Annotated in this window: 49 protein-coding genes and 2 pseudogenes (1 of these 51 running past the window's edge); 33 read left to right on the top strand and 18 right to left on the bottom strand. The window is 46.7% G+C overall.

Annotation, left to right across the window (positions count from 1 at the left end; translation table 11 throughout):
* From BN1234_RS05610 to ilvA, 4 genes are all read left to right on the top strand, one after another.
* On the top strand, positions 1-1,212 hold the 3' portion of the coding sequence (locus BN1234_RS05610) for a sugar ABC transporter substrate-binding protein (protein ID WP_054955677.1). It extends 174 nt beyond the left edge of the window; only the last 1,212 of its 1,386 coding nucleotides appear in the window; its start codon lies beyond the left edge, outside the window; it ends in the stop codon at positions 1,210-1,212.
* A gap of 11 nt (positions 1,213-1,223) precedes the next feature.
* Entirely contained in the window at positions 1,224-2,330 is a 1,107-nt protein-coding gene (locus tag BN1234_RS05605) for a serine hydrolase domain-containing protein (RefSeq protein WP_054955676.1), read from the top strand.
* A 348-nt stretch (positions 2,331-2,678) separates the two neighbouring features.
* Positions 2,679-3,293 carry an alpha/beta hydrolase gene (locus BN1234_RS05600; protein WP_054955675.1) on the top strand — a complete coding sequence of 205 codons (615 nt, stop codon included), beginning with the start codon at positions 2,679-2,681 and terminating at the stop codon, positions 3,291-3,293.
* 475 nt (positions 3,294-3,768) lie between these two features.
* Positions 3,769-5,037 carry a threonine ammonia-lyase IlvA gene (gene ilvA / locus BN1234_RS05595; RefSeq protein ID WP_054955674.1) on the top strand — a complete coding sequence of 423 codons (1,269 nt, stop codon included), beginning with the start codon at positions 3,769-3,771 and terminating at the stop codon, positions 5,035-5,037.
* 107 nt (positions 5,038-5,144) lie between these two features.
* Here the strand turns inward: ilvA and BN1234_RS05590 are convergent, their stop codons facing one another.
* Entirely contained in the window at positions 5,145-6,089 is a 945-nt protein-coding gene (locus BN1234_RS05590) for a hypothetical protein (protein ID WP_054955673.1), read from the bottom strand.
* 103 nt (positions 6,090-6,192) lie between these two features.
* On the bottom strand, positions 6,193-6,855 hold the full coding sequence (locus BN1234_RS05585; protein WP_054955672.1) for a DUF1129 family protein: 663 nt from the start codon (positions 6,853-6,855) through the stop codon (positions 6,193-6,195).
* A 188-nt stretch (positions 6,856-7,043) separates the two neighbouring features.
* Between BN1234_RS05585 and BN1234_RS05580 the strand changes: the two genes are divergently transcribed.
* Positions 7,044-7,322 carry a hypothetical protein gene (locus tag BN1234_RS05580; RefSeq protein ID WP_054955671.1) on the top strand — a complete coding sequence of 93 codons (279 nt, stop codon included), beginning with the start codon at positions 7,044-7,046 and terminating at the stop codon, positions 7,320-7,322.
* A 161-nt stretch (positions 7,323-7,483) separates the two neighbouring features.
* Entirely contained in the window at positions 7,484-8,311 is an 828-nt protein-coding gene (locus BN1234_RS05575) for an alpha/beta hydrolase family protein (protein ID WP_054955670.1), read from the top strand.
* Positions 8,312-8,432: 121 nt separating this feature from the next.
* On the opposite strand, the gene BN1234_RS05570 is transcribed toward BN1234_RS05575, so the two are convergent.
* Positions 8,433-8,969 carry a DoxX family protein gene (locus BN1234_RS05570; RefSeq protein ID WP_054955669.1) on the bottom strand — a complete coding sequence of 179 codons (537 nt, stop codon included), beginning with the start codon at positions 8,967-8,969 and terminating at the stop codon, positions 8,433-8,435.
* A gap of 354 nt (positions 8,970-9,323) precedes the next feature.
* Here BN1234_RS05570 and BN1234_RS05565 point away from each other — a divergent pair, with 354 nt between their 5' ends.
* The 5 genes from BN1234_RS05565 (at position 9,324) to BN1234_RS05545 (ending at position 13,754) form a co-directional block, all read left to right on the top strand.
* Positions 9,324-10,418 (top strand): DUF3048 domain-containing protein, encoded by a 1,095-nt coding sequence (locus BN1234_RS05565; RefSeq protein WP_245640101.1) that lies wholly within the window; start codon positions 9,324-9,326, stop codon positions 10,416-10,418.
* A 209-nt stretch (positions 10,419-10,627) separates the two neighbouring features.
* On the top strand, positions 10,628-11,242 hold the full coding sequence (locus BN1234_RS05560) for a DUF47 domain-containing protein (RefSeq protein WP_054955668.1): 615 nt from the start codon (positions 10,628-10,630) through the stop codon (positions 11,240-11,242).
* Positions 11,243-11,255: 13 nt separating this feature from the next.
* Positions 11,256-12,245: an inorganic phosphate transporter gene (locus tag BN1234_RS05555; protein ID WP_054955667.1), complete on the top strand. Its 990-nt coding sequence runs from the start codon at positions 11,256-11,258 to the stop codon at positions 12,243-12,245.
* A 115-nt stretch (positions 12,246-12,360) separates the two neighbouring features.
* A complete protein-coding gene (gene corA, locus BN1234_RS05550) occupies positions 12,361-13,317 on the top strand; it encodes a magnesium/cobalt transporter CorA (RefSeq protein ID WP_054955666.1) in 957 nt (318 codons plus the stop codon).
* A gap of 65 nt (positions 13,318-13,382) precedes the next feature.
* Complete coding sequence (locus tag BN1234_RS05545; protein ID WP_054955665.1) at positions 13,383-13,754, top strand: YrhK family protein; 372 nt, start codon at positions 13,383-13,385, stop codon at positions 13,752-13,754.
* Positions 13,755-13,961: 207 nt separating this feature from the next.
* On the opposite strand, the gene BN1234_RS05540 is transcribed toward BN1234_RS05545, so the two are convergent.
* Positions 13,962-14,552, bottom strand: coding sequence for a hypothetical protein (locus BN1234_RS05540; RefSeq protein WP_054955664.1), 591 nt, complete (start codon positions 14,550-14,552; stop codon positions 13,962-13,964).
* 261 nt (positions 14,553-14,813) lie between these two features.
* Here BN1234_RS05540 and BN1234_RS05535 point away from each other — a divergent pair, with 261 nt between their 5' ends.
* The 7 genes and pseudogenes from BN1234_RS05535 to BN1234_RS05505 all read left to right on the top strand — a co-directional run.
* A complete protein-coding gene (locus BN1234_RS05535; RefSeq protein WP_054955663.1) occupies positions 14,814-15,104 on the top strand; it encodes a YerC/YecD family TrpR-related protein in 291 nt (96 codons plus the stop codon).
* Between the two features lies 1 nt (position 15,105).
* Positions 15,106-15,867 carry a sirohydrochlorin chelatase gene (locus tag BN1234_RS05530; protein WP_054955662.1) on the top strand — a complete coding sequence of 254 codons (762 nt, stop codon included), beginning with the start codon at positions 15,106-15,108 and terminating at the stop codon, positions 15,865-15,867.
* A 20-nt stretch (positions 15,868-15,887) separates the two neighbouring features.
* Positions 15,888-16,769: a diacylglycerol kinase gene (locus tag BN1234_RS05525; protein WP_054955661.1), complete on the top strand. Its 882-nt coding sequence runs from the start codon at positions 15,888-15,890 to the stop codon at positions 16,767-16,769.
* A 225-nt stretch (positions 16,770-16,994) separates the two neighbouring features.
* Positions 16,995-18,557 carry a 23S rRNA (uracil(1939)-C(5))-methyltransferase RlmD gene (rlmD, locus tag BN1234_RS05520; protein WP_054955660.1) on the top strand — a complete coding sequence of 521 codons (1,563 nt, stop codon included), beginning with the start codon at positions 16,995-16,997 and terminating at the stop codon, positions 18,555-18,557.
* Positions 18,558-18,816: 259 nt separating this feature from the next.
* Positions 18,817-20,094: an S-layer homology domain-containing protein gene (locus BN1234_RS05515; protein ID WP_245640100.1), complete on the top strand. Its 1,278-nt coding sequence runs from the start codon at positions 18,817-18,819 to the stop codon at positions 20,092-20,094.
* 461 nt (positions 20,095-20,555) lie between these two features.
* A pseudogene (locus BN1234_RS05510) lies at positions 20,556-21,233 on the top strand (IS3 family transposase); the annotation flags it as partial.
* A 50-nt stretch (positions 21,234-21,283) separates the two neighbouring features.
* Positions 21,284-21,640: pseudogene (locus BN1234_RS05505) on the top strand (tRNA-dihydrouridine synthase); the annotation flags it as partial.
* Positions 21,641-21,906: 266 nt separating this feature from the next.
* Here BN1234_RS05505 and BN1234_RS05500 read toward each other — a convergent pair.
* The gene (locus tag BN1234_RS05500; protein WP_054955659.1) at positions 21,907-24,192 is read right to left on the bottom strand and encodes a WD40 repeat domain-containing protein; all 2,286 of its coding nucleotides are present in this window, start codon (positions 24,190-24,192) and stop codon (positions 21,907-21,909) included.
* A 277-nt stretch (positions 24,193-24,469) separates the two neighbouring features.
* Here BN1234_RS05500 and BN1234_RS05495 point away from each other — a divergent pair, with 277 nt between their 5' ends.
* The 3 genes from BN1234_RS05495 (at position 24,470) to BN1234_RS22195 (ending at position 29,508) form a co-directional block, all read left to right on the top strand.
* Positions 24,470-25,048, top strand: coding sequence for an alanyl-tRNA editing protein (locus BN1234_RS05495; protein ID WP_054955658.1), 579 nt, complete (start codon positions 24,470-24,472; stop codon positions 25,046-25,048).
* Positions 25,049-25,976: 928 nt separating this feature from the next.
* Positions 25,977-27,722, top strand: coding sequence for an ABC transporter ATP-binding protein (locus BN1234_RS22200; protein ID WP_054955657.1), 1,746 nt, complete (start codon positions 25,977-25,979; stop codon positions 27,720-27,722).
* A complete protein-coding gene (locus BN1234_RS22195; protein ID WP_054955656.1) occupies positions 27,712-29,508 on the top strand; it encodes an ABC transporter ATP-binding protein in 1,797 nt (598 codons plus the stop codon). The genes BN1234_RS22200 and BN1234_RS22195 overlap by 11 nt, the downstream gene beginning before the upstream one ends.
* A gap of 108 nt (positions 29,509-29,616) precedes the next feature.
* On the opposite strand, the gene BN1234_RS05480 is transcribed toward BN1234_RS22195, so the two are convergent.
* Positions 29,617-30,267, bottom strand: coding sequence for a copper amine oxidase N-terminal domain-containing protein (locus BN1234_RS05480; protein ID WP_082423111.1), 651 nt, complete (start codon positions 30,265-30,267; stop codon positions 29,617-29,619).
* Between the two features lie 52 nt (positions 30,268-30,319).
* Between BN1234_RS05480 and BN1234_RS05475 the strand changes: the two genes are divergently transcribed.
* The 5 genes from BN1234_RS05475 to BN1234_RS05455 all read left to right on the top strand — a co-directional run bounded on the left by BN1234_RS05475 (position 30,320) and on the right by BN1234_RS05455 (position 35,057).
* A complete protein-coding gene (locus BN1234_RS05475) occupies positions 30,320-30,841 on the top strand; it encodes a transglutaminase domain-containing protein (protein WP_054955655.1) in 522 nt (173 codons plus the stop codon).
* Between the two features lie 126 nt (positions 30,842-30,967).
* Positions 30,968-31,429 carry a DUF1097 domain-containing protein gene (locus BN1234_RS05470; RefSeq protein ID WP_054955654.1) on the top strand — a complete coding sequence of 154 codons (462 nt, stop codon included), beginning with the start codon at positions 30,968-30,970 and terminating at the stop codon, positions 31,427-31,429.
* Positions 31,430-31,614: 185 nt separating this feature from the next.
* Entirely contained in the window at positions 31,615-32,589 is a 975-nt protein-coding gene (locus tag BN1234_RS05465; RefSeq protein ID WP_054955653.1) for a tRNA dihydrouridine synthase, read from the top strand.
* A gap of 438 nt (positions 32,590-33,027) precedes the next feature.
* Positions 33,028-34,530 carry a S8 family peptidase gene (locus BN1234_RS05460; RefSeq protein WP_054955652.1) on the top strand — a complete coding sequence of 501 codons (1,503 nt, stop codon included), beginning with the start codon at positions 33,028-33,030 and terminating at the stop codon, positions 34,528-34,530.
* Between the two features lie 26 nt (positions 34,531-34,556).
* Positions 34,557-35,057 (top strand): S-layer homology domain-containing protein, encoded by a 501-nt coding sequence (locus BN1234_RS05455; RefSeq protein ID WP_054955651.1) that lies wholly within the window; start codon positions 34,557-34,559, stop codon positions 35,055-35,057.
* Positions 35,058-35,126: 69 nt separating this feature from the next.
* Here the strand turns inward: BN1234_RS05455 and BN1234_RS05450 are convergent, their stop codons facing one another.
* Positions 35,127-35,894, bottom strand: a complete 768-nt coding sequence (locus BN1234_RS05450) for a class I SAM-dependent methyltransferase (protein WP_054955650.1) — start codon at positions 35,892-35,894, stop codon at positions 35,127-35,129.
* 130 nt (positions 35,895-36,024) lie between these two features.
* On the opposite strand from BN1234_RS05450, the gene BN1234_RS05445 reads away from it, so the two are divergent.
* Positions 36,025-37,233 (top strand): winged helix-turn-helix domain-containing protein, encoded by a 1,209-nt coding sequence (locus BN1234_RS05445; RefSeq protein WP_054955649.1) that lies wholly within the window; start codon positions 36,025-36,027, stop codon positions 37,231-37,233.
* A gap of 37 nt (positions 37,234-37,270) precedes the next feature.
* On the opposite strand, the gene thrC is transcribed toward BN1234_RS05445, so the two are convergent.
* Both thrC and BN1234_RS23045 read right to left on the bottom strand, forming a co-directional pair.
* Positions 37,271-38,533 carry a threonine synthase gene (gene thrC, locus BN1234_RS05440; RefSeq protein WP_054955648.1) on the bottom strand — a complete coding sequence of 421 codons (1,263 nt, stop codon included), beginning with the start codon at positions 38,531-38,533 and terminating at the stop codon, positions 37,271-37,273.
* A gap of 121 nt (positions 38,534-38,654) precedes the next feature.
* Positions 38,655-38,924 (bottom strand): helix-turn-helix domain-containing protein, encoded by a 270-nt coding sequence (locus tag BN1234_RS23045; RefSeq protein ID WP_370733789.1) that lies wholly within the window; start codon positions 38,922-38,924, stop codon positions 38,655-38,657.
* Between BN1234_RS23045 and BN1234_RS22450 the strand changes: the two genes are divergently transcribed.
* Positions 38,865-39,044 (top strand): hypothetical protein, encoded by a 180-nt coding sequence (locus BN1234_RS22450; RefSeq protein ID WP_054955647.1) that lies wholly within the window; start codon positions 38,865-38,867, stop codon positions 39,042-39,044. The two genes, BN1234_RS23045 and BN1234_RS22450, sit on opposite strands and share 60 nt — an antisense overlap.
* Before the next feature lie 185 nt (positions 39,045-39,229).
* Positions 39,230-39,799 carry an SF0329 family protein gene (locus tag BN1234_RS05430; RefSeq protein WP_054955646.1) on the top strand — a complete coding sequence of 190 codons (570 nt, stop codon included), beginning with the start codon at positions 39,230-39,232 and terminating at the stop codon, positions 39,797-39,799.
* A gap of 125 nt (positions 39,800-39,924) precedes the next feature.
* Here the strand turns inward: BN1234_RS05430 and BN1234_RS05425 are convergent, their stop codons facing one another.
* Both BN1234_RS05425 and BN1234_RS05420 read right to left on the bottom strand, forming a co-directional pair.
* A complete protein-coding gene (locus tag BN1234_RS05425; protein ID WP_054955645.1) occupies positions 39,925-40,797 on the bottom strand; it encodes an acyltransferase domain-containing protein in 873 nt (290 codons plus the stop codon).
* A 204-nt stretch (positions 40,798-41,001) separates the two neighbouring features.
* Positions 41,002-42,819, bottom strand: coding sequence for a NosD domain-containing protein (locus BN1234_RS05420; RefSeq protein ID WP_054955644.1), 1,818 nt, complete (start codon positions 42,817-42,819; stop codon positions 41,002-41,004).
* Positions 42,820-43,043: 224 nt separating this feature from the next.
* On the opposite strand from BN1234_RS05420, the gene BN1234_RS05415 reads away from it, so the two are divergent.
* The 3 genes from BN1234_RS05415 (at position 43,044) to BN1234_RS05405 (ending at position 46,533) form a co-directional block, all read left to right on the top strand.
* Entirely contained in the window at positions 43,044-44,576 is a 1,533-nt protein-coding gene (locus BN1234_RS05415) for an extracellular solute-binding protein (protein ID WP_054955643.1), read from the top strand.
* Between the two features lie 102 nt (positions 44,577-44,678).
* Positions 44,679-45,659 (top strand): ABC transporter permease, encoded by a 981-nt coding sequence (locus BN1234_RS05410; RefSeq protein WP_082423109.1) that lies wholly within the window; start codon positions 44,679-44,681, stop codon positions 45,657-45,659.
* 10 nt (positions 45,660-45,669) lie between these two features.
* Positions 45,670-46,533, top strand: a complete 864-nt coding sequence (locus BN1234_RS05405; RefSeq protein ID WP_054955642.1) for a carbohydrate ABC transporter permease — start codon at positions 45,670-45,672, stop codon at positions 46,531-46,533.
* A gap of 20 nt (positions 46,534-46,553) precedes the next feature.
* On the opposite strand, the gene BN1234_RS05400 is transcribed toward BN1234_RS05405, so the two are convergent.
* Complete coding sequence (locus BN1234_RS05400) at positions 46,554-48,806, bottom strand: helix-turn-helix domain-containing protein (protein ID WP_054955641.1); 2,253 nt, start codon at positions 48,804-48,806, stop codon at positions 46,554-46,556.
* Between the two features lie 280 nt (positions 48,807-49,086).
* Between BN1234_RS05400 and BN1234_RS05395 the strand changes: the two genes are divergently transcribed.
* The gene (locus BN1234_RS05395; RefSeq protein ID WP_054955640.1) at positions 49,087-49,752 is read left to right on the top strand and encodes an HAD-IA family hydrolase; all 666 of its coding nucleotides are present in this window, start codon (positions 49,087-49,089) and stop codon (positions 49,750-49,752) included.
* A gap of 211 nt (positions 49,753-49,963) precedes the next feature.
* Here the strand turns inward: BN1234_RS05395 and BN1234_RS05390 are convergent, their stop codons facing one another.
* From BN1234_RS05390 to BN1234_RS22605, 6 genes are all read right to left on the bottom strand, one after another.
* A complete protein-coding gene (locus BN1234_RS05390) occupies positions 49,964-51,613 on the bottom strand; it encodes a DUF4091 domain-containing protein (protein WP_054955639.1) in 1,650 nt (549 codons plus the stop codon).
* 172 nt (positions 51,614-51,785) lie between these two features.
* Positions 51,786-52,598 carry a carbohydrate ABC transporter permease gene (locus BN1234_RS05385; RefSeq protein WP_054955638.1) on the bottom strand — a complete coding sequence of 271 codons (813 nt, stop codon included), beginning with the start codon at positions 52,596-52,598 and terminating at the stop codon, positions 51,786-51,788.
* Positions 52,595-53,500 carry a carbohydrate ABC transporter permease gene (locus tag BN1234_RS05380; RefSeq protein WP_054955637.1) on the bottom strand — a complete coding sequence of 302 codons (906 nt, stop codon included), beginning with the start codon at positions 53,498-53,500 and terminating at the stop codon, positions 52,595-52,597. The genes BN1234_RS05385 and BN1234_RS05380 overlap by 4 nt, the downstream gene beginning before the upstream one ends.
* 33 nt (positions 53,501-53,533) lie before the next feature.
* A complete protein-coding gene (locus tag BN1234_RS05375; protein ID WP_054955636.1) occupies positions 53,534-54,811 on the bottom strand; it encodes an ABC transporter substrate-binding protein in 1,278 nt (425 codons plus the stop codon).
* A 264-nt stretch (positions 54,812-55,075) separates the two neighbouring features.
* A complete protein-coding gene (locus tag BN1234_RS05370) occupies positions 55,076-57,301 on the bottom strand; it encodes a helix-turn-helix domain-containing protein (RefSeq protein ID WP_054955635.1) in 2,226 nt (741 codons plus the stop codon).
* Between the two features lie 107 nt (positions 57,302-57,408).
* A partial coding sequence (locus BN1234_RS22605) for a hypothetical protein (protein WP_211751794.1) occupies positions 57,409-57,671 on the bottom strand: 263 nt, incomplete at its 5' end.

Genomic DNA, 57,671 nt, shown 5'->3' with positions numbered 1-57,671 from the left:
ACGCCGCCTCCACCTCAGACAGGCGAGCCAAACGGGGCTAAAACTGCACCGCCGCCCGAAACGAACGGACCTGAATTCTCGGTTGAAGCCGGGGCGAGGCTGGTTGTGTGGGAGATCAAGGGAGAGCAAGTCTTCTCCGACGAATTCATGAAACAGTTCACTAACACATATGGTGTAGAGATCACAAGGGAAGAGGTGGATTCTGCGGAGCAAGCGAAGCGATTGTCACAGGGCGAAGCATCTGCTGCGGACGTTGTGATGCTCCGAAGCTCGGAGCTTGGGAAAGCTGCAGAAGCCGGACTTGTGCTGCCGAACGATCTGTTCGAGGTCGAAGTGAGACGCATGAATGCGAATTATTCGATTCAAGGTGTATCTTATAAGGAAGTGCTGTATGGATATCCCTTAGCAGCAGAGACGTATGTATTATATTACAATAAAAGCTTGATCAGAGAGGCGCCAGAAACTTTTGAAGAAGTACTCGAGTTTAGCGGCAAATTTACAGATAAGCCGAACAATAAATACGGAATCCTGTGGGAAGCAGGGAATCTCTATTACAGTTATCCCTTCCTTGCGTCTGCTGGAGGATATATTTACGGCAAGAATGGTACCGACAGGAACGATATAGGACTGAATAACGCGGAAGCTAGAGAGAGTATGGAGATATTCACCCGTATGAAAAATGAAATCCCCGTAAAGACCAAGCAGCTGACGAAGAATTTCAGGCGAGATCTGTTTACATCGGGCAAGCTGGCTATGGACATCAGTGGGCCGGAAATGCTTGGCGATTATGAAAAAGCCTTGGGTGACCAGTTGGGTGCTGCGCCCATTCCCGTAATCGGTAAATATCCGGCAGTCTCCTTAGCGAATGTTAAGGCATGGTATGTGAATGCGGGCAGCAAGTATCCTAATGCGGCCCGAATGTTTGCTTATTATGCATCAACCAAGGATGCACAACTGGAGTACAGTAAACAGACAGGGGCGGTTCCGACAAATCTTGAGGCGCAGCAATCGGATCAGGTTAGGAATGACCCGTATATGTCAGCTTTCACGAAACAGCTGGATAACGCATCGCCTGTACCTACCCTGCCTGAAACGGATCATGTATGGGGACCTGTGAATGCTGCGCTGACCGATATATGGGATGATAACAAGGACACGAAGACGGCACTGGATCGTGCAGTGAAGAAGATTCAGGAGCTAAACGAACTGTAGGGGGATAAGCAATGTCTCTTAATCTGGATTCAATCGAAAATGGGGCGCGAGCACTCGGCCTTGAGCTGGAGAAGGTAAAGGCTGCCTGCCGTGCTGTTCATTCGGAGCTGGAGGCTGGAACGACACCGGGGGCCGTACTCGCTGTAGTTCATCGCGGACAGGAATGGATCTATCCGGTCGGCTATGCTGACCCGGCCCCTGAGCGCCAGATACCGGTGAATGAGGATACGCTGTATGATTGTGCTTCTCTGACCAAGGTTGTGGCAACCTTGCCGCTCATCCTTGGGTTGATTGATGAAGGCATACTAACACTAGGGACAACCATATCATCCATTGTGCCCGATTTCGGGGCAGCGGGAAAAGAAGAGGTGACCGTAGGTGAGCTGCTAACGCATACATCCGGCCTTCAGGCACATATGAATCTTCATTCCCATGGCTGGAGTAAGGAGCAAATGTGGGAGGCGGTACATCAGGCGACCCTTGTGAGAGAGCCTCGAACGGCTGTTGTATATAGTGATTTGGGGTATTTGATGCTTGGAAGAGTAATCGAACAGGTGCTAGGCATGTCTATTGGTGAAGCTGCCCGGATCCGGATATTTGAGCCGCTCGAAATGAAGCACACCTCATTCTCCCCGGCTTCAGATGCGGGGAACGGTTTCGCAGCGACAGAGTATGATGAAGTGTTTGGCCGGCACCTATACGGCATAGTTCATGACGAGAATGCACGTGCACTAGATGGAGGATGCGGACACGCAGGTCTGTTCGCCAGCAGTAGAGATCTTATGCGTTATGCGCAGATGTGGCTGAAGGGTGGTCATCCTGTTCTTTCCAAAGCTGCTGTAAACACGTCGATACGCAGCCACACTTCGGGGGTCTCAGATGCGAATAGAGGACTCGGATGGGTACTTAAGGGAGACCGGATGGATGCATCCGGTGATCTTATGAGTGAACAATGCTATGGGCATACGGGGTTCACGGGCACGAGCCTTTGGATTGATCCGGCATATAATCTGGCGGTTGTACTTCTGACGAATCGGGTGTACGGAGGACGGAGCGGAAGTGTGGCCTCTCTTCGTGTTCGTGTGCATAATGCGTTGACAGCTGCTGTGAAGGCATAAATTATGGCATAAATTTTGCTGCCAATATGGAACATTTTCTAAACAAAATCAATATTTTTGTGAAAATACCCAAAACTCAAGCTGACATATGATATATATTTTGATATAATGAAGGAGTTACGGGGGAACACGTACGGTTATTACAGATTAGATATATAGAAGAGAGAAGGCCTTCCAAGCGATTGGAGGGCCTTTTCCTATATGGTGAAGACCAGGAGGCAGGGGAGAAGAGGGTTGATTTTTAAGGTGGATATGTTAAGATGGATTAAATATCTTAATATTAAGATAAATCTTATACACAACATGATTACAAGTATAAAATGCGGGTTCTGAAAGGAGATATTCAATATGGAACATCGTCATATTTATAAACAAGGAACATCAGCGGATGCTCCAACATTACTGCTGCTGCATGGGACGGGCGGCAATGAGCATGATCTTGTACCGCTTGGAGAGATGATTTCTGAAGGCTCGAATCTATTGGGTGTTCGGGGGAATGTATCCGAGAACGGGATGCCGCGTTTTTTTAGAAGACTGGCTGAAGGGGTCTTTGATGAAGAGGATCTGATTAAACGGACTCAAGAGCTGAAGGAATTTATAGATACAGCTTCCGACAAATACGGCTTCGATCGGAATCGTGTAGTTGCCGTAGGGTATTCGAACGGGGCGAATATTGCAGCAAGCCTGCTCTTTCACTACAGCGACGCACTTCAAGGCGCCATTCTGCATCACCCGATGGTTCCGCTGCGGGACAAGAAGCTGCCGGATCTTTCCGGCGTACCTGTATTTATCGCAGCAGGCAAGCGGGATATGATGTGTCCTCCACAGGAATCTGAGGATTTGACTACCCTGTTAAAAGAAGCAGGTGCAGAGGTGCTGCTCCACTGGGAGCAGGGCGGACATCAGCTGAGCCGTACGGAAGTAGAGGCTGCCGCGAGCTGGTTCAAGCAGAAATTTGCTTAAGAGTGCTGATGGATTTCATGGCAAGGAGACTGTCCCATTAAGTAAATCTGCTTCACGATTAGACAGTGGGACTCAGTGTTGTTAATACCGAAAGTGTAGAAAAGAGGCTATCCCTCAATGGAATTGGGATAGCCTCTTTTTGCAATTTATAATATGAAAATTCCGCGTGCAGCATTGGTCATTTAGTAATCTGACTATCTATGACGACGATGTCTGCTGTGCTTACAGATAACGATTGCTTTCTCTCCTGGTTTAAGAACGATAACACGCACTCTTCTTCTCTCAGCCACAAGAACACCCCCTTAGAAGTGATGCTGTATTCTATTTATTTTGACTAATTTGTGTGTGGGTTCTTTCCACAATATATCTGAACCACCCAAGATTTTTTCGTGAAAAGTGATACAATAGGGATAAATACCAGTTCAAGGGAGACGGAAGGCTTCCGCCACCCGGGCGGCGAAGTGGAGTGACAATGATGGAGGAGACACAAATATTGAGAAAGACCGTTGGTATGGAAGATATCGTACGTGCTCACCACGTGCTGCGGGAAGTGATTGTTAGAACTCCCTTGCAGCGTGATGCGGTGCTGTCTGCCAAACATGGTTGCAATGTGTACTTGAAACGAGAAGATTTACAGGTTGTCCGGTCTTTTAAAATCCGGGGCGCCTATAATATGATCCGCAGTTTATCGAAAACAGAGCTGGCTGCGGGAATTGTATGTGCAAGTGCAGGGAATCATGCGCAGGGTGTGGCCTTTTCATGCAAAGTGCTGAATATCCATGGCAAAATTTATATGCCCAGCACAACGCCGAATCAGAAGGTAAAGCAGGTTAAGCGTTTTGGCGGAAGCAGCGTGGAAGTGATTCTTACGGGAGATACATTCGATGACGCGTACGAGCAAGCAATGAAGGCCTGTAACGAACAAGGCATGACGTTCATTCACCCGTTCGACGAAGCACGTATTATTGCGGGGAACGGTACGATTGGAATGGAAGTAATGGAGGAGATGGATGCTCCGGCGGATTATATGTTTGTTACGATTGGCGGCGGCGGTCTTGCTGCAGGTATTGCCACCTATGTCAAAACAGTCAGCCCTATGACTCAGATTATCGGGGTTGAGCCGTTTGGGGCAGCCTCCATGAGTGAAGCCAAGGAACGCGGAGAGGTTGTGACCCTGGAGCAAATCGACAAGTTTATTGACGGCGCAGCGGTCAAAAGAGTTGGTCAGCTCACCTATGAAATCTGTAATGAGCATTTAGATGATATTGTTCTGGTGCCGGAAGGCAAGGCTTGTTCGACGATTCTGGAGCTGTACAATGAGAACGCGATCGTAGTTGAGCCGGCAGGTGCCTTATCTGTTGCTGCGCTTGATTTATACGGGGACAAACTTCGGGGCAAGAATGTGGTCTGTGTTATCAGCGGGGGCAATAACGATATCGACCGCATGCAGGAGATCAAGGAGCGCTCCCTGATCTATGAAGGATTGAAGCATTACTTCATGATCAATTTTCCGCAGCGTGCCGGGGCTTTACGTGAATTCCTGGAGGAAGTACTTGGACCAAATGATGATATCGCACGGTTTGAATATACGAAGAAGCATAACAAGGAAAACGGTCCTGCACTGGTTGGGATCGAGCTTATGCACGCCGATGACTATAGTCCGCTGATTGAGCGAATGAACCGCAAAGGCTTGGATTATACAGAGCTGAACAAGAATATGAACCTGTTCAATCTTTTGATCTAACCTGGGAAGAATGGACTGAAGTCTGTTCGAAAGAGAATAGAAGAGCCTGGATTCCATGTGAGGATTCCAGGCTCTTCTATGTTCATGAGCGTTTAAATGATTTTAAGCTACCAGATTTTGTTCGGAACAGACGCTCTACGGTGTTTATCTACCTGTGCAGTGAGCTTATCTCCATTCTGCTTCAGCACGTCAGACCAAGCCTTCAGCTTTTGCCGTAAGCTGTTATTCGACAGGCCTTTTTTTGCCAAAAGCTTGTCGAAAGCGGTACGTGCATCAGGGTCCAGCTTCTTCGTATCATATGAGAATAACGGTGTATTTGGCATGCCGTAGAATAGATATGCCAGGCTGGCATCATACATGCTGGCTACACTCCTGGAACGATTCGAAACGGGAAAGGAACGGATAAAGGATTCCTGTACCAGCGCGCGCTCAATGACCTCAGACCAAGAAATAAGAAGGGCTGCATCCCCAACTGAAGGGTTGCTGGATTCTGTAGACATCATATCGATGTATCGCTGGATGTCTTTGTTCACGTATGGCTGATAGGGCTTGAATGAGTTGTAATCTACAATCGGATAGACCGATCCTTCGAGTGCACGGAGCTTATAACCGCTGTCCTTCAGATCAGCAAGAAGTGCTCGAAGCTGCGTATCCTTGGTTCGATTCAACACAGTGGTTATGGAGCTGCCTTGTTTGAAGGTGGTGCGCAGGGATAATTGGTACCGTTCCTTAAGCAGCTTATCTGTGTTGCCAGCTATTCCGGCATTTACGGCATTCTCCAGTTTCAGCACGATCCGTGTTGCCTGAGACTTCGTTAAATGATGAATATTCTTGGTGATGTAGGATTTGGCGTAGGCCAGACCGTCCTTTTTCTTCAGAAGAGTCTCAGCCTTGTTATATACCGCATTGGCAAATGCTGTGGACTTTGCCGCCTGATCTACAGCTGTTGTTTGGCTGTCTGCGGTACTTGGTGCAGCTGCCGCCCCTGTCTCCAAAGCCAGTGTCAGCGCAAGGGCCGCTGCAAGTAAGGGTAGCTTACGAATGCTCTTCATCCTCAAACCTCCCACCTCATAATTTCCTTTATTTTACCATATTAAGATTCATAAATTGTTATAGACCTTATGCAGGAGTAGGAATTTCAAGAATGGAACATTCTTACCTTCTGAAGAAAAAAGCTTTCATCCCAATAAGTCCGGCTATGAACAGCACCAGGCTTACCCACGGCGGGATGACAAGAACCGGAAGGGCCCGGCCAAGCCATACTCCGGCAGCAAGGATGACTACGGTGACAGCGATATAGATTCCCATGCTGCGGACATTGATTTTACGTCGGCTCTCTTCCGGTTGACCGGCTTCCCGGTTTATGAGATTCATAATTAACTTGACCAGTACATAAGAGCCGGCCGCAAGGAGTACAAGAGTCGATACTCGTACTTGAGATACTTTTTCGACATCGCCACCAGACCACTTCGTAATGAAACCGATAAGAGCCTCAGCGAAAAAGAACCAGGTTAGCGCGACCCACGGAATCATGAGATGAACCTGCAGCTGGCTCTGTAATTTTTGCTTCGGAAGAGTCTCTATAATCCCGGCACAATATTCTGCAGGATCGCTTCCGAATATATCTTCCGCCTGTTTGCCCTGCTGCTGGGCATCAAGTAATTGCCGGCCAAGCTTTAACAATGCCTCTTCTCCGCAGGCTTCATCCACAGCACTCGTGCGGATATAGATGACTATATCTTCATAATATTTCAGGTTGGCAGGCGTCATTTGATCCTGCAAACGGTTGTTTTCCCGAATCATCTGTTTGATTTTCATTGATGCGCTCCTCCGTGATTCATTTCGAAATATAGTGTTCACTATATCTCAGCGTACCCCAACGCTACCTAAAAGTGAAGTTTCGCCCAGACAGGAATAATCCACCGCCTGACTCTCAACAATATAATCAACCTTGAATTGAGAATGTGTATTAAGGGACAAGTAAACATGAAAGGGTGAACATTCGTATGTCACATCAGCGCAAAACGCATAATACTGCGGAATCACGCCAAGTCTCGAAAGAGAGCCAGGCAGACAGCGTGGTGAAGAAGGGAAATGTGACTTCCGATCCTCACGCTTTTACGGCAGCGGATGAGAAATTCGAAGCTTATGGAAATCCTTTAATGAAGTCCAAGGATAAGCAGAAGACGATTGCGGCGAACTTGTGGGGTGAGGTTGACGAAGAGGAGCAATGGACCAAGGGGCGTGTCGAGACACATTCGCTCTTCCTTCGCAGTTATGAATAAACGGGATATATAAGATTTAAGAGACTAATAACAGCCGAATAAATCCTTTCTTCTATATATTGACACCTTATATAAGACAATGCTAAGATACTTTTAATTAATTCATATTAAACTTATCGGAATTGTTTATTATTTGGATGGTCACATGGAGGGGAATGTATATGGAGCGGCAAATTGTTATTCGGCACCATGGGGAGGAACTGACGGCAAGTATTCATTACCCTCATTCAGAGGTGAAGCAGGAAGGAAGCTGCAATCGTGTTCCTCTTGTTGTCATCTGCCATGGCTTTGTAGGAAGCAGAATCGGCGTAGACCGTTTGTTCGTGAAGACCGCACGGGAGCTTGCGGCGGACGGATATATGGTTGTTCGCTTCGATTATATAGGCTGCGGTGAAAGTTCAGGTTCTTACGGAGCAGAAGGGCTTGAGTCGATGATTGCCCAGACCCGTTCCGTACTGGATTATGCACTTAACTGTATTGATGTTGATCCCTCCAGAGTAACATTAATCGGCCATAGCCTTGGAGGTGCGGTAGCACTTCAGACGGCTGTACGGGATCACCGGGTGAAGAACCTGGTATTATGGTCGGCGGTTGGTTATCCGTTTAATGATATTGTGACGATTACCGGCCGCAAGGTATATGATGAGTCGGTGAAGGCTGGAAGAGCAGATTATTTAGGGTATGAGTTCAGTCCGATGTTTTTCGAATCTTTGGCAGCAGGGCAGCCATTTCAGGAAGCTGCCAAATTTACGGGGAATGTGCTGGTCATCCACGGAACATCAGACGACATTATTCCTGTTGATTATGCTTTTCTGTTCCAAAAGGTGTTCTGGATGCGTCAGGAGGGACGGTGCGATAAAGAGATCATCTTCCAGGCAGATCATACGTATTCGTCAGGGCCGCACCGGGATCAGCTGCTCAAGCGGACACGGGATTGGCTGAAGGAGCTTGAAAGCGATCAGCAGGAATGGCAGCACTGGATGATATAGATCCCAGATAAAGTGTATTGAGTAAACGAAAGGCCTCCATTTCAACCGAGTCGGATGAAGTGGAGGCCTTCTTAATATGCGGTATTGCATCAGTATGGTCACTCTATAGGAAGCTCTGCAATTAAGCGGTTCTATGCTTGTTGAGTAATTTGCTGCCGCCCGTATGCTTCTTGTGTCCGTTCTTTTTGAACAAACCGCGAAGGTAAGGAAGCACATAGTAGTCAAGACCGATCTTGCCGGCATTAGCAGCTGCAACGATAATCAATACTTCAAGCAGCAGCAATTGTGCGTTGGTGCTTACGGTACCCGAGAAGAGGAAAGCTGCATTCATTACTAGTCCCATCAGTGCGGCAAAGGTAGTAAACGTTCCGAGAATAAGTCCGAGACCGACGAGGAATTCGCCAAGCGGTACGATAAAGTTGAATACATTCACGCCTGGAAGAGCGGCATGCTCCAGAAACGCTGCCCACCAGCCTTGTACGGCGGGATGATCACCTGTGGCATTTGCAATCGCCCCCTTAAGGTATCCCGAAGCATCAAATCCACCACCCGTGAGCTTACCCCATCCTGCTGTTAACCATTCATATCCGACATAGACCCGAATGACGGTTAAAAGCCACATTGCGATTTTATTCTCTCTCAGCCAAGTGTTAAACATATGGATCACTCCTAATAATGATTTTTTATTTTCAACAATTATCCTTGATGTGTAATTTCTTGTTGTGATGGAAGAATGATCATCTCTTTCATGTCTTTATTATATGTGAAAATAATCACAACACTTGTGATTTAAATCACAATTTTAAATAAATTTTTAATTTAATTTTAATGATTCGGAAAAACAGGGCGTTCTTTTCCGGGCCATTTGCTGGTAATAATACCCTCTATGGCTCTCCTGGGGCGTTACAGACAAATCATAGGTTTTGTGCTTAAATGTAAAATATAATCTTTTTAGTCAGCAGCAGGATATTGAAAATTAGCATGGGAGTTAATTGAATTAGGGGGAAACAGAATGTCGAACATGAATAAATCTGCTTGGAAGAAAACGATTCTATCCGTTATGGCGTTGATTATGCTGTCTGCTTGCGGAGGACAGAAGGGAGCAGAAGAACCTGTCACACCAGAGGTTCAGGCTCCGGTTGAAGCTCCGGTAGAGAAGCCTGACGAGAAGCCGGAAGCATTTACCGCACCGCTTACAGGCATGCCGCTTGAGGAGGCCTCCAATCGGAGACCGCTCGCTGTCATGATTAACAATGCGCCGGCTGCCCGGCCGCAATCCGGCCTCAGCAAGGCGGATATCGTATATGAAGTGCTGGCTGAGGGCGGTATAACGCGCTTGATTGGTATTTTCCAAAGCCAGACAGATATTGAGAAGATCGGTCCAGTCCGCAGTATCCGTCCGTATCTGATTAATATAGGAGAGAGTTACGGAGGTGTCCTGGTTCACGCGGGAGGAAGCCCGGAAGCTTATTCGATCATTCAGAGACAGGGCAAGCAGGATATGGATGAAATCGGAAATGCAGGCGCGTATTTTTGGCGTGATAAAGATCGGAAAGCTCCGCACAATTTGTACACCAGTGACGAAAATCTGCGTAAAGGAGCGGACAAGCTTAAATACTCTGCAGAAGTAACCATACCGCAGTATCCGTTTATAAAGAATGAGAAAGATGCTGAAGGACAAGCTGCTAATACTCCGGCTGGTGAGCCGGCGGCCAAGGTGGACCTCACGTTCTTGCTGAAGAATTATGTCGTCGGATATACCTATGATTCGGAGTCGAAGCTGTACCAGAGATCCATGAACGGCAAGCCTCATATCGACCGGAATGATGAGTCAGTCCTTACAGCAGCTAATGTCATTGTGCTAGGGGCTGCTCATAAAACGCTGGATGATATCGGAAGATTGGCTATCGATGTTAATTCGGGCGGCGAAGCGATGCTGTTCCAGGAGGGACAGGTGATTCGGGGCCAGTGGGTTCGCGCTGAAGGGGATGTGATCCGCTTTGTAAAAGATGGAAAAGAGGTTCCGTTAGTGCCGGGGACGACTTATTTCAACATTGTTCCGAACACTCCTAGTTTTGAAGCACATGTGACAATAACTAATCCTTAATTCGGATAAAGTGGGATAATCGTCTCCAAAGGGGGTAAGTTAATATCATTAGTTGAAAAACTGTGCTATTTTTTACTAAAAATCAGGTGGTATGAGGATCGGCGAAATAGTTTTTGTACACACGTTTCTTGGGATGTGATAAGATATATAAGGTTGTCTTTTCCATTCATTTCAACGTTCTTGGCAATTTTCCGTAAAGGGGTTAGAGTATGAAATTGAAGAAAAAGGATATATTCTTTCAGACGTTGGAGAATATGGCCGACACAATCGTGCAGGCAGCAGATTACTTCTCACAGCACGTTTCTAATCTTACAGATGTCACAGGCTTTGCTAATGAAATGAAAAAATTTGAGTCTCAGTGCGATACGTATACGCACACCATCATTACTGAACTCAACAAAACATTTATTACGCCAATTGAACGCGACGACATCATGGATTTGACAACCAGTATGGATGATGTAATAGACGGATTGGAGGCTACCGCATCAAGGTTCTACATGTATCAGTTGGGACAGCCCGACGAGTATATTGTGCAGTTTGCCGAAATTTTGCGTCAGTCTTCGTACGAGATACAAAAGGCTATTCATCTGCTGTCGCAGAAGAAATTGCTGGCTATTCGCGAGTACACGATTCGCCTGAACGATCTTGAGAACCAAGGGGACGAGCTGCTGCGTATCTGTACTAAACAATTATTCGCTACCGTATCCGATCCGATCGAACTGATTAAACGTAAAGAAATTTACGAACGTCTTGAGATGACCACGGACACTTGCGAAGACGTGGCTAATATGCTCGAATCTATCATTATGCGTAACTCGTAAGGAGTCCTGAATTATGGATACAACTTTGTTCGTATTAGGGATCGTCGTATTTTTGGCACTAGCATTCGACTTTATTAACGGATTCCACGATACGGCTAATGCTATTGCAACTTCCGTGTCGACGCGGGCGCTTAAACCTCGTACGGCAATTATCATGGCTGCATCGATGAACTTCCTGGGTGCAATGATGTTTACCGGAGTAGCCAAAACAATCGGAGGCAGCGTGGCCGATCCGACCAAGCTGGATAACGGTATTCAGGTTGTTATTGCCACACTGATTGCTGCGATTATCTGGAACCTCGCTACCTGGTGGTTCGGTATTCCGTCCTCCTCGTCCCATGCACTGATTGGTGCTTTGGCAGGTGCTGTGTTTGTCGGAGCGGGCAGCGATAAACTGAACTATGCAGGATTTACGGATATTGTTCTGGCACTTATACTGTCACCTATTATTGCTTTTGTAGTCGGCTATTTAGTCATGCAGCTGCTTAAAGTGATATTTGCCAAAAAAAGTCCGCATACCGTAAACAAAGGCTTCCGCACCATGCAGATTTTTACGGCAGCTCTTCAATCCTTTACCCATGGTACGAATGATGCTCAGAAGGCGATGGGGATTATTACATTCGCGCTGGTGACATCGAAACAGATTACCGAGATGGAAGTTCCTTTCTGGGTTAAGGTGTCTGCTGCTACGGCAATGGCGCTCGGTACGTCGGTCGGCGGATGGAAGATCATCAAAACGATGGGTACCAAAATATTTAAAATCGAGCCGATTAACGGGTTCGCCGCTGATTTTACAGGCGCTTCTGTTATATTCTCGGCAACACTTCTTCACCTGCCAATCAGTACAACGCATGCGATTACTTCAGCTATTCTCGGTGTCGGGTCAGCCAAACGCTTCTCAGCCGTTAAATGGTCGCTTGCGGGTCGTATTGTAGTGACTTGGTTCATTACGATTCCAATCACGGCAATTCTTGCAGGTATTATCTTCAAAATTTTATTCTAGAATACGAACCATACAGATAAATAGGATAGTGTGGAGCCAATCATATAAGATTGGCTTTTTTTGTTTAATATAAAATATAGAAGAAACTAATGCTTGAGAGAGTGGGGCTAGACAAATGATCCGAACATTAGCAGTAACCCGAAGTCATGAGGCGGTGGTTGGTCTTCCGCTGGAGGAACTGCAGCTTGAAAAATATGAATGGGTATGGGTTGATTTTAATGCACCAACACCGGAGGAATCCCGGATGCTGGATACATATTTTCATTTCCATCCGCTTGCGGTGGAGGATTGTCTATATATACTACAAAGGCCAAAGCTTGACCATTATGATGACTTGCAATTTCTTGTTCTTCATGCCCTTGATCCAGATCATCTTGAAGCCGTAGAGGTTGATTTCTTTTTGTCTCCTTCCTTGTTTGTGTCCTTTCATAAGCAGACATTAAGAGAAGTGGATGAGGCTTGGGAGCGGGTATGTGAAAGTGTGAAAAAAAGACATGTTAAATCAAATGGACCCACATACTCCGCTTATACGGTAATGGATAAATTGGTGGATCAATATTTTCCGAGCTTGTTCGCCATAGAGGATGAGCTTGCAGAAATTGATAGTAAAGGCGAACAGGAGTCCATAGAAGAATTGATGCATCAGGTTTTTGAGATACGCTCCAAGCTGCTGAAGCTGCGGCGGACGGTTGTACCGATGAGGGATCTGCTGTATCGGGTCCTTAATTCACAGCATGTTCAGAAGCATGGACACCATGCATATTTCTCTAATATCTATGATCATTTGCTGAAGCTTACGGATATGATTGAGGTGGACCGGGAGATGACTGCGGATTTGCGAGACAGCTATATTTCGCTGAATTCCAATCGTATGAACAGCATTATGAAGACCCTGACGGTAATTACGACGGTCTTTATGCCGCTGACGCTGATCACGGGTATTTATGGGATGAATTTTGATGTGATGCCGGAGCTGCATTGGCGCATGGGTTACGGTCTAGTGCTTCTGCTCATGTTCCTGCTGAGTGTGTGGATGGTATTGTGGTTCTCAAGACGGGGCTGGTTTAAATAGGAAGACGGGTATAACGATTCACTCCTCCTGTGAAGGGTAAAAGCAAACAGAGGAGAGGATTAACGATGAATAACAAGATTCGACTTCCGTTCAGAGCCAAAAGGAAACACCGTTCAGGAGAGCCCTTGCACTCCCGGCTCCTGCGAAGAGTACGCGGGCAGACAAGTCGAAGAAGACAATTAACCATAACGAACCGCTTTGAGGTAGGTATGATTCTAAGCGAGATCGTGACTGGTTTCTTATTTATAGCAGGAAGCATTTCGATGTTTTATTCTCCAAGGAAGAGTATTACCATTGTACTGTATCTGATCGGTAGTATAATGATGCTGCTTCGGTCGGGTCTGCGCGCTTCCTATTGGTTTCGTCTGAAATCTATGGATCAGAAGGGTACGAATACCAAGGATGAAACTGCTGACAATGGAGATTGGAGCAGATAGGGTTTTCGCGAGCAGCGAGCAGTAGAAGTAACCTTTCTAATACAGTCTCCATATGAAAAAAGGCCAACCGGAACGAAAGTCACATGTCTGCTTTCGGCTGCCGGGTTGGCTTTATTTGTTTATATTTTGTTTATATAAAGATAACATACTGTGTGTGTTATATGACTTCATGAGCCAAATAGAGTTTATGGATAGAACATAAACGGCTTAAGCGCGTCTGCGCTTTCGGCCGCCCGAGGAAGGTCTGCTTGAACTATTCCGCCGTTTTCCCTGAGAACCGGAGGAACGCCGTTTCGGTCTGTTCCCATGGCTGTGGTCGGAATCACTGTTAGAGGCTGCGGATGCACCGCTTCCTTTTTTGCCTAAGAGTCCAGTGAAGAGAGACATCATGGGAGCGAGCTGCTGAAATCCCTGTATCACTTTTTGAAACTTACCTACGTTTGCTACAAGACCGTCAATACCGCCCATTTTCTCGATCATTCCTTTGATATCAACGCTGCTGAGGTTAAGTCCCCCAAGTAAGCTTGCTAATCCGCCGGAGCTGCTGCCTGAAGAATCAGATGTTCCAGATGACACGGGAGCGGGATAGCCTGCACTTGATGCTTGGATTTCTCCGAAGGAGGACATCGAGGACTGCTCTGTGGCGGTGTAGGGAGAGAAGGAAGAAGAATAATCGGCTTCAGTCGGCAAATCGGCATATGATTGAAGACCCGGATAAGAGGTTGAAGGCGCCAGTCCGCTGATGGATCGATGATTAGAAGAGCGGCGGTGATGGTGATAATGGTGATGACCTGACATATTTACTTTCCTTTGTTGTTTGGTTTACTATACTGTATGAATTAGGCGGGCTAAGGGATTAGGCGGATGCCCTGGATTACGGGATAGGAGCGGAAACGGGCGGGTGCCTATAAGAACGGAAATGGTATATAGAGCTTTATTTTGACAGAATAATGTACAGGATATGGTCATTCTGCAGTGCGTGAAATCGTTAATGCTTGAAAAGACTGTATCAGCTCAGGTACAATGAAGAAGTGTACAAGTAACATTAGGGGTGATCCAGTGCAATTAAAGAAATTAAATGATAAAAGCATCGATCAATTATTTGAAGCGATTTTGACACTCAAGGACGTGGAAGAGTGCTATTTATTCTTCGACGATCTTTGCACAGTCAATGAAATACAATCTTTGTCCCAGCGTCTGGAAGTTGCCCGGATGCTCGGCAAAGGATCCACATACAACCAGATAGAAGCTGAAACGGGAGCCAGCACGGCTACGATCTCGCGTGTGAAGCGTTGTCTGAACTACGGCAATGACGGATATAAAATGACTCTGGAGCGGATGGGTCGTTAAGATGAAGCCGGGAGTGCTGGTAATTAGCCATGGCTCGAGAGAAGCAGCTTGGGTTGCGCTTGTTGACGAGGCAGTCCGGGAGCTGTCCAGACATGTGGATATTCCGGTATCAGCTTCCTACCTGGAGTTAGTCCCAGGTCGTCTTATTCAGGATGGTATATATGCGCTGGAAGACCAGGGTGTCACGGACATGCTGGTTATTCCATTGTTCGTCTCTTCCGGCAGCACGCATGTCGATGAAATAGCATACGCTTTAGGTGTAAAGGCTGCTCCTGATAAGGAGACAGATCTGGAGCCGTTCGAAGTCAAGGCTCGGGTTCATTTCGGGACTCCGGTGGATGATGATCCGGATATTGCTGTCATGGTATGGGAGAAGGTACGCGAGCTGTCTGAGGACCCTCGAAATGAAGTTATTCTGCTGGTGGGACATGGAAGTCGGCATGAGCTGTTTCGCACCCGCTGGGAAAAGGGTATACATTCTTTGGCCCGGCGCATAGCGGATATAAGTGGAGCGTCCGCGGATGCTGCACTGCTGAGTCCCGGGAATGTACGAGAGAAGGCAGCAGAGTGGAAGGAGCGCGGCTGCGAGGTGATCGTGGCTCCGCTTTTTTTAAGTGAAGGGTATTTTACGGAGAAAGTGATACCGGATCGGCTTGAGGGGCTTTCATGCCGTTATTCAGGCCGGACATTGCTGCCGCATCCATTGCTTCCGCAGTGGATGCTGCGTCAGGTCCAGGATCTTCTAGAACCCTTGAAATCATGAGTACAGGTGGCGTATCGTAAATGAGAAAAGCACGTTTAATTTATAATCCCACCTCTGGGCGGGAGGAAATGAAGCGGCGACTTGCCGACGTCCTGCAGCGTTTGGATAGCGCAGGTATTGAAACCTCTTGTCATGCGACAACCTGTGAGGGCGATGCGACCCTTGCAGCTACGGAGGCAGTGGAGCGGGGATATGACCTGATCATTGCTGCCGGAGGAGACGGAACCTTGAACGAAGTCATCAACGGCATGGCGGAGAAGGAGAATATCCCACCTTTGGGTGTGTTCCCGGTGGGGACAACGAATGATTTTGCGCGTGCGCTTGGCATTCCGAGAAATTGGGAGGACTACTGTGATCTGGTGATCCAGGATAAGACCCGGCCGATTGATGTTGGAAAGGCGAACGATCGTTATTTCATTAATATAGCTGGCGGAGGTACGCTTACAGAGCTCACATATGAGGTTCCAAGCAAGCTGAAGACAATGATCGGCCAACTCGCCTATTATTTGAAGGGGCTTGAGAAAATGGTCAGTTTGGCACCGCAGGAACTGATTATTAAAGCAAACGGACAGGAAACGATCCACGATGAATTCATGGTGTTCCTCATTGCGAACAGCAATTCCGTAGGCGGCTTTGAGAAGCTTGCTCCAGGCGCAAGAATTGATGATGGTCTGTTCGACGTTATTGCGCTCAAGAAATGCAATCTGGCCGAATTCGTGCGTGTCGTATCACTCGCCGTGCGGGGAGAGCATCTGAACGACAAGAAGGTTATCCATTTCCGGACGAATTATATGGAGGTTGTCTCCCCTGGTCCGGTGCAGCTGAACCTGGATGGTGAGTTCGGAGGTGTGCTGCCCGCAACCTTCCGCAATCTGCCTCAGCACCTTCGGATTTTCGCATAAGGCAGGAAATGAATTGAATGTGACAGGAAGCTCCCGTATAATGATGGACGGAGCTTCAACGGGCAGCTCCCTCCGGGAGCTTTTTTTTGTTGTGGTGTTGAATGAATGATTATGGATGTTGTTGATTGAGGGAATATAGAGTTGTATGGGCGAGTACTCCATATGGCGCATTTATATATACAGATTGGCTATACAAGTTGAATGGAAAGAAGTGAACAGCACATCATGAAGAAGAACGGCAGCGGACGCGGTCCGCGGCGCAGTAACAAGCCTTCAACAGTCATTGCCGGGCTGCCGGTGGCGAAGAACGACGAGGTTGTCATCGACATGATCGGCATGAACCATGACGGCGAAGGCGTGGGCCGCGCGGAAGGATATACATTGTTCGTACAGGGAGCGCTGCCGGGCGAGAAGGTCCGTGTGAAGGTGCTCAAGACGAAGAAGCAGTATGGCTATGCGAAGCTCCTGGAATTGATGAAGGCGAGTCCTAACCGGACGGCGGCACCTTGTCCGATCTACGATCAATGCGGCGGCTGCCAGCTGCAGCATATGGATTATGCCGGGCAGCTTGCGTGGAAGCGTCAGCTGGTGGTGGACAATCTGGAGCGGATCGGGAAGCTGCGGGTGGTTGGAAGTGCTGCGGTGACGGAGAAGGATGGAGATCGTTCGGATGGACCAGCGGCTTCAAGGGATGACTCGCGTGAGATCGGACAAGGCGAAGCGGTAAAATTTGTGCCGGATGACAGCCATGAGGGGATTGTGGTACGCCCAACCCTTGGCATGAATGAGCCTTGGCGTTACCGCAACAAGTCTCAGGTGCCCATCGGCGTAACCGAAGGCGGCCTGATTGGCGGCTTCTATGCCCGCGGCAGTCACCGCATTATCGACATGGAGACATGCCTGATTCAGCATGAGCAGAACGATGTGGTTGTAAGCCGGGTAAAGGCAATTGGGCAAAGACTCGGTGTGAGTGCGTACAACGAAGAAACAGGACAAGGCCTGCTTCGCCATGTGGTCGTGAAGATCGGCTTCGCTACCGGAGAGATGATGATTGTCCTCGTCACGAATGGTGAGCGGATTCCGCGCATGAATGAGTGGATCGCTGCGATCCGCGAGGAGCTACCGGCAGTGGTGAGCATCTGCCAGAATGTGAACACACGCCAGACGAATGTGATCTTTGGGGATGTAACCCGTGTCCTGTGGGGACGCGAGGTCATCTATGACTATATCGGTGATGTGAAATTCGCCATCTCGGCGCGGTCATTCTATCAAGTGAACCCGGCACAGACGGAAGTACTGTACAGCAAGACGGTAGAGTATGCCGGACTGACCGGAAACGAGACTGTGATCGACGCATACTGCGGCATCGGTACCATCTCACTGTTCTTGGCGCAGCACGCCAAGAAGGTGTATGGCGTGGAGATTGTAAAGGAAGCGATTGAAGATGCGCGAGCCAATGCTGCGCTTAATGAGATGAACCATGTAGAGTTCGAGGTTGGCGCGTCAGAGGATGTCATCCCGCGCTGGAAAGAGCAGGGCATCGAAGCGGACGTGATCGTTGTCGATCCGCCTCGCAAGGGCTGCGACCCGCGCCTCCTGGAGACGATCCTGGAGATGAAGCCGAAGCGTGTGGTGTATGTGAGCTGTAATCCAAGCACACTCGCAAGAGACTTGCGAATGCTGGAGGATGGCGGGTACAAGACTGTGGAAGTTACACCGGTGGATATGTTCCCGCATACGGTGCATGTGGAGTGCGTCTCGCAACTTATTTTAAAAGAAGGAAAGTAACCCTTTTTAAAGAAGACAGCTAACCGCCCAGGTTGTTGTCTTCTTTTTGCGTTTCAAAGGGATATTCAATAGAAACCATCATTTTTCCTTAAAGGATGAATGGTGGTTTCTTTTTGTTTACGGAAGTGCACTGAACCTATGAAAAGGCCGGAAACATAGCCATAGATTGCTACTAACAAAATAGGATTTTACCCTCTATTAGTAATAAGAATCTGCTAAGATATTATAGTTTGAGTTTAATGCAAAAGGAGATTTACATTTGAAAAATGCAAGGAAAATAGCGGTATTTCTTATAGTTTTGTTACTAACTACAAATCTAAACGTGATGGTATCAAGTGCATCAAAAATTAACCCCTTACCATTTGAAGATGCACAGCTAGGTAGAAATAGTAATGCTTATTTATCTACATATTCAAATCTATCTACCGTAATGAAAGAAAGGTTTATTAGTAGAATTTCTGTTCCTGCAATGGAGGCAAATGAAAGATGGGGAATCCCTGCTAGTGTTATTATTGGCATGGGAATTCTTGAAAGTGGTTATGGAACAACAAGGATCGCTATACATGCGAATAATTTTTTCGGCATAAAAGTATGGGGATATAACCCGAAAAATGCTTGGCAGCTAAAAGGGCAGCCTGATGAAGATTATGAACCGGTACCTGTTTTAGTTGATTATGGGTATGATCGAAAAATATTTGACGAAAGTAAAAGAAGAGATAACTGGTATCGAAAGTTTAATTCTTATAAAGAAGCGGTTGATTATTTAGCAGGAAACTTACTATTAAATCAAAGATATGGTTTCGCAAAAACAAATTATGAAAAAAGAATTAAAAATGGTTGGAGTTTGGAGAAAGCAGCCAAAGAGTATCTATACGATATTGCCGAAGCCGGATATAACCATTTGGGTGGTGAATACTATCGAAATAAAGTAGGCAAGGTAATAGACGAATGGAATTTAACTCAATATGATAATAAAAAATTCCGGGATGTAATAGGGCATTGGGCTGAAAAAGAAATTATGTTTTTAGCGGAACAGGGTTGGATTTCTGGCTATCCTGATGGAACATTTAAGCCGAATATGCCAGTAACAAGAGCGCAAGCTGCTAAAATTATAAGTGATTTTCTAGGGCTGACTCCAACAAATGAAAAAATTTCATTTAGTGATGTTAATCAAAACCATTGGGCTCTAGATGCAGTTAATTTAGTTGCCCAACATAAAATAATGAATGGGATTGGCAATGGACGTTTCGCTCCCGATGCGACGGTAACTAGAGCGCAAATGGCACAAATCATTTATAATGCAGGTTTTTATAGCCGTTCTAATAATCAAATGAAATCATTTATAGATGTAGGCCTCAATCATTGGGCATATGAAGCAATTGAAACGATGAAACAAGAAGGAATTCTAAATGGCTACAGTGATGGTCGATTCGGCCCCTATGATTCCACATCCAGAGCGCAATTATCAGTTATTATTTATCGATTATATGAAAGAGGGCATGAATCCTCTAAAAGGGAATCGATCCTATATAATTAAAACCAACAGCACCAATGTGTTGCCACATACACTCAACACATGTAGAGAATGTGGCGTTGTTGATTAGGAATGATGTAGACCCAAAATAAACCCGTGCTATTCGTAATAAACTCGTGTTAAAAATCGAATAAAGACGTGATAAAATCGTCAAATCGCTAAATTGAGCACTGTGCAAACCCAGATCCATGCGATTACCCAGAGCCGACCGATCTTCGGGATTTCTTCCTGTGATTCGGAAGGCTTTTTGATTTTTAGCTGATTAACTTGGGAAAGAAAAAGGTGAGAAATGGGCTGAGATGCTTTGCTGGACTTGAGGTTTGGACGATTGGAGAGGGCATGAGTGGGATCTGCGAATTTCTGTCCAGAATTTCAAACAGATGTACTTGCCATAGTTCAGTTGTCAGATGAGTAGCTCTGCGCTTCAAAAATATCCGGATAAAATGTAAATTTAACCCTTACCCCAGGGGAAAATCGGTTATCGCGGTCTACATAATGGAAGTCGTTGAGAAAGCAGGTCAGCCGATGAACCACAAAAAAATTCTCCGTTTGATGCGCAAGTTTCACTTTTTCGCCAGGGTACGGAGAGCAAACCCGTACCGCACAATGGCCAAGGCAACAGAAGTTCACCGTCAGGTGCCCAACCATTTGAACCGCCAGTTCAACCAACAGGAGCCAGGGAAAGTCTTCTTGACCGACATCACCTACCTGCAGATCGGTGGTGGGAAGACCGTTTATTTGTCTTGTGTGAAAGATGTGGCGACAAGAGAAATCGTTGCTTACGAGCTCTCGACAAGTCTTCAGATGGAGATTGTATACCGAACATTAGCGAAGTTGCAAAGCTTTTATGGAATCTTCTGCATCCAAAAGCAATGATTCATTCCGATCAAGGTTTCCATTACACTCATCCAGAATACCAATCTCGCGTGAAAGAGATGGGGCTCTTACAAAGCATGTCACGGAGGGGAAACTGCCTTGATAACGCTCCGATGGAATCCTTCTTCGGGCACATGAAGGACGAAGTTCCTTATAAGCAAGCAAACAGTATGGCAGAACTAAAATACTTGATTGATGATTACATGGACCACTATAACAATAGAAGAAAGCAATGGACACTAAAGAAGATGACTCCGGCAGCTTAGCCGCTTAAACGGCACATTCCTTTTTATTAAACTGTCCACTTTATAGGGCGCACCCTGAGGGAAATCACAGCGTGCGCGGCCGGTTGCTGTTTACCGAGGACGAGCAGCCGATGGTTGCCCATATCTGGGACGATAAGCCGGAGTATTTTGAAAAAAATGAGTATCGATATGGCGAAAATGGGATTTAAGGGAATCGATATCAATATGTGGTGTCCTGTTCATAATGTGGCTTCCAATGGGAAGGGAAGCGGGTTAATTCTCCGTCCAGAGCTTGCAGCTGAAATCATACAAGCAGCAAAAGCAGGGGGATTGCCTGTAAGTGTCAAGACGAGACTGGGTTTCACAGAGGTTGATGAATGGCAGGACTGGCTGACTATATCTTGAAGCAGGACATCGCTAATCTTTCGCGAGAGCACTCGTGAAGTATGATTCGGACAAGCAACAGGAGCTTGCTCAGCAGTATTCTCCGGGAGAAGGCGCCTACATGCTGGAGGTAGTAAAGTTCATTCCGTTAGGTTAATATAAAGCAAACAAAGCTGACACGGCATCCCGTTGTCAGCTTTGTTATTGCAAGTCATACTTCACTATTGCTCGGTAATCAGATCGGTATATATACCGTCACCATGTTCCCTTCAAGATGACTTCATCTATGCGCTGCCGGAGCATCTATTTTCTACAGCCCATACTTGGGAGCGATAACTGCCGCGATCTCCTGTAGCTGCTGCTTAGCTGAAGCATTGATATCTTGTTCCTTGCTGCCCTGCAGGATGCTCAAGAACTTCCCATAATGCTTTGCTGCCTGATCGGCACGCCCTCTCTCCTTATTCTGCTTGGCGGTTTTCAGCGTGTTCACCAGCTGCTGCTTGAGCGATTGCTTCACTTTTCCAGCTGCTGCCAGCTGCTCGATGACCGAGGCCAGTGTATCACTCTCAGCGGATACATAAGGAAGCTTGAACAGGTTGGGACCTTGGGTGTAATAGATGCTTCCGTCCGGTCCGAGGGCTGCCAAGCTGACCTCGTTAACCAGAATCTTGGACTCCATTGTCTCCGTGTCTACAACGAACAATTGTCTTCCTGCGGTTGTATACAGCAAGCCATCCTGACCCCATCTCAGGAAGAACGGCCGATACATGCTGCCGGTATTGGCGCCAGGCGTAAGGCGCTTGCTCTTCACGATGGTCTCCGTATCCGGATCAATGGCGAACAGGACACCGTCTACATCCGCTGCTCCCCATAAAAGTCCATCCGGTCCCCATTCCAGATCTCCGATAACGCGCGCTTCCCGGCTAAGTCCAGGGATACTCAGGGGATGCTCGGAGAGCTTGCTGGCAGAGGCTACATCCCAGACGAACCATTTTGCTTCTGAAGCTGCAGGCGTAGAGCCGAAGCCGCCAGTGATAGAGGTTCCTCCGTATACCTTGCCGTCTCGGTAGGCTACACCGACGATGCTTTGATCCTGAACCACATTCCGGTGAACGCTGGCGTTCACTTCGCCGTTGACGTCTTCCTCTAGGACGGTCAATGCTCCGCCCAGCAGGCCATAGCCGGGAAAGGTTCCGATGAACAACTTATTGTCTCCTGCCTCCATAATAAAAGGACGGTCCTGGTTGTCCTGAATATCATAAGCCAGATTTGGGTTTCCTTCGACGGACCCGTTCAGATAATTCAGCGGGAGGTCAGGATCATGCCGATACATTACCGCCCCGCCATAGGTGCCGAAGTACATCTTGTCTTTGTAGATTCCCATACCCTCTGTCTGGTGGAAGGATGGAAGCGTAGCTTCAAAGCTCTGCTTGTTGGTATCGAAGATCGTCAATCCGCGCTGGAAGCCGCTAATGTACAGCTTTCCTCCCGGTCCCATCTCCATCGCCTGAACCTCTACGCCTTTGGCATCAACTTGGGGCGTTGCCATCCGAAAGGAACCGGTGACAGGATTGTAGAGCATCGTTTCGGTGTAAGCAGCCATTGCCGCCAATACCTGTTGCCCCTTGTCCGGCCCTTCGTTCAACGTCACCCAAGTATAGGCTTTGAAGGCAGTCATAGGAAGAGGAGGAATGCCTTCGATGAGGGCGACCTCGTCATTTTCCAGATTATAGCTATAGAAGGCAGTTCCCCTCTTATAATAGATCAGCTCCGACTGATGCGGGGATGGCGGGGAAACAAGACTGTCATATAACAGGGTGCGGATATGGGTATTCGTCGCTTGGTCCAGAACGTAGAGAGTGGAGCTGCCGGAGCGGACAAGCAGCTTTCCGCCGTATACCTGGACATCTGCAATCGTATTGACTTCACCTTCGTTCGGTATCGGAATGCGAACCTTCTCACCGGTTTGAATGTCATACCGGATGAGATAGGCATCCGATCCGATACCTACATAGATATAATCCTCGGTTACCCCGATGCCCCTGGCATACATTTGGCCTTCCATCATCGTGCCGAGATCCCTGAAGGTTTCGCTCTCTACATCGAACTCGAACACTTTGCTGTCAGGATAGGTAGCCCCGTAGATTTTTTTACCGTCCGGGCTTGATTCCAGCTCCCAGACGCTCTGGCTGTTAGTTGGATTGGGGCCAAGCTCCGTTACTTGGCGGGCTTCCGGGTCATAGCGGAACATGAGCTGCCCGCCGGAAAAATACACCCTGCCGTCTGGAGCGGTATGTACGGCTGTTACGACATCTGCACCGGGAATGACCTGCTCAAATATACGCTCACCGGTTTCCAGCTCCACCGCGTAGAAGGTTCCTGGTACACCTGCTACAAAAATATACTGCTCATTCGTTCCATCCGCACGCTGTCCGAAGGAAGCACCCTGAGAAAGTGGAATCTGAACGGCTTCTCCCAAGACAATGGGAGCAGGAGCCTCCGGCAGCGGGCTGCCCGCAGCAGAAGCAAGGGCAGGCGGCAATAGAGAGGCGGCAAGACTGATGCTTAATAAGATAGAGCAGAAACCTCGTTTCAACGTTTGTTCATCCTTTCTAATCTGGGATAGGCAAAAGAAAGCGTTTTTATATTATGTCATAACTAAGTATATATTTCCTTTGCTAGACTGTATATGCTTCTATAGCACGATTAAAGAGCGATAAAAGAACCTAATAAGTCATCTGCCCATTTTGCTTCCCTCTGATTAGGCATATGCATAGGATAAAGGGTCAAAGAAAACAGCGCCGGGAGGAGTGTACGGATGCACCCTGTATCATGCTGTCATATCTGCATGAAGATAAGCGGGGAGGCGGATCATGAAAAAATTATATTATGATTCAGCTTACTTAACAGCGTGGACGACTGAAGTTAAGGAGACAGCAGTTAGGGAAGATGGTGTTTTCGTTGTATTAAAGGAAACCGTATTTTATCCTAACGGCGGCGGACAGCCCTGTGACTTCGGCATAGTCAACGGGATTGCCGTCACGGATGTCATGTTGGAGGAAGGCATTGTCTATCATAAGCTAGAGTCTTCTTTGCCGGCAGAAGGAACGGTCTCTTGTCAGATCGATTGGGAACGGAGATTCGACCATATGCAGCAGCATAGCGGTCAGCATCTGCTGTCCGCTGTATGTCGGTCATTATATCAGGCCCATATGCTCAGCTTTCATCTGGGCAGTGATTATTGCACCATTGATGTGGACAAGCCTCATTTGGATGCGGAGCAACTCAATGCCATTGAGCGCGTGGTGAACCGTCAAATTGCCACTAACCATCCGATTAAGAGCTATTTTGTCACAGAAGAAGAAGCCAATCACCTCATCCAATGGCACATGCTGTTCTCAACAACTGGCTGCATGATTAATCTCTCCTCGTATAAAAAAACAAGCTTTTAAAATTCATAAAAGGCAATGATAAGACCTTCGTTGTTCGATTAACGGAAATGGCTGAGCATGCTGATACCATTACGGCAGAATACCTGAGAAAGTCATTGTGATTTTCGATGCAAGAACGAGATATGGTTTCGAAAAGACAGACTGACAGCCACCACGACTGGGAGAGTCAGGCTTTCACAACATAGGAGGGTATATGTCATAGGGTAAATTGAGGCTACGGTTTACTTTGATATATAAGATCCACCGAATCTAAGCCTAAAAATCAAAAAGAAGACAAACAGTATGTTCCTGTGTGTCTTCTTTTTGATTTAGGCAAGGCTTGTTCGTATTAGGCAAAGTTGTAGGAAATCGGCAGTTTGTTGATATCCTCAAGGCCGACCAATTTCCAAGGAGGGCAGGACACGGTATGCCATTGTCTGCAGATTCTACCCGATTCTCTTCGATGTGTTCCAGTGAGACTAGCGCTTTTCAGTATTTTTTCGTGGACGGTATTCCTTATTTATCGTCAATGCTATGAATAGATCAGCGATACGATACAGGGGACACGAGTTGTGAAGGCATTCGGAAAAGAACGCCAAGAGCTTTACAGATGGTGAAATTGCGATTGATGGGGTTAATGCTGATTATTTACTCGTAATGGATGCGGGCAAGGTAGTTGAGGAAGGAACGCATGAGCAGCTAATGACGAAGCAAGGCATATACCATGGATTTGTACAGAAGCATAATGAAGCTTTTCCTCTGAAAAGTGCAATTCATGGTTTGACAATTACAATCTTTTACATAAGAATAAATATATATTGTTTACCGTGTGTTAAAAGAAATATAAGAATTGTAAGGGGGCATGTATGCTTTTTTCTCAAAAAGCATCTGCCCTTTTCTGCCGCGTTCCACTAAAAAAAGCTTTATAGCTTAAGGAGATGACTGTCTCATGCATGATCGAAGTATGCTTCGTAATTATGTCGGGTCTCACTGGCCATCCTACCTTGCTGCCATTCTGCTTATTATTACTTCAAACATTACTCAAGCTTTGCTCCCCCGTGTCGTCGGTCAATTTACAGACGAACTGCCGCAGCTAACGCTCACCATGGATAAGATTATTCATTACAGTCTTCAGCTTCTCCTGATCGCGGTGTCCTTTAATGTGCTCTTTGGACTGGGGCAATTTATGATTATGCGGCTTGGCCGCAGATTTGAGTACATCACGCGTCAAAAGCTGTTTGGCAAATTCTCCGAGCTTAGTGAAAAATACTTTGCCAAGCAAGGCACCGGCAAACTGCTCAGTTATGTCATGAATGATGTGACTTCGGTGCGTGAAGCGATCTCCAATGGTATCAACCAAACGACGAACGCCGTCTTCCTGCTCCTTTCCTGTATCGTCATGATGATGATTGATGGTATTCCGCTGTCACTCATTGCGATTGGTGTAGGTCCGCTTCTGGCCATACCCTTTCTCGTTGTCTACTTTGGACCAAGAATACGTGAGAGATCTAGAAATGTTCAGGAAGCGCTTGCATCGATGACCGAATCTGCGGAAGAGCAGCTCGGTGGCATTCGGGTAACGAAAACCTTTGCCGCAGAAGACATCGCTGAGTCCCGATTCGGAACTAAAGTAGATTCCATTCGTGATAACCAGCTGAGACTCGTCCGGCTTTCTTCCTTGTTTCAGGCTTTGCTGCCGCTCCTTGGTGCAGTCTCCCTCGTCGTATCTATTGTGGTCGGTGGGTATATGACCATTCACAATATCATCAGCTTGGGAAGCTTCGTTGCCTTGACCCTATATCTTCGCATGATTATGGGTCCGCTCCAGCAGATCGGCAATGTCATCAATATGATGCAGCGGTCCAGTGCATCACTTGATCGAGTGAACAGTCTGCTTGGGGAAATACCGGATGTGAAGGAAGCTCCGGGTGCAGTCATGCTAAATAAAGTGGAGGATATTACGATTCAGAACCTGTCGTTTCGATATCCCGGAAGCAAGGAGTATGCCCTCCAAGATATCAATCTTGTCATTCCCTCAGGCAAAACAATTGGTGTGGTTGGCCGTACAGGCAGCGGGAAGAGTACACTGGTCAAGCTGCTCCTGCGCGTCTATGACCCTCCGGCGAACACCATAACCATCAGCGGTATAGATGTGCTTAAATTAACACTTGAAAGTCTGCGGTCCAAACTTTCTTATGTTCCTCAAGACGGTTTCCTGTTTAGTACAACAATTAAGGATAATATCGCTTTCAGCAACCGTGAAGCATCGCTCAGCGAGGTGGAGGCTCCCGCCAAACAGGCCATGATCTTTGACAAAATCATTCAATTTCCTAAACGATTTGATACGCCCTTAGGCGAAAGAGGCATTACACTCTCCGGAGGACAGCGTCAGCGAACAAGTCTTGCGAGAGGTCTGATGAAAAAAGCACCCGTGCTTATCCTGGATGACAGTATGAGTGCGGTGGATGCTGTAACAGAAACGGGGATTTTAAACAGCCTGAAAAAAGAGCGAAAGAACAAAACAACACTCATCATCTCCCATCGGATCAGCGCAGTGAAGCATGCAGACTTGATTATTGTTCTTGAGGAAGGACGCATTGTGGAGCAGGGCAGCCATCGTCAGCTCATGTCCAGAGGAGGGCAATATGCTTCGCTTGCCCGCATTCAGGAGGAGGGGTTAAATCATGGAGTCTAAACCGAATAAGAGTGCCTTCCGAGCCATATTAAGCTATGGACGACCGCATCGCCTTGCTTTTGTAGGCATCTTCTTCTGCTCCCTGCTCGGTATAGCGGCTGAGCTGTCACAGCCTTACCTGATCAAGATTGTCATCGACGACCATCTGGCGATCGGGAACACCGAAATTCGCTTTTTAATGCAAGTGGCCCTTATCTATTTAGCCCTGTCGATAATAAGCTTCATATTCACCTATATTCAGAACAATTTGCTGCAATATACGGGACAGAGCATCGTTGCATCCCTGCGCAAAGACTTGTTCAAGCATATAACGAAAATGTCCATGTCTTTCTTCGACCGCAGACACAGCGGAAGTCTCGTCACGAACGTATCTAGCGATACAGAGACGATCAGCCAATTTTTCACTCAAGTTCTGCTTAGTCTGATTCGGGATGGAATGATGCTTGTGATGATTATCTTTTTTATGTTCCAGCTGGATGTAACGATGGCGGCTTATTCACTCGCTGTACTGCCTGTCATTGCAATTGTTGCTGTCCTGTTCCGAAGTTATTTGCGGGAAACCTATAGTCAAGCAAGAACCAGGCTGTCCCGGCTCGTCGCTTTTATTGCTGAGAATTTATCGGGCATGTTCTTGATCCAGGCATTTCATCAGGAGAAGGAGCAGCTTAAGCAGTTCGGGGAGCAGAATGGCAATTATTATTCTGCAAACATTCGGCAGGTCCGATCCAATGTTATTTTTAACCGCACGTTTGATATTTTAGGTAACATCGCACTCGTACTGATGGTATGGCTTGGTGGGCAGGCCGTGCTTGGAAAAGCTCTCGAGGTAGGGGTGTTGTATGCGTTCATCAGTTATATCCGTCAGTTCTTTGGTCCAATCAACCAAATTACGATGCAGTGGAATACCTTTCAATCGACCACCGTATCCATGGAACGAATATGGAGTATTCTAAGTACGCAGCCTGGTGTCCCGGATCCATCGGATAACGATAAATCCTCCTTACGGCCAGAGCAGGTTGAGGGTAAGATCACTTTCAATCATGTATCTTTCGGTTATTTAGCTGACCAGCCTATTATCCATAACTTGAATCTTACGATCCAGCCTGGTGAAATGATTGGGGTGGTAGGTACTACAGGGGCAGGGAAAAGTACGGTGATTAGTCTCTTGAACCGTTTCTATGATGTGACCCAGGGCAGTGTGAAGATTGATAATATCGACATTAGGCTGCTGCCTCAAAAGACACTGCATCAGATTGTCGGGCTCATTCAGCAGGAACCTTTCCTCTTCTCCGGATCGATCATTGATAATGTAAGGATGTTTCGGGAAGAAATCAGCCGGGAAGAGGTTATGTCTGCCTGCAGGTTTGTTGGCGCCGATTCCATGATCTCGAGACTGTCTGGAGGATACGATACCCATTTATCCGAGAGAGGGAGCGGATTGTCTGCGGGTGAGCGTCAGCTCATTTCGTTTGCACGAATTGTTGTATTCAAGCCCCGAATTCTTATACTGGATGAGGCTACAGCCAATCTGGATTCTCATACGGAGCAGCTCGTCCAATCTGCCCTGGATTCCGTATCTGTCGGACGAACAACGATCGTTATTGCACACCGGCTTTCAACCGTGATGCATGCAGACCGCATTCTCGTGATGCGAGATGGATTTATCGTTGAATCGGGTACTCATCATGAACTTATGAAGCGCGGAGGCTGCTATAAGGAGCTATATGATCATGCGCTGGAATCAGGCACAGACACTAAGGAGCATTCGCATAATGATGTGGGATAACCATATAGCAGCACGGTATAATTGCAGCCTCTGAATAACAATTAAGCCCACCTTTTAAGGATGGGCTTTCTTCTTTATCTGAAGTTAGAGGTGCAGGCATTTTCTGAACTATTCACCAAAGGTAACATTCGGCATAGGAGTATAACGATCAAGGTATTTAGTGGACTTTGGGACAATTTTGGCTGATTTAATCCGATCAGTGACCACAAACTCCCAAAGCTCTTGTTTAACATTATAATCTTCACCATAAGGACGTATTACAACCTTGACTGTGAATTTAGTACTCCCCTTATTATCGATGACTTTATAATCAACAAAATCATAATCAATAATGCTATTCATTTCCTGAAATCCAGACGTAGGAAACTCCGTATAGATGTCCGTTGTGAAATCATTAGTAACCCACTTAAGAGCATCCTCACTAAATCTTTCATAATAACCCATAATAAATTTTGTAATCATGTTCTTTTGCAATATCCATGAAGCTTTATCGATCGTTTCAGATTTGAAACTAGGATCAGAATTCACATAAACCGTTTTACTCTTATTATCCCATGTGATCTCATTTCCAAATCCTTCAGAGATGGATCGAATAGGGACATATACTGTACCATCAATAATTTTGGGTTGTTTAATGCTTTTTACTTCATTGCTGTTAATGAAAATTTTTGGTGATGTTGAAGCAGCGTACCCTACTGCGCTAAATGACATGGCAGCTAAAATTAAGCTAATCAAGCCCATTTTGTTTATACGTTTCACAATATTCCTCCATTAAGTATCTTTAAAATTATTAACGATAATAGACGAGGAAATGTTTCCCTTTTTTAGCGATGCCTATCTAAATTATTACCTGAATGATTATACAGAATATGATTACGAAGCTTTGGAAAATGCGGAGAAAAACCATTTTAGGACGGTAGATAAAAAATATAATGATTCCTTTACTGCTTATGGCATTATGGTGAATAAAGTTGGGGTATGCGAAAGCTATGCGGCGACATACAAGCTGCTTAGTGATTTGGCAGGCTTAGATAGCATTGTCGTAACGGGTTATCTCGGAAGCGTACCTCATGCATGGAATAAGGTGCTACTAGACGGAAAATGGTATAATGTAGATTCAACAAATAATGACGCAAATTCTGGCATTCCTTACTTATTATATAACTCTGACGATGAAACAGCAGAGGATTTCGAGTTCTCCTTTAATAAAAATTATTGGACGGATGAAGGATTGCAGCAATTTGAAAGTAACGATAACTCTTTGGATTATTATACAAGCAAGGGGTTGGAAGTTAATTCTCCGAAGCGGGTTATTAAGTTATCTTATTCTTGAAGAATAAGTTCATCATAGATACAGCTTTCATCGAATAATTAAATGACATTTGTGGAGGCTAATAACAGACATACAGCCATAACCTTTCGATTTGGTTCATGTGCTGAAGCAGCAGGAGGATAACAGATGTCATCATTGATAGTGATAGGGATTGTAACGGGAATATTATCGGGGATTTGGGCGGCATTAAGCATGTCACTCGAACTTATAACTTTTGCCGGTTTTCTAGGATGGTCGACCTTTTTTGCTGTCGGCGGTGGAAGTAAGGGGTTGAAGTCCACCTTAATTACGAATATTAGCGGCGTGATCTGGGGATTTCTCATGATTCAAATGTCCAATGCATTCGAACTGTTCTTAGGTGAGACGCTAGGTCTCGGTGTTGCTGTAGCGCTTGGTGCATGCGGCATGTGCTTGCAGTCGCGTTTCAAATGGCTTGGGTTTATTCCAGGGGCGTTTATCGGATCTTCTACATTTTTTGCTACGGGATTTAATGTTAGCGGCAGCATTGCTGCACTAATTCTGGGTGCTTTATTCGGGTATATTTCTGAGAAGGGCGTGCATGTATTAAGCCCAAAGAATAGAGGATGAAGAAAGCTGAATGATCAAGGTGACACCTGAATAGGCATATTACGATTCATAAATTTTAGCTGATGGTTATTGATATTGATCAAAAGGATAAGTAAAATGGAGATCAATTGAAGAACATAGTAAAGAGGGGGCTCCTCCTCTACGGGACAAGGATTTGTCCCGATATGTATAGAGAGGTTTTTGATATGACAGAGAATTTTTGGCGTGATTTACCACGTCCTTTTTTTATACTGGCACCTATGGAAGATGTGACGGATGTTGTTTTTCGCCATGTTGTTAGTGAGGCAGGCAGACCGGATGTTTTCTTTACGGAGTTTGCGAATACAGAGAGCTATTGTCACCCGGAGGGAAATCATAGTGTGCGCGGGCGTTTGACTTTTACTGAGGATGAACAGCCCGTTGTAGCTCATATCTGGGGAGATAAACCGGAATATTTTCGTCAAATGAGCATCGGAATGGCGAAAGAAGGGTTCAAGGGCATTGATATTAATATGGGTTGTCCTGTAGCGAACGTAGCGGAGAATGGGAAGGGAAGCGGTCTGATCTGCCGTCCCGAAATTGCTGCGGAACTCATCCAGGCTGCAAAAGCCGGGGGACTGCCCGTCAGTGTCAAGACAAGACTGGGCTTCAGCAGCGTTGACGAATGGCGAGGCTGGTTAACTCATATTTTGAAGCAGGATATTGTGAACCTGTCCATTCATCTGCGAACAAGAGATGAAATGAGTAAAGTAGATGCGCATTGGGAGCTGATCCCGGAGATTAAGAAGCTTCGGGATGAGGTGGCACCAGATACACTTTTGACCATTAACGGAGATATTCCTGACCGCCAGACCGGTCTCAAGCTTGCTGAGCAGTACGGTGTGGATGGAATTATGATTGGGCGCGGTATTTTTCATAATCCATTTGCCTTTGAGAAGGAGCCGAAGGAGCACAGCAGTAAGGAATTGCTTGATTTGCTGCGGCTGCATCTGGATCTCCATGATAAATATTCGGCACTTCAACCGCGTTCGTTCAGCCCCCTTCCTCGATTCTTTAAAATATATGTCCGTGGATTTCGAGGAGCAAGTGAGTTAAGAAATAACTTGATGAATACAAAGTCAACCCGTGAAGTGCGGGCGCTGCTGGATGAGTTTGAAAGCAGGGAGCATGAGTCTGACTGATAGAGGTATATAAGCTGAAATGAAAAGAGGGGCGAAAGCCCCTCTTTTTTGTTTTATTTTCGTACGGCTTCATACACAAATATTTACTTCTCGTTACTTGGTTCTTGTCCGGAAATGTAATCGGCAGATACAACTGCATCCGAAAATCCGATGCTTTCTAAAACCGGCTTGAACTCTTCCACGCCATACCAACGTAATTCCCCTGAATAAATATTTTGATTCTCATTCTAAGTTGCAATTTGAGATGTGCATTTAAAAACGGTTAGATAGGTCTTTTGTATAGTAAATATGTAAAAATTTCATCAAAAAATCGGTGTAAAAATTTAGGTCTAAAGTTTTAATGCCCCTAATATTCCCCTCTCATTTATCCGATATATCTCTATATGTCTAAAACTTTAATAGTATACTATTTATTTTCTTTAAGAGGGGTTTACAGCAATGGGAAGAAAGCTAGCTCGAAGTGTAACAGCAGTCACACTTTCTTTGTCCATTCTCCTAAATGCAGGATTGGTACAAGCAAGTGATAGTCAGGCGGACATTGAGCAAGAAGTAATCGTTGTGTACAAGAATGAAAAGGGAAAGGAAAGGGTATTAGACAAAAGTGTTGAAGTTCAACACGAATTTGATACCATTCCCGCCGTATCTGCAACAGTGACGAACAGCGATTTGCGTAAGCTGCTGACCGATCCAAACATCGAGTATGTAGAGCGGAACATCTCATTCCGAATTACCGGCGAAGATTTTAAAGTTACTGCTGTCCTTCCACCGGGCACTCCACTAGAGCAATCTCAATGGAACTTCCAAGCCATTCAACCTGCGAAAATGTGGAGGAAGGGTATTACAGGGGCAGGAGTAAAAGTAGCTGTAATCGATTCTGGTATTTTTGCACACAATGAATTATCAATTGCAGGCGGTATTTCGACGGTTGAATACACCACCAGCTTTAACGACGATAATGGACATGGAACACATGTCGCGGGAATTATTTCCGCAAAAAACAACAATAGTGGTTTAGTAGGAATCGCACCTGATGTACAGCTATACGCTGTAAAATCAATGGATCAAAATGGAGATGGTACTCTTCAGGATGTGTTGGAAGGAATCGAGTGGGCCATCGTAAACGAAATGGACGTTATCAACATCTCGCTTGGTACAGATGAGGATTCTGCTGCACTTCATGAAATGGTTGATCGTGCGTATAACGCCGGAATTGTCGTGGTTGGTTCCGCAGGTAATAGTCAAACAGATAAAAATAAGGTTCCGATTCCAACGAGCACTTATACTGTAAACTATCCAGCAAAATACGATAGCGTTATTGCAGTTGCGGCCGTGGATGAAAAGAATGTGCGAGGGGTTTTCTCTTCCGTAGGTCCAGAGGTTGAATTAGCGGCTCCGGGCGTAGGTGTAGTCTCGACTTTCGTAAAGAAAGATGGTACGGGCAGCGGTTATGCGATAGCAAACGGCACGTCCCAAGCGGCCCCGCATGTTACAGGTATGATTGCTTTGTTGAAACAGCAAAGACCTTTGATGACCAACAAAGAATTACGTGAAGAAGTCAAGAGGTATGCTGTAGATATTGGAACACCCGGTCGTGACACAGAGTTTGGTTTTGGTTCGCTTACCTTCAATAAAGACATGGAGGCACCAGCCAATGTAACCAATATTCATGTAACGGGTAAAACTGAAAATTCGATTTCTCTTTCGTGGACAAACCCGATTGACACTGACTTCGCTATGAATAACATCTATGTGAATGATGTAAAATTAGGATCTACGGCAGAGGAATCTTTTACGCTAAATAAATTGCTGCCGAATTCGCCATACACCATTGCGGTTAAATCCGTTGATGCTGGAGGTAACGAATCTATCGGTACAGCGGTTACCGAAATAACGGGTGCGGGCGCTGCGGCTGCTAGAACAAGCTTAAATTTAAAGATGTAAAAAAAGGTGCTTGGTATGAAGCATCGGTGGATTGGGGCATTTCAAAAGGGGTTATTAACGGTTATAAGGATGGTACATTCAAACCAAACCAAAAAGTAACCGAAGCCGAGTTCTTAAAAATGATGGTTCGAGTGTACGAGCCGACCCTATCCTCTTCTAAGGGTGAAAATTGGACAGAAGCATATTACAAGCGAGCCAGAGAGCTGAGGTATCCTGTGAAAAGCTACAGCGATATGGCTTCTAGAAAAAAAGTAATTCTTCGTAAACAAGTTGCTGAACTGATATCTTCTTCCGAGGGTGTTAATTTCAGTGGTAACGATGCGATTCACTATCTGCTTGCTTTTGGCATCGCGGCAGGTTCGAATCCGAATGAAGTAACTATTGAGAGTTTTAAAGGCGATAAGGCATTGACTCGAGCGGAAGCAGTTAAGTTCGTCAAGAACCTTTCCGAATATGGCATTGGCGGTCTTCTCGAAAGACCATCCGAGCGGTCCAATCCGAACGATCTTCCGCCGATCCGTCGTTAATTCCCAAGCGGACACAGTTCCTTCAGACATACGATGGGGCGAGCCTAATTAGGCTCGCCCCTCTTTGTCTTATTTCCGTACGGCTTCATACACAAATATTTGCGTCCCGTTACTTGGTTCTTGTCCGGAAATATAATCGGCAGACACAATTACATCCGAAAATCCGATGCTTTCTAAAACCAGCTTGAACTCCTGCACACCGTACCAACGTAATGCGAAACGCTGCAATTCGGTTTGAATAAGCTTTCCGTTCCGCCACTTTTCATATTTTAAATGTGAGACTTTATACTGGTTGAATAAATCAGCTTCTACTAGCTTATTTTCCATTGTGATTGTATCGCCATTCGGTAAATTGAAGGTTGATGTTTCTACGAACTTACCAACATCAAAATTACTGTCAGGCAGGAAAAGATCGAGGATCAGCCGCCCACCGGGTTGAAGATGCTCATAAAGTCGCTTTAAGGCTTTTAGAGAGTCTTGCCGGTCTTCGATCAATAAAAATGATCCACCCGGAATAATGATTGCTTCATATTTGTGGGGCAGGGAAAGCTCCTGCAGACTAGATTCGTATAAATGGGCTGTAAGCCCACGATCTTCACAATGTTGCCGGCAAGAAGCCAGCATTTCAGAGGAGTAGTCAGCTCCATCCACAATAAGGCCTGATTCAAGGAGTGGAATGATTATTCTTCCGGAGCCAACCATTGCCTCAAGAATCCGTCCCTTACAATGTTTCAGCTTATCTTGATAATATTCTAAATCACCGCTTAAGGATTGCCCGATTTTCTTGGTGTGGTCGTAGACCTCAGTGCACAGTTCACCGTAATAACTAAACGACATACACTTACTCCCTCCGTGCAGAAGTACGCACCTTCTATGTAAAATTAATCCAATTATAGGTTTTAGAATAGTTTCGGTCAATGGAACAATTTAGTATAATCAAGCTATAAAAAAAGAACAGGGTGTGCAAATGATCAAACTAACCATCCGCCAAGCGCGGCAATTTATGTTGTTGAAGCACGGTCTCCTGGGTGAATACAAGTTTATAGGAAAACAGGGCATATTGGATTTTGTTCGACAGGCAGGCTGTATTCAATACGATCCCATCAATGTATGCGGAAAAAATGCCGAATTGGTGCTGCAATCGCGAGTGAAGGGATTTACCAAGGGAATGCTCGAAGAGCTGCTGTATAAAGATAGAAGGTTAGTCGATTATCCTGACAAAGTTATGTCTATTATCGCTGCCGAGGATTGGCCGTATTTTGAGCGGTACAGACAGGCCGCGAGGCAGCATGCAGAGCACTATCCTGAGATGCAAGCTTTGACAGAGCAAGTACGGACTCACATCGAAACTCACGGTGCGATAAGTTCAGATGATTTAAAATTGGATGCGGATTTCTCTTGGCGATCGGCCATTCATTGGAGCGGTGGAAACAATACAACCCGTTCGGTCCTGGAACAGATGTATTCGACAGGTGAATTGATTATCCATCACAAGAAAGGTACGCGAAAATATTATGATATCGCCGGGAAGTACATACAGGAAAGCTTGCTGAATACTACAGAGCCGCTGCCTGACGAAGTAGAGCATCAGAAATGGCGGGTACTCCGCAGAATTGGTGCAATTGGTCTGTTATGGAACCGTGCTTCCGATGCTTGGCTGAACATATGGGGAATGAAGACGCAGCAGCGCAGCGAGGTCTTCCGACAATTGCTGGACGAAGGTAAGATTGCTGCAGTTACCGTGGATCAAGTGAAGGATATACTCTACTGCTGCACTGAAGACTTGCCGCTTATAGAGGCGGTCCTTAACAATCCAGTGCCGAAATTTCGCTGCGAGTTGATCGCCCCCCTGGACAATATGATGTGGGACAGAAAGATTATTAAGGCATTATTTGGATTTGATTACACCTGGGAGATTTACACGCCGGTTAACAAACGGAAATTCGGGCATTATGTTCTGCCTCTATTATGCGGAGAGAGCTTCATTGGGCGCGTCGAGGTAATCGCAGAGCGAAAAACCGGGACACTTGTCGTTAAAAACATTTGGTATGAGGAAGGTGTGAAGCCAACAAAGAAGCTGCAGACAGCTTTGGATGATTGTTTCAAAAGGTTTGCGATATTCAATGGATGTGAGGCGATTTCGATCCTTGCGACCACGGATGAATCAGCCGAGTGAAAAACAGGTGTCTAACACCTGTTTTCCTCGGTTTTTTCTATAGATACGATTCTATGCCTTCAAGGGTGAGCTCGGCAGTCAAAATTTGATTTGAATACTCGGCATTTTGAGGATTGGTAAAGTGATAGTAATTTAGTGCGTCAGTATCTTTTAAAAGATTACCCGTTAAAATGCAAACTGCGGTTTCATCTTTATCTATAACATTTTGAGAGATTAATTTTTTTAATCCTGCTACGGTAGCCGCTGATGCAGGTTCGCAGCCTATTCCGCTTTTGTCCACGATGGCCTTAGCATTGAATATCTCATCATCCGTTACGGAGCAGGTCACCCCGTTAGTCTCTTCGAGGGTTCTTAATGCTTTTCTCCAGCTTGGAGGATTTCCAATATTCAAAGCAGATGCGCGTGTATATGGGGAGGGCTCTGGCGAGAGTTCGCTGCTTCCGCTGGCAAACATTTTATGAAAGGGTCTTGCTCCTTCGGCTTGCACTAACGCCACACGAGGTAATTTATCGATGAAACCAAGATTCTTAAGATCCCGAAGTCCCTTGCCCAACGCGGAGACATTACTTAACGCTCCACCCGGTATAATAATCCAATCAGGGAGGCTCCAGTTTAAGTATTGGGCAATTTCGTAGATGATACTTTTTTGCCCTTCAATACGGAATGGATTAATAGAATTACAGATATAGAATCCAAGTTCCTTACTATGTCGTTCGTAAAATTGAATCCCGTCATCATATGTTCCATTAAAACTGATAACCTTTGCACCGTACGCAATGGTTTGTAGTACCTTGTTCAAGGATATGTTTTTATTCGGAACAAAGACGTAAGAGGAAGCCTGTGCCAAAGAAGCATACATGGCCAATGAGGAAGAGGTGTTTCCTGTTGAGGTACAAGTGAAGCGATCATACCCTAGAGAGCGTCCATGGGAAACGGCGACAGTCATTCCATTGTCCTTAAATGAGCCGCTAGGATTTTCGCTTTGTGCTTTAAGCCAAATCTTATGAATTCCTGTGTAGGATTCTAGCAACTCAGAACCGTAAAGTCCGGTATTTCCTTCGTATTTGGTCGTTATAAATTCATCAGGCAATTCAGGGAATATGAGTTCCTTATAACGCCACACACCGCTGGCATAGGGGCTCATTCTTTCAGACAGTCGCTCGTGAAACGTCCTCTTCAGAAGGTCTGCATCTAGTTGGCTTGTATCATGGATGATGTCGAATAATCCTCCGCAAGAACATTGGTAATCAAACATATCGGGGGGCAGTTCACGATTACAATTTACACAAATAAGTTTCATAAGTTGCGAGATACCCTATATATCAGGCTCTCAATTCACCCCTTTTTAACGGATGTTTAATCTATATGTGCACTATACCTCAAAATTACATAGATTGGAATATCCTGTAATTGACACAAGTCTACTTCCGCTTATATTCCGTTGGGGTCGTATTCATAATCTGCTTAAACACACGATTGAAGCTTCGTATGCTATCAAAGCCGCATTCATAGGAAATATCCAGTATGCTCAGCTTACTTTCCGCAAGCATCCATAATGCCTTGTTAATACGGAGACGATTAATATAGTCCCTGAAGGAACGGCTCCTTGCCGCGGGCTTGGTGTAGCCGACATGGCAAAATGTCTGGATACGGGAGAAACCCCTAGAGCGAACGGGGATTTGACCAACCATGTACTCGAGATCATGCATGCATTCCAGATCAGCTCCGAAAGCGGAAAGCATGTAGAGCTGACAACAGGCTGCGAGAAACCTAAGCCACTGCCGACTGGGCTGATCAAGGGAATGATCTGATCACAGCTTGGGCTTGAAAATACGGACTCAGTAAATATGAGAGTGCGTAATGTTAACTAAAAGGGTTCTGAGCTCTTTCCCTCAGACTGTCGATGATGTTTGTCGGCAGTCTTTTTTTATATGCAGATAATTATGGTATATTGGCATATGACTATAAAATAGTATGGCAAGCATAGGAGGATTACATGTCCTGGAGCAAATTGAAGCAGCAGCTGGAGAGCTTTCTCAGTCCTGCGTTACAAGGAAGGGTTGAATACCGTGCAACGGGTTACCGTTATTCGCCGGATAAAGCAGGGCTTTGTTATATTTCGGTAGATAAAAAGAATGTATTCAATATGAGTGATAAAACCAGCGTAATCAGATGGTATCAGACGGAGATGGAAATTAAGAATGATCCGGATATCCAAATTCCTGTCAGCGATGAAGAAATCGAAGCGGTCAGAAAAGATACCAAGGGGAACGTTCCGGAGGATCGTCTAGTAGTCATGGCAAGAAACAGAAAAAGCTCAGAGTATGCAAAGGAGATTTTGGCAGCACAGACTTCCTTAAGCAAATCTAACTTTATCGCTACAGCAACTAAATTTTTATCTACTTCCATAGAAGAAAATATAGAGAGCGATGATATCCTATTGAATATCCTGGCTCTGGTGGACAGACGTGTTGGGAAAAAGCGAATTATTAACATGGCTGAGAAAATGAAGTTAAAGCATCCTATCGTGCAGTATTTTTATGAGCTGCGTCGCAGCACTTTATAACTTATGAAGGGCCAGCAGGATCACTCGTAAAGGATTCTATTTGATTTAGATCATGCTGGCGTATACAGAAAAGAAGCGGGACAATCCCCGCTTCTTTTCTTGAATGCTCGTTATATGTTGAGTCTTTATATAGAAAGCTTTCCGAGACCATTCCCAATGTGTCCGCCAGAGAGCAGAAGCTTCTTGGCAGCACGCTGGAGGCTGGTATTCTCCGGCAGTGCTTCATCGGGAACGTCATCTTTCCTGTTGAATAACCACACACGTCCGCTGTTGCTCGAAGCATCATCTTGAACGATCGTATAATCCCGTGCAAATGTACAGATACCGGACGAAGGCGGCAGCATGTCATGAACTGTCCTCGATAGCAGCCAAGTATGGCAGTACGCTGGCGGCACTGATCCTTGAAGCTTCATGAAAAATTCGTTGCTTGCAGCGTAAGAGGCATGAAGCGCCTCGGTTGTAAGAATGGCGTCGCCTGGAATATGAACGGAAAGCGCAGGCTCGCCGGGTGTAAAGCCCAGCGGGGCAGCATATTCCTCTGTCAGTGTACGGAGCTCGAACTCAAGCGTTCCTATGCGGAACAGCTGTCCGCTTATCTGGCGCCACACCCAGAATCCGCGGTCAAAGCACCAGTGCCCTGTCCATTCACGGCTCTCGCGCACAAAGCGGGGGAAACAACCCATTGTGGCCAGAAATATATCGTCCGAAATACCGCGTTCAGCGAATATCGGACGTGCCGCCAATGCTGCAGTGAGCAGTAAAGCCAGCTCGCCAAGGCCATCGGGCGCGATTAGATTGCCAATCTCTCGCACCTGTTGCGATGCTGCTTCGGCACGCGATTTGTCGAGCAGGGCAGGCAGCAATTCCTCGAGCCGGTCAGCTTCAGCCTTAAACGCATCTATAAGCGAACAGAGCTGTGAAGTAACTTCTTCCGGCATATCCAGCTCTGTACAGAATGCATGCAGCAGATCTGCCTGTAAATATTGCAATACTTCCATGGGTAACATCCTCTCCAAAACGCATCATTCCAAGGCTTTGCGTGTCTGCTCAGCAGCGTTTTGCCATCTTTAGTTTTAAATGTCGAATTTCCTCTATTATCCTAATGGTATCAGCAAGCTCCTCTGCAAGTAAAGCATCTTTCTTCTCAACATAAAAAGGAACCGGGGCGCTTTCGTTTCCGGTTCCTTCAATAAAGGCAAGATTTATACCTGATCCTCCGGTGTGGTAATCGGATTCGGCGACGAATCGTTCAGATTGCCACTGAGCGCAGCGCAGCGCAGATCGTTCTGGAGCCGGGTCAGATTCGCTACCGATTCACTGACCTGCAGGCCATGGCGAAGCTTACGGGCTCCGGTCTCGGTGCGGATTGTATTGCCGATGACGCGATGATCGCCGCCTTTCCCAGTAAGGAAGATCCCATCGAAGCTTCCTTCGGCGGATTGTCCCGCGTTAGTAATCATATTGGATTCGATCGTCACCTGGCTTGAATTAGTCACCTGAATTCCGTGTCCGGCAGTGTTATACAGAAGGTTGCCCGTAATTTGAATGCGGCTGCAGTCCGCGGCCGTGATACCATTCTTTCCAGCCCCTTCGAAAACATTACCGGTTACGATCGTGTCCTGGCATTTCAGACTGATAAACTGGGCAGCCATCTGTTTGAATACATTGTTTGCAATCACCACTTTATTCCCGCTTCCTTCAGGGAAGCCCTCCACATAGATGCCACTGTTGGTCGCTTGATCCAGAATGTTCCCTTCAATCACGATTGAGCTTGCCGGCTGCACTGGATGGTACACGCCATTGTCATCCCGGGAGGAGGCGGAGGTCGCAGACGGTGTTGAAACAAAGATGCCGCCGTTAACCTTTTTCATATGGTTACCGCTAATGACTGCATTCTGCCATTTGAATGGACGGATTGCCCAGTAGGTGCTGCCTTCCATTACGTTATCTCTTACAATGATATGATCGAAGTATGCACCCGGATAAGCACCGTGGGCCCCGACACCGCATGGCCAAGAGACTGTGCCGGGGGTGCCGCTTGCACCGAAGAAGCAGTTTTGTACTGTGACGTGGTGTGTCGGCGTATGGTCGGCCGCTTGTCCGATAAAGCCGGCTTTGATCGCAGGCTCCAGCTGAATGGCCTCGCTGTAATTTTGGCTTGTAAACATGAAGCCGACGAACCGGCATTGATCGATCATGACATGTCTTACACCTGTCATTTCAATTCCGTGTCCACTCTGTGTATCTTTAATCGTTACGCCGCGCAGCGTAATATGCTCGGCGTGCGCCAGCGCCATTCCGTTGCAGACGCGGGTATATTGAACCGCATTGCTGTCCAGTGTGCCGCCCTCTATTGTAATATGGCTGTTTCCTTCATAACCGTAAAAGACATCGGATGCCCGGTAATTACGGATGAGATTGTCGTTGTGCGTTCGAAGCAGAACTGCATCCGCATCCATCTTCAGATGGGTATGACGGAAAATATACAACTCCTGTGTCATCCGGTAAATGCCCGCCGGAACCAGCACAGTCGCTCTTCCACGCTGGACAGCTTCATCCAAGGCAGCCTGAAAGGCGGCTGAATCGTCTGCTTCCCCGTCTCCTTTGGCGCCGTACCATTTTATATTCACCGTGTTATTTTCAATAATTCGTTTAAATCGAAGGCCTGCTGCGCTTACGAGGACCGTGCCGGTATTATCCGGGCTATAGGTGTCCGCGGGGTCATACACGAACATGCCTTCTTGCTGATGGTCGGTTATGTAATAAAGATTCGTGAGGACGGAATGCTTGAGGGAACGCAGCTGTGCGATGGTCGCTGCGAGGAATACCGGTCCTTGAACATGGGGAGCTGCTGCGTCTTCTCCATAGACGGCTTCCGATACACTTGTCCCCATAGCGTTTGCCCGGTAGCCTCCAAGCAGAGCGACTGCGCCTGCCGAGCCAAGAGCAGCGAGCAGCTTTCTCCGGCTAAGTGTGAGTTCCTTGTGCTCCGGCTCCAGCGGTTGATTGTTGACTTTCATTCGTATAAGCCTCCCTTATTTGAACGAGTGGTGTTCAGATAAAGCGATATAAGCATAGCAGAAGCCGGATTTCTGCTCGATTGACATATTCTATGATGATTGCCCATTTCTACGAATCGGAGAAAATGAAAATAACGGTACCAATGGGGAATGGAACTCCTGCCGAAGATCGGATACAGTACATTTTGTAAGCGATTACCAAAAATCGAAAGGGTGGGAATTGAATGAAAATAACAAAATCCATTGCTCTGCTGACGGTGACTGCTTTATTGATGGTATCCGTCATGGCGGGCTGCGGAAAAGGCGGGGGGGAGGGCAAGCCGACACCTTCAGTGTCAGGTGAAGAAACAAATAAGCCTGTTACCCTGAAAATGATGACGGTCCAGCACTCCGCCTGGCCGTACAAAGCGGATTGGCCGATCTACCGCTATATTAAGGAAAAGACGAACATTGATTTCAAGGTTCAAGTGCCTTCAAGCGATTATAATACCGCATTGAACCTCGCAATCTCTTCAAATGAAATGCCGGACATCATGATCACAACAAGCTTGAACAATGCGAATACGAACGGCAAGTCCGGGGCATTTGTCAATTTCTTCGATCATCTGGATCAGATGCCTAACTATAAGAAGTTCCTGGATGAGCACCCTGAACTCAAAGCATTTGTTCTTTCTCCGGAAGGAAAAAGCTATTACCTGCCGCACTATGGTCTGGAGCAGCAGTCACGCCGTTCTTGGCTGTATCGCGACGATATTTTCAAGAAGCACAACCTGACTCCGCCAGCTGATTGGGATGAAATGTATACAACTGCCAAGAAGCTGAAGGAGCTGTATCCTGAAAGCCACCCGGTTCTCATCTATGATAACTTGTCCTCATTGAACAACATCGCACCAGCTTTCAATACATGGTTTGGTAATTATATAGACTATGAGAAGAATGAATGGCGTTACGGTCCAATTGAGGACGGCTTTAAGGAAATGCTTATGACACTGAACAAGTTTTATAAAGATGGGCTGATCCCGCCCGACTTTATGGCATTGAAGCGTCCACAGTTCAATGACTTGCTGGCACAGAACAAGAGCTTCATAGCAAACGACTATATCGGATTGATCGATGAACTTCCGGTCCTTCTCAAGAAATCTCCTGAAGAATTCAGTCTCGATTACATGGTACCTGCAAAGGGAGGAAAAGACGGCAAGCCTTATAACGCTTATGGCGGGTACCTTGGCAATGGTTTTGCAGTTGCATCCAATTCGAAGAACAAGGACGCTGCGCTCCGCTATCTCGACTTCCTGTATTCACCGGAAGGCATTGATATGGCTACCTGGGGTAAAGAAGGAGAGACCTATACCGTAGAAAACGGTGTACGCAAGTTCAAACCGGAATTTGAAGGAATGGGTGACCTTCGTACCAAGACGGGGATCGCCACCTACGGTGCCCACACGGTTGTGGATATGACTGCATACGATCCGATGAACTCGGAGAAGTTGAATAAAGCGCTGAAACAAATCCAGCAGGGCAACGAAGCGAAACTGCAGCCTCGCCTCGCCTTCACCGATGAGGAGAACGAGGTCCTGAATCTGACGAATACGGCTATTAAAAAGTATATGGATGAGCAGGTATCCAAGTTCATTCTCGGCCAAAAGAGCTTTGATGAGTGGGATGCTTATGTAGAGGAAATTAAAAAGATGGGTATTGACGAAGTCGTTGCTGTCCACAAGTCAGCATATGAACGGGCTCAGCAATTCTTGAAATAATGAAGCTGAAGAGGGAGGATTTGTGCATTTGCCTAGCACACCCTCCCTCTCTCATCCGATTGAGGATGATGGGAAGGCTGTTCTAACTAAAGGAGGAACTCCATGTCACTCTTCAAAGGCTCAGAGGGGATTTCCGAAATTGAAATACATGAACCCCCGCTCCGAAAGGCCAGGACGCGATATCCGCTGCTCCGCAATCTGAAGCGGGACAAATACTTGCTTATCCTGTTCCTGCCTTGTTTGCTGTACTATCTGCTGTTTAAATATGCGCCGATCTTCGGCATTGTCATAGCTTTCAAGGATTACAACCTGTTTCAGGGTATTATGGCAAGCGAATGGGTAGGATTTAAATATTTTAAGCAGTTTTTTGAAAGTAAGGATTTCTTTCCTGTCATACGGAACACTTTTTTGCTGGGGTTTTATAAGCTGCTGTTCGGATTCCCCGCACCGATTATTCTAGCTCTCTTGATCAATGAGATGCGGAATGCATTTTTCAAGAGATTCGTACAGACGGTCAGTTATCTGCCTCACTTTATTTCGAATGTTATCGTGGCCGGTATTGTTGTCATGTTCCTGTCTCCTTCCGGTGGCATTATCAATGAGATATTGGCGGCGTTAGGACTAGAAAAGATCACGTTCATGGTGGAGGCAGACTGGTTCAGAACGATCTATGTAGCCAGTGATATCTGGCAGCATATTGGATGGGGAACGATTATATACCTGGCCGCGCTGGCCTCCGTCGATCCACAGTTGTATGAAGCTTCGCGCATTGACGGCGCAAATAGATGGAAGCAGACTTTACATGTTACACTGCCGGGTATTGCTCCTGCTATTGTGATTATTCTTATTCTTGATATCGGCAAGGTGCTGGAGATTGGATTTGAGAAGGTATTCCTGCTGGCAACGCCGGCTACTTACAGTATAGCTGATATTATAAGCACCTATGTGTATAGGGTAGGCTTGACGAATGCGAATTACAGCTATGCGACTGCTATCGATCTGTTTACCGGTCTCATCAGCTTCGTCTTCATCCTGTCAGCCAACTGGATTAGCAGAAAGATAAGCGATAACAGCTTATGGTAGGAGGTGCACAATGAAACAACGCTTTAGTTGGTTTGACCTGATCAACCTGATCATAATGTCAGGCGTCGTGGTCCTTTGTCTGTATCCGTTTATCTACATGCTGGCGGTTTCGTTCAGCGGCTCCGGTCCGATCTCACAGGGGGAAGTGTGGCTGTTTCCGAAGGAGTTCAACCTGGATATGTACAAGTATGTTTTCCAGGACGGCCGGATTATGTCAGGCTACAAAAATACGATTATCTATGTCACCCTGGGGACGGCAACCGCACTTTTGGTGACATCGCTGGGAGCCTATTCGCTTTCCAAGCGGAACATGATCTTTAACAAGACCTTCATGGTGATGGTTGTATTTACGATGTTTTTTGGCGGGGGCATGATTCCTACCTTTCTCGTTGTAAAAGAACTGGGGCTCGTCAATACGATGTGGGCAATCATTCTTCCGGGAGCCGTATCCACTTGGAACCTGCTGATTATGGTGACCTTCTTCCGCGGCATTCCGGCGGAACTGGAGGAATCAGGAAAGCTTGATGGCTTGTCGGAAATGGGAATACTATTCCGCATCGTACTTCCGTTATCCATGCCTGTAATGGCAACGATTGGACTCTATTATGCTGTCGGCCTTTGGAACGGCTTTCTTGGCCCGCTCCTATACCTGCGTGACCAGGAGCTGTACCCGCTGCAGCTTCATCTACGCAGCATCGTGCTCAGCGGGGAGTTGACGAGCAGCGAAGGACCGATCGGCGGAGAATTCGTCATCGTCGAGACTGCGCTAAAGTATGCGGCTATTATGGTATCGACACTTCCGATCCTGCTCGTGTATCCATTTATTCAGAAATACTTCGTTAAAGGGGCTTTAATCGGATCGGTGAAAGGCTGATACAGATAGCGCAGCGCAGGCTAACCCCTGCGCTGCGCTGCTTTCCGGTAGTCACCGGGAGTCATTCCTGTCCCTTTCTTGAACATTCGGTTGAAGGAGGTTGCATTTCGGTAGCCGATGCGTTCTCCTACTTCCTGAATAGAGATTTTCGAGAATTCCAGAAGTTCTTTCGCTTTGCCTACTCTGATCTCATTTAGCTGCTCACTGAAGGTCTTGCCGGTTCTCTCTTTAATGGACATCGAGAGGTAGTTTGGGGTCAAGCCGAGCTGATCGGCTAATAATTCCAGGGAAATATCCTCAGCATAGCGTTCTTCCAAATAGGACTTCACGGCGAGCAGAAGGTCGCTGCCATCTTCCCGTTTGCGACGAATAACATCGGCTGTATCGGCAAGCATCCGGTTAAGGACATGCTCGTAATCCTCGAATGCCATGCAGTCCTCCAGCTCCGTTAACAGCTCCTCGTATTCATGATCAGCCTCAACTCTTTGCTGCTCCAAGGCTCTTCTTGCGAGAAGGAACACCGACTCGGCAAGCTGATGAAGCTGCACCGTTGTAATCTCCTTCTGCCTGGCTTCATCGAGCAGCTTATTCAGATGCCGCAAGCTTGCTTCCTCATTTCCAGCGGACAGGTTAATGAGAAGTGCCTGCTCATGATCGACGGTCAGGGAGAACGTCTCCGCGTTGTCTTCCAGCTCCCACAGGATAATTGTTCCGCTTCCAGGCCTTGCTTGTGTAAGCATCGTTGTCGCTTCCTCATACGCCTGATGAAATAGCGAAGAAGATGAGATGAGGGAGCTTACGGCGATTGTGACCCTATAGTAATCCGTATCATGATCCAGGATACGCTTCACTTCATTAAGGCAGTCGGAAAGATCCTTCGAGCGCTCATTCGTATACAGAACGGAAAGCAGCTGATCGCTTTCCATCTGGATAGTATAGGACACAGGAAAGACATCACGGATGGTCACATCGATAAGATCTCCGATCAAACCGGTAGTTCTGGACTGGATGCTGTCCAGTTCCGTAGCCGGCATACTTCCCGAACGGAAGCGGAGCTGGTGGACGACAACAAGATAACTGCCGTCGGCTATAAACTGGTCTTTGGCCTCCCGCACATGAAGATACAGGTTTTTAAGATGGGCCATGTAACTGTAGTGAGTTAACAGGGAGTTGCTGCTGGTCAGCTTGCGCGCGATCCCTTCTTTCTCTTGAAGCAGCCCGCTGATCTGCTCATAGATGGCGTCGAATTCCCTTATGGAGCTCTTGTAACCAGTTGGCTCGAGAGAACCAAAACCCGTCATCATCCGCTTCAATGGACGGTTGATGCTGCGGCTGAAGAAAAGGGAGGCGATCACACCGATCAGGAGTGTTAATGTTAACAGGCCGATTGCCATCCAGTTCATACTCGAGATCTTCGCGTTCATCCTTGTTCTTGGAATGGTTGTGACATAGGTGTATCCGGTCTGATCTCCCTTTTCATAGAAGTAATATGTATCCTCGTGAAGCAGCCATTGGCTGCTGCCGTCCCACTCGGGCAGCTGACGGACATCAGCATCCCCAGCCGTCTGATACAGCGCTGTATCCGAATCCTTCAGGATAAACAGCTGGGAATCGGCAATTCCCTGGTTGGCGCTGTACCATCTGTCAATATTGACGAGAGCGATGATACTCCATGAGCTGCCCGGAAAGTTCATCTCGACCGGCATCAGTGTACGGTTGCGATGCGCGGTATGCATACGAAACTGGCGGGCAGGCGAGAGTGTCAGATCGGAGGTCAGCCCCTCCTTTCTCAGCCAATAATCGAGCGGATAGTAATCGCTTTCATAATAATGGCTGAACATACGGTCCGCATCGATTAGGCTCTCCTTGTCAAGCAAATATCCGAGCTGCTTGTAATGCACCATCACATTTTCAAACAGATAGCTTGGGTGGGAGGATAGTGCACGGAGTTGACTGATCACCTGATCAACCATTTTGTAATCCAAAGCGGCCTTACCTCCTGCGCGACCCTGCTGATCCAGCTTCTGAACGCGGTCGTCGAATTGCAGATTGAGCATAAGTCCCTGCCAGATCGTGAACTGTTTTTCCAGGCTGTCCACCGTATTGTGGATAAGGGTTCGATTATATATGACCACCTCGTCGTCCATGCTGCTGGTGTAATAGGTGAGCGACCAGACGTTATAAGTCGAAAGTAACAGAATAACAACAAAGAAATGGAACAGTAACTTGTAAAATAAAGAATTAGGCTTATACTTTGTCAAATAAGCATACATAGGCCAGCTCCTTGTAAATAATGTTATATTTTAATTAATATACATTAAAACGCCCATTAGTAAAGGATTCTCATTTAGTCCCGACCCATTGCCGAATGAAACGGTTTTGGCTATCTTGGTGAAGCTGACCCTTGTAAGCCACGTATCAAATTTGTCTTAAAATAATTGTACGCACACTGGGCTCCTTCTAAAAGGGGATATTGACGCATAATCCATGTGATTTAACTGTATTAAAGTAGTGCATTGTGAAGAAGCGTTGGTTAAAATGGGGGAGGATACTATGATTGAAGCAGTGGTTTTTGATTTTGACGGCTTAATCAGAGATACTGAAACGTTTGAGTTTTATTCATTTCACGAGTTACTTTTGGATTACGGAATTGAGCTGCCATTAGACTTATACTGTTCTAGGATAGGTGGTCATTATAAATCTTTTGATCCTTATGAATTTTTACAACAAAGCATCGGAAAAACATTAGACAGAGAAATGCTAAGAAGACTAAGAAGGGAAAAATATGATAAGTTAATTGTTCACCAAATGGCTCTCCCAGGTGTTGAAAACTATTTAAATGAAGCCAAGAGATTAGGAATTAAAATTGGATTAGCTTCTAGCGCACCGCGTGATTGGGTTATGCCAAATCTTGATGAATTAGGGCTTACACAATATTTTTCATGTATAAGAACTCACGAGGATGCAATAAATGTTAAGCCTGCCCCTGACCTTTACCTACAAGTTTTAGATTACTTCTGTGTTAAACCTATAAATGCAATTGCATTAGAGGATTCACCTAATGGTGCTAAAGCGGCGAAAGCCGCAGGAATGTATTGTATTATTGTTCCTAATAAATTAACAAGTGAATTACCCTTTGAATCATATGATTTACGACTTAAATCTTTAGAAGAGATGGACCTAACAACTGCAATCAGATTATTAACAATCGCGTCTTAAGTTGGCCGCGGTTTGTATGGGCTTGGATGGCTAACAGGTTCGCGGGTGATATCTGGAAGTCCTCAGTCATCAGTACTCTTCGATACGCTGAGAGTATCTGGACACGCTGGAGTCCCGGATATAACAGGAGCAAGGTTGTTCCGACAATACAAAAAAGCGTTCAGCAGCGATATCCCGCTGCCGAACGCTTTTTTGCCGTTTCCGGAGGATTCTACAGGCTGGCTGCAATTTCCCGGTTGATCTTTTCTCTTAGAGATATGAGGTACTCAGGTCCCTTCGGATACTGATCGAACGTGATGGTTCCCTGAACTCCCTCGTTGATAAGGCGCTCCACCGTCTCCCGGCCCTTCAGCGATTCCAAGCATTCCAGCGCACGTAGATCATACAGCGCCTCCTTGAACACCATGCCGCGGATGGAATCGTAGGCGCTTCCGTCCGGAGCAGGATAGACAAGGAACGGGTCTCCTGAAGGGAAGGCCTCGCCGGCATCCGTCACAAGGAATGGATCAATTGCCTTGATCGAATACTGGTTGTTATAGAAGTTAAAGCCCCAATGAAGGAAGCCCTCGATATGATATAAGTACAGCTGTGTTCCCAAAATACGATTGCGGGATGAAGGCATGGACATGAACCGGTTGCTTACCTTCAGCTGCTGGGCTGTGCAGTAATAAGTCCAAAGATTAGGAACGCCTGCATCAAGAAATGGCTGAATATGATCATTACACGGAACCGGCTTTTCCACTACGCCTTCCTGATAGAGCTCGAAGCTGCTGAGGGCGTCAATCACCCTGCAGTCGGCAAGCAGGTCTTTAACGACAGCTTTGGCTGCGGCATATGTGCCCTTCTGGTTCTCATGCGGCTCGTCGGAAATATGGAACCAGGTATGCTCCAGTATGTTCTGCTCCTTCAGGTACGCTTTCAACTCCGGCAAAAAGCTGTGGAGAAACGCCTTATACGCTTCACCCGTCGCCGGCGTATCCCATCCGAAGATGCGCTGCTCGGTGCCGTTCACCGAAGCGATGATCTTAGGCGCGAATTCCGCTCCCCACTGGGTGAACAGGTGGGCAATTTCGAGATTGGTAATGCCATGCTTGCGGCACAAGCCGATCCAGCGTCCCAGCTTGCTGAAGTCAAATTCGTACTGGTCGCCGTTCTTAATGACATCCACAAGCTGTACGGTAGTACGCTCGCCTCCGATGACGGTATCAAGCGGCGGTGTAAAGACCGGTGTTAACAGCATGTTGATACCATGATCGGCCGCGGAAGCGATAAACTGGTCGAGAATTCTCCAATGCTCCTCGCTGAAAGCAGGCACCTTGTAATAATCGACGAGGCAGTCAGTGTGCATCCACTCGGTATGCAGCAGCTTTTGCTCGGGCAGCTGAACGGGAATCGGGCGGATCATAAGCGTGGCGCTCCACAGCTCTGCGCCCTGCAGATCCTGTACGCTGACCGTCACCGGATATTCTGGCTCCGTCATGCCCTCGTCCAGCTTTATGTCCAGCCACAGCGCACGCCACTGTGCGGGGACCGCTTTGATGGACTCGTTCGGATCCAGCGGTCTCAGCAGATCGGGCAGCAGTCCCGGCTCGGTGGTCAGGTAATCATCGTCCCATTCCGCATGGCAGGGGTAAGCGGCTGGCACCAGTTCTACCTTGCGGATGCGGATTTTTTCATTTAGCGGGGAAGAGAGCTTTAGATGAAAGCGGTAATTCCCTTGTCCCTCGCAATGATAAGCAAGCTGGAAGGAAAGTGTTTCGCCCCATAGGCCGCTGAGTATGCTGCTCTTGAGCGGTGTCGGCGCTTGCTTCGGCAGAACCTTTTCCAGGCTCCCGGCGAGCATGAACTGAAGCTGTGACATTTTGAACCTCCTAAAAATTTTGTGTAGCGTATGCTTCCTTGAGCTGCATCGAACAAAATTACTTCGGAAGCGTAGGCTAAGTTTTTGGAGCATACGCTTCCTAGAATAACTTCGTACAAAAACTACATCGGAAGCGCACACCAAGTTGTGTAAGCGTTATCTAACTTTCATATTAACCCTTTATGCCGCTGAGAGCGATACCTTCAACAAATTGTCTTTGAAGAAACAAATATAGAATGAAAGGCGGCAGGAAGGTCAGGGTTGCGCCGGCCATAACCAGACCATAGTTGGTCGCGTAGTTGCCCTGCAGCGAGGACAGCGCAAGCGTCAGGGTACTCATTTTCTGATTCGTGATCGAAATGAGAGGCCATACGAAATCGTTCCACGTCGTTATAAACGTAAAGACCGTCAAACTTACGAGCACCGGCTTCACCAGCGGGATAACGATTGTAAAGAACACTCTCAATTCTCCGCTGCCATCAATCCGTGCGGCCTCCAGCAGTTCATCGGGAACGTTCTCCATGAACTGTCTCACCAGAAACACACCAAACGCATTGATAATCGGCAAAAAGAGAGCCAGATACGTGTTAGCGATGTTAAGCTCGCGGATGATTACGAACATCGGCACAAGGATTACCTGTGAAGGAATCATTAAAGTGGCCAGATAAATCCAGAAAATTGAGTTTTTGCCTGCGAAATTCTTCTTGGCAAACCCGAAAGCAGCGAGGGAAGATACCAGGCTGTTTACAACACAGGCGAGAATCACAACAATGGCACTGTTGGCAAAATATCTGACAAAGTCGTAGTTCTTGAAAATCGTTGTGAAGTTATTGAAGTTCAAGCTGCTAAAGTCGACGACCAGCCCCAGCTCATAGGTCTGCTGCAATGAAGTGATGACCATATAGACAAAAGGAAACAAGGCGAACAAGGCTGGAATCAGCAGAAGTAACAGATACAATCGTCTGGCAAATCCATAGGTTATCATCGATGATCCCCTCCCGGATGGATGTCTTTATCCCTGAAGAACCGCTTCTGTACACCGGAGATCATGAGGATCAGAATGAACAGGATGAAGGAAATGGCACTGCCGTATCCCATCTTGTACTGCTTGAAGGCGCTCTGATAAATGTTCAGCACCATCGTGAGCGTGCTTTTTCCCGGCCCGCCGCCGGTCATGGCGTAGACAAGATCGAATACCTGGAAGCTCCAGATTGTACCGAGCGTTATCACGAGATAAGTGATCGCCTTCAGACTGGGTACGGTAATATAGTGGAACTGCTGAAATCTCGTCGCTCCGTCAACTTGAGCCGCTTCATAGTGGGAGCGCGGGATATCCATAATGCCGGCATAATAGATCACCAGGAAATAGCCGACATTTTTCCATATGGAGACCAGGCATATACTGATCAGGGCCAGTGTTTTGCTGCCGAGCCAGTTCAACCCATCCAGGCCCATGAAACCCAGAAACAGATTGATAAAGCCGTTTTCTGTGGCAAGCATAAATTTCCATATCGTTCCGACAAGAATCATGGAGCTGATCACCGGAATAAACAGGGCGCTTCGAAAGAATGTGCCCAGTCTGTTACGGAAATAGGTTGCGATAACATTCGCCAGCATCAGCGAAATAATGGTTTGAACCGGCACCACAATAACCGTGTATATCAGCGTGTTCGTTAAACCGGTCTTGAAAAAGGCATCGTTCATCAGGGCAGCATAATTGTCCAGCCCGATCCACTCCGGCTGTTGGATGACGTTATACTGGGTGAAGCTGTAATACCCCGTCATCACTAAAGGGATCAGGGAAAAGATCAGAATAAGTAAGAAGCTGGGTAAAATATACAAAATACCACTGTTGCTCTTGAGTTTCTTCATCAGGATGGCACTCATCGCCTTACCTCCAATCTACGCAGGGAAAGACCATCATTTGTTGTTTTGAGACAGCATCTCATCGGCATATTTGGCGGACTCATTCAGCGCTTCTTCCGGCGTCAGCTCACCCATCATCATCAGCTGCAGATTTTTGTACAGATTATCGAAGATACCTGCGGAGCCTTTGACAGCCGGCAGCGTCATCAACATATTCTGATCTTCCTCATAAATGCGCTTGAAGGCATCATCATCCTGATAGGTCTCATCCTTTCCAACAGGCGGGAATGGCGCCATCTTGTGAAACTCGGTCATCGAGGGGCCGCTGAGCATATAAAGGGCAAGCTTTGCTGCGAGTTCCTTGTTCTTGCTGGAGCTGACCATGACGAGAGAGTCTGCGGCGGCAAAGGTGCCTTGCTGACGATCCTTCAGCGATGTTAAGTAGCCCCAGTTGATATTGGCTTTGGTGAATTCCTGCCCCTGATTGGTCGGAGCTATACTGAATGCAGTCTTGCCGGACTTGAATTCTCCAATCGCTTGAGGCTCGGACATCGATGTAGTGGAATCCGGCAGATAGCCTTCTTTTTTCAGGTTGTAGACAAATGTGGCTGCCCTGATCCCTTCCGGAGAATTAAAGGCCGCTTTGGTTCCGTCCTCCGAGAACAGATTGCCGCCTGCCTGCCAGAGAAACGGGTAGAATGTAGAGTTGAGAGCTCCAATGGCCTTGTCGCCCCACTGCATTTGTATAGGGGTGAATCCGGCATCCTTGACTTTTTTGCTGGCTGCTATAAATTCGTCCCAGGTCGCAGGCGGCTGCTCAACCCCGGCTTTTGTCAAAATATCCTTGTTGTAAAACAGCACACGCGCGCTTCCTACTACGATCGGGAGAGCATATTGCTTTCCTTGAATGAGGCCTTTATCAAGATAGTGGAAATTTTCACGGTCCTTATCCGTTAAGTAGCTGTCAAAAGGCTCCAGGGCTCCCATGTCGATAAAATCACTCATCATTTCCATGTACATATAACCGATGTCTGGTCCTTGTCCGGAGGAAATTCCGGTAAGGTATTTTTCTTCGTAGTTGCCCCAAGGGACAATTTCGATCTCAACCTGGACGTTGTTCTCCTGTTCAAAAGGCTTCAGAATGCTGCTCCAGGTCTCTTTGTCCAGCGTCTCCTCCGTACCGAATGGCGGCATCCACAGCAGAAGCTTCTGCTTCGATCCGGCCTTACCACTCGCCCCGTCTGCCCCTGGCTCCTGCTTGCCGCCGCAGGCAGCAAGGAGTGATACAACCAACAGCAAAGACAATAACGTAATCCATGACTTCTTCTTCATGTTCGTCCTCCTTAATTAGGTGATAAACACCTGGATAATGAAGCGTTTACAAAGTTGGATGTACTTTTGTTGCTGCCATCATAGGCAGGGGGGCAGGACCGTGTAAATACACAATATTTATACCGGGCTTCCGGTAAGGGAAGCCCGGTCAACGGCAGTATTTCCATGATGGAAACACCGGCGGTGTCACTCAGGACATGCGAAATATACCTTTTTTGCCGTATAATTAACAATTTTTAAAGTGGAAAAAACAAAAAATGTTAATCATTCCGCAGCCTGCTGTCCTTTGAATTTGCCTGGCGTTGTTCGCGTATACTGCTTGAACACCCGAATAAAGCTGACATCGCTGGAATATCCAACCCGGGCAGCAATTTCCTTGACGCTTAGCGAAGTTGTCATAATCAGCTGAATCGCTTTTTCAATTCGCTGCTGATTAATAAACTGGACAAGGTTCTGGTTGTATGTTTCCTTGAAGACCTTGGACAAGTAAGTGTTCGTCACGCCAAGCTGCTCGCTGATGCTGTACAGGCCCATCATGGGATCCGTAAATCCGGCCTCAATAATATCCCTTGCTGATTGGGCGATGGTGGTATTCTGCCGTGTGCGGCTCTGCGCCTGCTTGTCTTGCAGAAGCCCGATCATTTCCCTTACCGTATGATGAAGCTCCCCGATCCCTTTGCTGTGGGCGAGCCGCTCCACACAACTCCGGACGTCCAAAGATTTGTTTTGCCGGCTGACGTTCTGTATTTCTGCAATAAGGCGGTGGATGATCGCGTACTTTTGACACCGGGCCATATAATCATCCAGCATCACCAGTTGATGAAAGAGGATATCGGCCGCTTTACTCGCTTCCTCATAATGCTGAATATCCATATATCGATTAAAATCATGCATGGTACCGGCGGCTTCGCCGGGATCGTACGGATTCATTACGGAGGCAGCATCATAAGCGATCACCGTATGCTGTGCCTGCGTGTGGTGCTCGGCTGTTAATCTCGCCTGATGATAGCTTCTTGAAATATGGGACAGCGAGTCCGTAAAGCCCCCAAGGGTAATGAGGACGCCCGGAACCTCCTTATAGCGGAGCAATATTTCCCCGGCCAGCTTCTTCAGCTGCTGCGGAGTAACCTCGCTTTCCATATTGAACAGAACGACCAGGTCGCCCCTGTAAGACGATGCGATAAAATGGAAGGGAATGCTCATCTCATGGAGCCGTGAAATTTCTTGCTGCAATAACTCTGCTGTATCTGTGCGGCCGTCTTTTTCCCGGGAGACACGGATCAGCATCACCGCGAACTGGGGAGACAGGAATTCAAGATCCAGCCTCTGCATCGCAGCAAAGATTTCGGTGCTGCTCTGATGCTCGGAATCAAGTACATGGTTCAGGAACAGGCTTTCCATCTTGGATTGCTGGTCTTCCAGCTTCTTACTGCTTCTGGCGTGTTCATTGGCAAAATGCTCGATCCGGTCGGTAATCAGCCGATACTCGTCGATCGTATCTGTTGGAGCATCGGGGAAGCCTTCCTTTTCGCGGACCTTGTTGACAATGGAGAGCAGCGGCTGGCTGTTTCTCTTACTGATGTAAATGGAAACGAGAATGCCCGCGATCAAGCATCCGAGCAGTACCAGATAGGCTATGGTCCGCATATTGTTGGCTAAGGAGAGCAGCTCGGTCCGGTTCACAATGGTTACATATTTTATTTCTCCAATGGCGGAGTCGCGCTTCAAGATAAACAGATTTTTATGAGAAGTTAAGGATGATCCCGAAAGGGCATCTGCAGGAAGGGCTTTCAGTGTTTCAACGGCTTTCACTCCCGCCGCCGCATATATTTGCTGACCGGTACCGATCACCGCCGTTACGGCGCTGGATTTGGAACCCTGAACGTTTCCGAGCGAGTTCAAGACCTCGCCACGATTGATCTTGATAACGATGTTGGCTGTTTTTTCGGCAAAATCATTATAGGGCAGCTGTCTGGAGAACATGAGCGAGCTTTCGTCAAAATAATAGGTTTTGGGCTGTGCGGACATCTTGCTGACCCATTGGTCATAGCCAGTGCTGTCCAGATTATGAAGCAGCATGTAATAATTTTTAGAAGTAAAGCTCCCCAGGTCGCCTACTACATAATCCATAGCCGGGTAATAGATATAGATCTGCTCGATAAAACGGTTGGCGAGTTTATAATTGCGGACTTGATTCGCAAACGGATAAATCAAGGAGGCCGAAATCTGATCTTTGCTCTTTAATCGGCTCAGCTTCAGGTTGGCTGAGCTCAGTTCAATCTGGGAAGAGATGCTGTCAATTTCCTTCAGGCGGGTGTCAATGCTCTCCCTGACCAGTGAGGTCAGGCGGTAGTTGAGCTGGGTAATTTCCTTCGTAAATGAATCTAACATCCAGTGCGTGAGAACGGTTACAACGAGAAGCAGAAAGCTGATCAGAATCAGCAGCGTGCGGATCCATATTTTTTGAGCACGGCTTTTCATGAATTTCATATGTATGCCCGTCCTTCCTGTGTTTTGAATTTGAATTCAGGCCAGTTATGTTTAGTATACCAGTGCGCCCATATGATGGTAGATAAATATCCGGAAATCCATTTAAATTAAAAAATCGCAAATTTTTTGCTTCTGCCTGTCAGCAGAATAATCGGGAGCGGTCTGCCCGCGTTAAACCTTGCATCTAGATTGGAATCACTATTTCCTATAATGTGATTAAAATCACGATATCGGCCTGTTACTTCTTTTAAACTGGGATTATAGCCTCTAGAACAAGAAGAAATGAGGAGAGAGCATGTCGATTTTGCCTCAAAAAAATGAGTTGGGATTTTTCGAGATCCGTCTCGAATCCATCGGCGGGCTTGGCGCC

The sequence above is a fragment of the Paenibacillus dakarensis genome (genome assembly GCF_001373415.1).
Taxonomy (GTDB): domain Bacteria; phylum Bacillota; class Bacilli; order Paenibacillales; family Paenibacillaceae; genus Paenibacillus_AQ; species Paenibacillus_AQ dakarensis.
The sequence above is the reverse complement of the archived record's forward strand: the minus strand, read 5'-3'. Positions and strand labels throughout refer to the sequence as shown.

Coding starts and splice junctions, on each gene's coding strand:
- BN1234_RS05605 (WP_054955676.1), top strand. CDS start 1,224: ATGTCTCTTAATCTGGATTCAATCGAAAATGGGGCGCGAGCACTCGGC.
- BN1234_RS05600 (WP_054955675.1), top strand. CDS start 2,679: ATGGAACATCGTCATATTTATAAACAAGGAACATCAGCGGATGCTCCA.
- ilvA (WP_054955674.1), top strand. CDS start 3,769: ATGGAGGAGACACAAATATTGAGAAAGACCGTTGGTATGGAAGATATC.
- BN1234_RS05590 (WP_054955673.1), bottom strand. CDS start 6,089: ATGAAGAGCATTCGTAAGCTACCCTTACTTGCAGCGGCCCTTGCGCTG.
- BN1234_RS05585 (WP_054955672.1), bottom strand. CDS start 6,855: ATGAAAATCAAACAGATGATTCGGGAAAACAACCGTTTGCAGGATCAA.
- BN1234_RS05580 (WP_054955671.1), top strand. CDS start 7,044: ATGTCACATCAGCGCAAAACGCATAATACTGCGGAATCACGCCAAGTC.
- BN1234_RS05575 (WP_054955670.1), top strand. CDS start 7,484: ATGGAGCGGCAAATTGTTATTCGGCACCATGGGGAGGAACTGACGGCA.
- BN1234_RS05570 (WP_054955669.1), bottom strand. CDS start 8,969: ATGTTTAACACTTGGCTGAGAGAGAATAAAATCGCAATGTGGCTTTTA.
- BN1234_RS05565 (WP_245640101.1), top strand. CDS start 9,324: ATGTCGAACATGAATAAATCTGCTTGGAAGAAAACGATTCTATCCGTT.
- BN1234_RS05560 (WP_054955668.1), top strand. CDS start 10,628: ATGAAATTGAAGAAAAAGGATATATTCTTTCAGACGTTGGAGAATATG.
- BN1234_RS05555 (WP_054955667.1), top strand. CDS start 11,256: ATGGATACAACTTTGTTCGTATTAGGGATCGTCGTATTTTTGGCACTA.
- corA (WP_054955666.1), top strand. CDS start 12,361: ATGATCCGAACATTAGCAGTAACCCGAAGTCATGAGGCGGTGGTTGGT.
- BN1234_RS05545 (WP_054955665.1), top strand. CDS start 13,383: ATGAATAACAAGATTCGACTTCCGTTCAGAGCCAAAAGGAAACACCGT.
- BN1234_RS05540 (WP_054955664.1), bottom strand. CDS start 14,552: ATGTCAGGTCATCACCATTATCACCATCACCGCCGCTCTTCTAATCAT.
- BN1234_RS05530 (WP_054955662.1), top strand. CDS start 15,106: ATGAAGCCGGGAGTGCTGGTAATTAGCCATGGCTCGAGAGAAGCAGCT.
- BN1234_RS05525 (WP_054955661.1), top strand. CDS start 15,888: ATGAGAAAAGCACGTTTAATTTATAATCCCACCTCTGGGCGGGAGGAA.
- rlmD (WP_054955660.1), top strand. CDS start 16,995: ATGAAGAAGAACGGCAGCGGACGCGGTCCGCGGCGCAGTAACAAGCCT.
- BN1234_RS05495 (WP_054955658.1), top strand. CDS start 24,470: ATGAAAAAATTATATTATGATTCAGCTTACTTAACAGCGTGGACGACT.
- BN1234_RS22200 (WP_054955657.1), top strand. CDS start 25,977: ATGCATGATCGAAGTATGCTTCGTAATTATGTCGGGTCTCACTGGCCA.
- BN1234_RS22195 (WP_054955656.1), top strand. CDS start 27,712: ATGGAGTCTAAACCGAATAAGAGTGCCTTCCGAGCCATATTAAGCTAT.
- BN1234_RS05475 (WP_054955655.1), top strand. CDS start 30,320: ATGTTTCCCTTTTTTAGCGATGCCTATCTAAATTATTACCTGAATGAT.
- BN1234_RS05470 (WP_054955654.1), top strand. CDS start 30,968: ATGTCATCATTGATAGTGATAGGGATTGTAACGGGAATATTATCGGGG.
- BN1234_RS05465 (WP_054955653.1), top strand. CDS start 31,615: ATGACAGAGAATTTTTGGCGTGATTTACCACGTCCTTTTTTTATACTG.
- BN1234_RS05460 (WP_054955652.1), top strand. CDS start 33,028: ATGGGAAGAAAGCTAGCTCGAAGTGTAACAGCAGTCACACTTTCTTTG.
- BN1234_RS05450 (WP_054955650.1), bottom strand. CDS start 35,894: ATGTCGTTTAGTTATTACGGTGAACTGTGCACTGAGGTCTACGACCAC.
- BN1234_RS05445 (WP_054955649.1), top strand. CDS start 36,025: ATGATCAAACTAACCATCCGCCAAGCGCGGCAATTTATGTTGTTGAAG.
- thrC (WP_054955648.1), bottom strand. CDS start 38,533: ATGAAACTTATTTGTGTAAATTGTAATCGTGAACTGCCCCCCGATATG.
- BN1234_RS22450 (WP_054955647.1), top strand. CDS start 38,865: ATGGCAAAATGTCTGGATACGGGAGAAACCCCTAGAGCGAACGGGGAT.
- BN1234_RS23045 (WP_370733789.1), bottom strand. CDS start 38,924: ATGGTTGGTCAAATCCCCGTTCGCTCTAGGGGTTTCTCCCGTATCCAG.
- BN1234_RS05430 (WP_054955646.1), top strand. CDS start 39,230: ATGTCCTGGAGCAAATTGAAGCAGCAGCTGGAGAGCTTTCTCAGTCCT.
- BN1234_RS05425 (WP_054955645.1), bottom strand. CDS start 40,797: ATGGAAGTATTGCAATATTTACAGGCAGATCTGCTGCATGCATTCTGT.
- BN1234_RS05420 (WP_054955644.1), bottom strand. CDS start 42,819: ATGAAAGTCAACAATCAACCGCTGGAGCCGGAGCACAAGGAACTCACA.
- BN1234_RS05415 (WP_054955643.1), top strand. CDS start 43,044: ATGAAAATAACAAAATCCATTGCTCTGCTGACGGTGACTGCTTTATTG.
- BN1234_RS05410 (WP_082423109.1), top strand. CDS start 44,679: ATGTCACTCTTCAAAGGCTCAGAGGGGATTTCCGAAATTGAAATACAT.
- BN1234_RS05405 (WP_054955642.1), top strand. CDS start 45,670: ATGAAACAACGCTTTAGTTGGTTTGACCTGATCAACCTGATCATAATG.
- BN1234_RS05400 (WP_054955641.1), bottom strand. CDS start 48,806: ATGTATGCTTATTTGACAAAGTATAAGCCTAATTCTTTATTTTACAAG.
- BN1234_RS05395 (WP_054955640.1), top strand. CDS start 49,087: ATGATTGAAGCAGTGGTTTTTGATTTTGACGGCTTAATCAGAGATACT.
- BN1234_RS05390 (WP_054955639.1), bottom strand. CDS start 51,613: ATGTCACAGCTTCAGTTCATGCTCGCCGGGAGCCTGGAAAAGGTTCTG.
- BN1234_RS05385 (WP_054955638.1), bottom strand. CDS start 52,598: ATGATAACCTATGGATTTGCCAGACGATTGTATCTGTTACTTCTGCTG.
- BN1234_RS05380 (WP_054955637.1), bottom strand. CDS start 53,500: ATGAGTGCCATCCTGATGAAGAAACTCAAGAGCAACAGTGGTATTTTG.
- BN1234_RS05375 (WP_054955636.1), bottom strand. CDS start 54,811: ATGAAGAAGAAGTCATGGATTACGTTATTGTCTTTGCTGTTGGTTGTA.
- BN1234_RS05370 (WP_054955635.1), bottom strand. CDS start 57,301: ATGAAATTCATGAAAAGCCGTGCTCAAAAAATATGGATCCGCACGCTG.